General features: G+C 71.1%; 54 protein-coding genes, 1 tRNA gene and 1 pseudogene (2 of these 56 running past the window's edge). 30 read left to right on the top strand and 26 right to left on the bottom strand.

The annotated features are described in order from the left end of the window. Window positions 1–942: the beginning of an RNA degradosome polyphosphate kinase gene (locus tag STTU_RS14355; RefSeq protein WP_043255202.1), read on the bottom strand. 1,395 nt of this gene lie to the left of the window's left edge; 942 of the gene's 2,337 nt are visible here — the first part of the coding sequence; its start codon is at window positions 940–942; its stop codon lies off the left edge, out of view. A 619-nt stretch (window positions 943–1,561) separates the two neighbouring features. Next, window positions 1,562–2,095, bottom strand: a complete 534-nt coding sequence (locus STTU_RS14350) for a TetR/AcrR family transcriptional regulator (RefSeq protein WP_007824028.1) — start codon at window positions 2,093–2,095, stop codon at window positions 1,562–1,564. A 241-nt stretch (window positions 2,096–2,336) separates the two neighbouring features. On the opposite strand from STTU_RS14350, the gene STTU_RS14345 reads away from it, so the two are divergent. From STTU_RS14345 to STTU_RS14335, 3 genes are all read left to right on the top strand, one after another. Further along, window positions 2,337–3,386 (top strand): zinc-binding dehydrogenase, encoded by a 1,050-nt coding sequence (locus STTU_RS14345; RefSeq protein ID WP_007824027.1) that lies wholly within the window; start codon window positions 2,337–2,339, stop codon window positions 3,384–3,386. A 147-nt stretch (window positions 3,387–3,533) separates the two neighbouring features. Then, window positions 3,534–4,064, top strand: coding sequence for a DUF7144 family membrane protein (locus tag STTU_RS14340; RefSeq protein WP_043255198.1), 531 nt, complete (start codon window positions 3,534–3,536; stop codon window positions 4,062–4,064). A 138-nt stretch (window positions 4,065–4,202) separates the two neighbouring features. Further along, a complete protein-coding gene (locus tag STTU_RS14335) occupies window positions 4,203–5,207 on the top strand; it encodes an endonuclease/exonuclease/phosphatase family protein (RefSeq protein ID WP_007824021.1) in 1,005 nt (334 codons plus the stop codon). Window positions 5,208–5,253: 46 nt separating this feature from the next. Here STTU_RS14335 and mshD read toward each other — a convergent pair whose 3' ends face one another. Beyond that, window positions 5,254–6,204, bottom strand: a complete 951-nt coding sequence (gene mshD, locus STTU_RS14330) for a mycothiol synthase (RefSeq protein ID WP_043255196.1) — start codon at window positions 6,202–6,204, stop codon at window positions 5,254–5,256. A gap of 259 nt (window positions 6,205–6,463) precedes the next feature. On the opposite strand from mshD, the gene STTU_RS14325 reads away from it, so the two are divergent. From STTU_RS14325 to STTU_RS14310, 4 genes are all read left to right on the top strand, one after another. After that, window positions 6,464–7,321, top strand: coding sequence for a GntR family transcriptional regulator (locus STTU_RS14325; protein WP_043255195.1), 858 nt, complete (start codon window positions 6,464–6,466; stop codon window positions 7,319–7,321). A 171-nt stretch (window positions 7,322–7,492) separates the two neighbouring features. Next, on the top strand, window positions 7,493–8,575 hold the full coding sequence (locus tag STTU_RS14320; protein ID WP_324607886.1) for a winged helix-turn-helix domain-containing protein: 1,083 nt from the start codon (window positions 7,493–7,495) through the stop codon (window positions 8,573–8,575). After that, window positions 8,572–9,360: an HAD family hydrolase gene (locus STTU_RS14315; RefSeq protein ID WP_052862371.1), complete on the top strand. Its 789-nt coding sequence runs from the start codon at window positions 8,572–8,574 to the stop codon at window positions 9,358–9,360. The genes STTU_RS14320 and STTU_RS14315 overlap by 4 nt, the downstream gene beginning before the upstream one ends. Before the next feature lie 659 nt (window positions 9,361–10,019). Then, a complete protein-coding gene (locus STTU_RS14310; protein WP_007824005.1) occupies window positions 10,020–11,348 on the top strand; it encodes a phosphotransferase family protein in 1,329 nt (442 codons plus the stop codon). Between the two features lie 68 nt (window positions 11,349–11,416). Here STTU_RS14310 and STTU_RS14305 read toward each other — a convergent pair whose 3' ends face one another. After that, window positions 11,417–12,124 (bottom strand): hypothetical protein, encoded by a 708-nt coding sequence (locus tag STTU_RS14305; RefSeq protein WP_007824003.1) that lies wholly within the window; start codon window positions 12,122–12,124, stop codon window positions 11,417–11,419. 200 nt (window positions 12,125–12,324) lie between these two features. Here STTU_RS14305 and STTU_RS14300 point away from each other — a divergent pair, with 200 nt between their 5' ends. Together STTU_RS14300 and STTU_RS14295 are read left to right on the top strand one after the other, a co-directional pair. Next, window positions 12,325–13,023, top strand: a complete 699-nt coding sequence (locus STTU_RS14300) for a TetR family transcriptional regulator (protein WP_007824002.1) — start codon at window positions 12,325–12,327, stop codon at window positions 13,021–13,023. A 61-nt stretch (window positions 13,024–13,084) separates the two neighbouring features. Next, window positions 13,085–15,379, top strand: a complete 2,295-nt coding sequence (locus tag STTU_RS14295; protein ID WP_007824001.1) for a HelD family protein — start codon at window positions 13,085–13,087, stop codon at window positions 15,377–15,379. A 111-nt stretch (window positions 15,380–15,490) separates the two neighbouring features. Here the strand turns inward: STTU_RS14295 and STTU_RS14290 are convergent, their stop codons facing one another. The 5 genes from STTU_RS14290 to STTU_RS36065 form a co-directional block, all read right to left on the bottom strand. Next, a complete protein-coding gene (locus STTU_RS14290; protein ID WP_007824000.1) occupies window positions 15,491–16,015 on the bottom strand; it encodes an O-acetyl-ADP-ribose deacetylase in 525 nt (174 codons plus the stop codon). Window positions 16,016–16,032: 17 nt separating this feature from the next. Then, on the bottom strand, window positions 16,033–16,542 hold the full coding sequence (locus tag STTU_RS14285; RefSeq protein ID WP_267881240.1) for a class I SAM-dependent methyltransferase: 510 nt from the start codon (window positions 16,540–16,542) through the stop codon (window positions 16,033–16,035). Window positions 16,543–16,584: 42 nt separating this feature from the next. After that, complete coding sequence (locus STTU_RS35420; RefSeq protein WP_007823998.1) at window positions 16,585–16,746, bottom strand: hypothetical protein; 162 nt, start codon at window positions 16,744–16,746, stop codon at window positions 16,585–16,587. Window positions 16,747–16,755: 9 nt separating this feature from the next. Next, window positions 16,756–17,964 (bottom strand): hypothetical protein, encoded by a 1,209-nt coding sequence (locus STTU_RS14280; protein WP_007823997.1) that lies wholly within the window; start codon window positions 17,962–17,964, stop codon window positions 16,756–16,758. Between the two features lie 328 nt (window positions 17,965–18,292). After that, entirely contained in the window at window positions 18,293–18,556 is a 264-nt protein-coding gene (locus STTU_RS36065) for a DUF397 domain-containing protein (protein WP_078518975.1), read from the bottom strand. 926 nt (window positions 18,557–19,482) lie between these two features. Here STTU_RS36065 and STTU_RS14275 point away from each other — a divergent pair. From STTU_RS14275 to STTU_RS14260, 5 genes are all read left to right on the top strand, one after another. After that, window positions 19,483–20,259 (top strand): hypothetical protein, encoded by a 777-nt coding sequence (locus STTU_RS14275; protein ID WP_158678793.1) that lies wholly within the window; start codon window positions 19,483–19,485, stop codon window positions 20,257–20,259. A gap of 144 nt (window positions 20,260–20,403) precedes the next feature. After that, a complete protein-coding gene (locus STTU_RS34645) occupies window positions 20,404–20,721 on the top strand; it encodes a helix-turn-helix domain-containing protein (RefSeq protein ID WP_158678792.1) in 318 nt (105 codons plus the stop codon). A gap of 1,003 nt (window positions 20,722–21,724) precedes the next feature. Beyond that, window positions 21,725–22,852: a hypothetical protein gene (locus tag STTU_RS14270; protein WP_234019234.1), complete on the top strand. Its 1,128-nt coding sequence runs from the start codon at window positions 21,725–21,727 to the stop codon at window positions 22,850–22,852. An 11-nt stretch (window positions 22,853–22,863) separates the two neighbouring features. Further along, window positions 22,864–23,265, top strand: coding sequence for a hypothetical protein (locus STTU_RS14265; RefSeq protein ID WP_007823995.1), 402 nt, complete (start codon window positions 22,864–22,866; stop codon window positions 23,263–23,265). A 310-nt stretch (window positions 23,266–23,575) separates the two neighbouring features. Further along, window positions 23,576–24,646, top strand: coding sequence for a hypothetical protein (locus STTU_RS14260; RefSeq protein ID WP_234019233.1), 1,071 nt, complete (start codon window positions 23,576–23,578; stop codon window positions 24,644–24,646). Between the two features lie 424 nt (window positions 24,647–25,070). Here STTU_RS14260 and STTU_RS14255 read toward each other — a convergent pair whose 3' ends face one another. The 5 genes from STTU_RS14255 to STTU_RS14235 form a co-directional block, all read right to left on the bottom strand. Then, window positions 25,071–25,865: a hypothetical protein gene (locus STTU_RS14255; RefSeq protein WP_007823991.1), complete on the bottom strand. Its 795-nt coding sequence runs from the start codon at window positions 25,863–25,865 to the stop codon at window positions 25,071–25,073. Window positions 25,866–25,985: 120 nt separating this feature from the next. After that, the gene (locus STTU_RS14250) at window positions 25,986–26,198 is read right to left on the bottom strand and encodes a hypothetical protein (protein WP_043255189.1); all 213 of its coding nucleotides are present in this window, start codon (window positions 26,196–26,198) and stop codon (window positions 25,986–25,988) included. Continuing rightward, complete coding sequence (locus tag STTU_RS14245; protein ID WP_007823989.1) at window positions 26,195–27,298, bottom strand: radical SAM protein; 1,104 nt, start codon at window positions 27,296–27,298, stop codon at window positions 26,195–26,197. Before STTU_RS14245 ends, STTU_RS14250 begins: the two co-directional genes overlap by 4 nt. 53 nt (window positions 27,299–27,351) lie before the next feature. Beyond that, window positions 27,352–27,804, bottom strand: coding sequence for an ATP-binding protein (locus tag STTU_RS14240; protein WP_007823988.1), 453 nt, complete (start codon window positions 27,802–27,804; stop codon window positions 27,352–27,354). Window positions 27,805–27,812: 8 nt separating this feature from the next. Beyond that, window positions 27,813–28,241 (bottom strand): hypothetical protein, encoded by a 429-nt coding sequence (locus STTU_RS14235; protein WP_007823984.1) that lies wholly within the window; start codon window positions 28,239–28,241, stop codon window positions 27,813–27,815. A 154-nt stretch (window positions 28,242–28,395) separates the two neighbouring features. Here STTU_RS14235 and STTU_RS14230 point away from each other — a divergent pair, with 154 nt between their 5' ends. The 3 genes from STTU_RS14230 to STTU_RS14220 are packed head-to-tail and all read left to right on the top strand — an operon-like array spanning window position 28,396 to window position 30,921. Further along, window positions 28,396–29,520 (top strand): helix-turn-helix domain-containing protein, encoded by a 1,125-nt coding sequence (locus tag STTU_RS14230; protein WP_043255187.1) that lies wholly within the window; start codon window positions 28,396–28,398, stop codon window positions 29,518–29,520. Continuing rightward, window positions 29,517–30,185, top strand: coding sequence for a YdcF family protein (locus tag STTU_RS14225; RefSeq protein WP_043255186.1), 669 nt, complete (start codon window positions 29,517–29,519; stop codon window positions 30,183–30,185). Before STTU_RS14230 ends, STTU_RS14225 begins: the two co-directional genes overlap by 4 nt. 46 nt (window positions 30,186–30,231) lie before the next feature. Next, window positions 30,232–30,921 (top strand): WbqC family protein, encoded by a 690-nt coding sequence (locus STTU_RS14220; RefSeq protein ID WP_007823977.1) that lies wholly within the window; start codon window positions 30,232–30,234, stop codon window positions 30,919–30,921. A 30-nt stretch (window positions 30,922–30,951) separates the two neighbouring features. Here the strand turns inward: STTU_RS14220 and STTU_RS14215 are convergent, their stop codons facing one another. The 4 genes from STTU_RS14215 to STTU_RS14200 form a co-directional block, all read right to left on the bottom strand. Further along, window positions 30,952–32,640: a relaxase/mobilization nuclease domain-containing protein gene (locus tag STTU_RS14215; RefSeq protein ID WP_043255184.1), complete on the bottom strand. Its 1,689-nt coding sequence runs from the start codon at window positions 32,638–32,640 to the stop codon at window positions 30,952–30,954. Continuing rightward, a complete protein-coding gene (gene mobC / locus STTU_RS14210; RefSeq protein ID WP_007823973.1) occupies window positions 32,637–33,302 on the bottom strand; it encodes a plasmid mobilization relaxosome protein MobC in 666 nt (221 codons plus the stop codon). The genes STTU_RS14215 and mobC overlap by 4 nt, the downstream gene beginning before the upstream one ends. Window positions 33,303–33,402: 100 nt before the next feature. Then, complete coding sequence (locus tag STTU_RS14205) at window positions 33,403–34,473, bottom strand: DUF2637 domain-containing protein (RefSeq protein WP_007823971.1); 1,071 nt, start codon at window positions 34,471–34,473, stop codon at window positions 33,403–33,405. 212 nt (window positions 34,474–34,685) lie between these two features. Further along, window positions 34,686–35,759, bottom strand: coding sequence for a DUF3631 domain-containing protein (locus STTU_RS14200; protein ID WP_052862369.1), 1,074 nt, complete (start codon window positions 35,757–35,759; stop codon window positions 34,686–34,688). Window positions 35,760–36,256: 497 nt separating this feature from the next. Here STTU_RS14200 and STTU_RS14195 point away from each other — a divergent pair, with 497 nt between their 5' ends. The 4 genes from STTU_RS14195 (at window position 36,257) to STTU_RS14185 (ending at window position 40,106) form a co-directional block, all read left to right on the top strand. Continuing rightward, window positions 36,257–36,769 carry a helix-turn-helix domain-containing protein gene (locus tag STTU_RS14195; RefSeq protein ID WP_007823962.1) on the top strand — a complete coding sequence of 171 codons (513 nt, stop codon included), beginning with the start codon at window positions 36,257–36,259 and terminating at the stop codon, window positions 36,767–36,769. A 126-nt stretch (window positions 36,770–36,895) separates the two neighbouring features. Next, window positions 36,896–37,273: a hypothetical protein gene (locus tag STTU_RS35410; RefSeq protein WP_007823961.1), complete on the top strand. Its 378-nt coding sequence runs from the start codon at window positions 36,896–36,898 to the stop codon at window positions 37,271–37,273. 32 nt (window positions 37,274–37,305) lie between these two features. Beyond that, entirely contained in the window at window positions 37,306–38,823 is a 1,518-nt protein-coding gene (locus tag STTU_RS14190; protein ID WP_007823959.1) for a LacI family DNA-binding transcriptional regulator, read from the top strand. Between the two features lie 167 nt (window positions 38,824–38,990). Further along, on the top strand, window positions 38,991–40,106 hold the full coding sequence (locus STTU_RS14185; RefSeq protein WP_234019232.1) for a DUF3644 domain-containing protein: 1,116 nt from the start codon (window positions 38,991–38,993) through the stop codon (window positions 40,104–40,106). Between the two features lie 22 nt (window positions 40,107–40,128). Here STTU_RS14185 and STTU_RS14180 read toward each other — a convergent pair whose 3' ends face one another. The 4 genes from STTU_RS14180 to STTU_RS14165 all read right to left on the bottom strand — a co-directional run bounded on the left by STTU_RS14180 (window position 40,129) and on the right by STTU_RS14165 (window position 43,087). Then, window positions 40,129–40,962, bottom strand: a complete 834-nt coding sequence (locus STTU_RS14180; protein ID WP_043255181.1) for a hypothetical protein — start codon at window positions 40,960–40,962, stop codon at window positions 40,129–40,131. A gap of 88 nt (window positions 40,963–41,050) precedes the next feature. Then, entirely contained in the window at window positions 41,051–41,740 is a 690-nt protein-coding gene (locus tag STTU_RS14175; RefSeq protein WP_052862368.1) for a DUF488 family protein, read from the bottom strand. Between the two features lie 243 nt (window positions 41,741–41,983). Then, window positions 41,984–42,057 (bottom strand) — tRNA-Pro (locus STTU_RS14170). A 91-nt stretch (window positions 42,058–42,148) separates the two neighbouring features. Continuing rightward, on the bottom strand, window positions 42,149–43,087 hold the full coding sequence (locus tag STTU_RS14165; protein WP_007823949.1) for a metallophosphoesterase: 939 nt from the start codon (window positions 43,085–43,087) through the stop codon (window positions 42,149–42,151). A 74-nt stretch (window positions 43,088–43,161) separates the two neighbouring features. Here STTU_RS14165 and STTU_RS14160 point away from each other — a divergent pair, with 74 nt between their 5' ends. Then, window positions 43,162–43,629, top strand: coding sequence for a GatB/YqeY domain-containing protein (locus STTU_RS14160; protein WP_007823947.1), 468 nt, complete (start codon window positions 43,162–43,164; stop codon window positions 43,627–43,629). Window positions 43,630–43,917: 288 nt separating this feature from the next. Here the strand turns inward: STTU_RS14160 and STTU_RS14155 are convergent, their stop codons facing one another. After that, window positions 43,918–46,197 carry a transglycosylase domain-containing protein gene (locus tag STTU_RS14155; protein ID WP_007823945.1) on the bottom strand — a complete coding sequence of 760 codons (2,280 nt, stop codon included), beginning with the start codon at window positions 46,195–46,197 and terminating at the stop codon, window positions 43,918–43,920. Between the two features lie 388 nt (window positions 46,198–46,585). Between STTU_RS14155 and STTU_RS36190 the strand changes: the two are divergent. Further along, window positions 46,586–46,870 (top strand): annotated as a pseudogene (locus STTU_RS36190) (WhiB family transcriptional regulator); the annotation flags it as partial. A 515-nt stretch (window positions 46,871–47,385) separates the two neighbouring features. Here the strand turns inward: STTU_RS36190 and STTU_RS14145 are convergent. Together STTU_RS14145 and STTU_RS14140 are read right to left on the bottom strand one after the other, a co-directional pair. Further along, entirely contained in the window at window positions 47,386–48,705 is a 1,320-nt protein-coding gene (locus tag STTU_RS14145) for an ArsA family ATPase (protein WP_009067660.1), read from the bottom strand. Continuing rightward, window positions 48,702–49,679 carry an ArsA-related P-loop ATPase gene (locus STTU_RS14140; protein WP_007823936.1) on the bottom strand — a complete coding sequence of 326 codons (978 nt, stop codon included), beginning with the start codon at window positions 49,677–49,679 and terminating at the stop codon, window positions 48,702–48,704. The genes STTU_RS14145 and STTU_RS14140 overlap by 4 nt, the downstream gene beginning before the upstream one ends. Window positions 49,680–49,875: 196 nt before the next feature. Here STTU_RS14140 and STTU_RS34925 point away from each other — a divergent pair, with 196 nt between their 5' ends. From STTU_RS34925 to STTU_RS14125, 4 genes are all read left to right on the top strand, one after another. Next, a complete protein-coding gene (locus STTU_RS34925; RefSeq protein WP_007823934.1) occupies window positions 49,876–50,037 on the top strand; it encodes a hypothetical protein in 162 nt (53 codons plus the stop codon). Continuing rightward, window positions 50,034–50,498, top strand: coding sequence for a RidA family protein (locus STTU_RS14135; RefSeq protein ID WP_043255177.1), 465 nt, complete (start codon window positions 50,034–50,036; stop codon window positions 50,496–50,498). The genes STTU_RS34925 and STTU_RS14135 overlap by 4 nt, the downstream gene beginning before the upstream one ends. Window positions 50,499–50,610: 112 nt before the next feature. Next, entirely contained in the window at window positions 50,611–51,597 is a 987-nt protein-coding gene (locus STTU_RS14130) for an NUDIX hydrolase (protein WP_007823929.1), read from the top strand. Next, window positions 51,594–52,430: an MBL fold metallo-hydrolase gene (locus STTU_RS14125; RefSeq protein ID WP_043255175.1), complete on the top strand. Its 837-nt coding sequence runs from the start codon at window positions 51,594–51,596 to the stop codon at window positions 52,428–52,430. Before STTU_RS14130 ends, STTU_RS14125 begins: the two co-directional genes overlap by 4 nt. Before the next feature lie 213 nt (window positions 52,431–52,643). Here the strand turns inward: STTU_RS14125 and STTU_RS14120 are convergent, their stop codons facing one another. Beyond that, on the bottom strand, window positions 52,644–53,318 hold the full coding sequence (locus STTU_RS14120; protein WP_007823925.1) for a Crp/Fnr family transcriptional regulator: 675 nt from the start codon (window positions 53,316–53,318) through the stop codon (window positions 52,644–52,646). 383 nt (window positions 53,319–53,701) lie between these two features. Between STTU_RS14120 and nth the strand changes: the two genes are divergently transcribed. From nth to STTU_RS14105, 3 genes are all read left to right on the top strand, one after another. Next, window positions 53,702–54,733, top strand: a complete 1,032-nt coding sequence (gene nth / locus STTU_RS14115) for an endonuclease III (RefSeq protein ID WP_007823924.1) — start codon at window positions 53,702–53,704, stop codon at window positions 54,731–54,733. A gap of 584 nt (window positions 54,734–55,317) precedes the next feature. Beyond that, complete coding sequence (locus STTU_RS14110) at window positions 55,318–55,974, top strand: NUDIX hydrolase (RefSeq protein WP_050794910.1); 657 nt, start codon at window positions 55,318–55,320, stop codon at window positions 55,972–55,974. A 12-nt stretch (window positions 55,975–55,986) separates the two neighbouring features. Further along, a protein-coding gene (locus tag STTU_RS14105; protein WP_007823922.1) for a MarP family serine protease crosses the window boundary here: on the top strand, window positions 55,987–56,998 show its 5' portion. 188 nt of this gene lie beyond the right edge of the window; the window shows 1,012 of its 1,200 coding nt (coding positions 1–1,012); its start codon is at window positions 55,987–55,989; its stop codon lies beyond the right edge, outside the window.

Here is a 56,998-nt window from a genome sequence, read left to right as displayed (position 1 = left end):
CTCGTTGCGGGTGAGCCGGAAGCTGTGGTGCGCGAGCACCTCCATGCCCGGGAACAGTTCCTCCAGGTGCGCCGCGATGACGTCCTCGATGGGGACGTACCGGTCGGGCGCGGCCTCCAGGAAGCGGCTCAGGAGCGGCGGGACCTTGACGCGCGCGAAGTGGCGGTGGCCGCTCACCGGGTTCCGCACCACCACCGCGAGGTTGAGGCTCAGCCCCGAGATGTACGGGAAGGGGTGCGCCGGGTCCACCGCGAGAGGGGTGAGGACGGGGAAGATCTGCTGCCGGAAGAGCGTGAAGAGCCGCGCCTGCTCGGTCTCGCTCAGCTCCGCCCAGCGCACGAGCTGCACGCCCTCGTCGGCGAGCGCGGGCAGCACGTCCTGCTGGAAGCAGGCCGCGTGGCGCGCCATGAGTTCGCGCGAGCGCGTCCAGATCAGCTCCAGGACTTCGCGCGGCAGCAGCCCGGACGCCGAACGTGTCGCGACACCTGTCGCGATACGTCGCTTGAGGCCCGCGACCCGGACCATGAAGAACTCGTCCAGATTGCTCGCGAAGATCGCCAGGAAGTTGGCACGTTCGAGCAGCGGGGTGCGCGGGTCCTCGGCGAGTTCGAGGACGCGCTCGTTGAAGGCGAGCCAGGAGCGCTCGCGGTCGAGGAAGCGGCCGGCGGGAAGCTCCACGCCCTCGGGGTCCTCGTAGGCGTCGAGGTCGGCGTCGAGGTCGGGTTCGAGAGCGGAACCGGTGCCCGCGGTGCCGCCGTGCGCGCTGCCGTGCGGGGGCTGCCCGGTGGGGGCGGAGCGGTGGCCGGGCAGCGAGGCGACGGTGGCGCGGCCGGTCTCGGCGCGGGCGGTCCCGGCGGGGTCGGTGGCGCGGCCGGAGTCGGGGGAGGAGGGGGCGGAACCGGGGACCGGGGCGCTGGGGCTGCTGCTGCTCGGCTGCGTCATGGGGTCATTCTTCCGCCTGAACGGCGGTTGTGGCGCGTTGAGCGGGGATGTTCCCGGGGAAGAGGGCGCGCCGGGCGCGGACGCGGGGCGCGGGGCGCCGGGGCGCGGGTCGTGGCCGTTGGCGCGGTGGGTGCCGGGGGCGCCGTGGGAGCCCTCGGCGACCGCGCGGGCCTCGGTGCTCTCGGCCGGGGCGGGCGCGGGCGGTGTGGGGGGCGTGCCGGAGGAGCCGGGCTCCGGGGCGGGCGGCTGCATTCGGCGAGCGTCGCAAGGCTTGCTGAATGAAGGGTTACGTACACGTGGCGCGGAGTTTGCCGGGGTCGGGCGAGGGGCGTGCGGGGGAGGGGGTCGGTACGGGGCGGGCGCGCGGGGAGCGGGGCCGGTGCGGGGGCGGGGGCGGCGCGTGCGGGTGCGCGTGCGGGGGGGCGTGTACGGGTGTCGCGGTCGCGTGTGCGGCCGTACCCGGTTGGGGCGCGGCTCGTACGTTCGTACGCGGGTCGCGCCCCGTTCCCGTACCGGCCCCACCGTGCCCGCCCCGCCCCGCGATCAGCTCGCCGCCGCGCGATCGGCGCCCGGCCCCGCGATCAGCTCGCTCCCCCGCGCTCACCGCACCTCCCGGTGATCACCTCGCCGCCGCCCGGACCAGCTCCCCGGCCAGTGCCGTCGTCTCCGCGAGCGTGTCGAGGGGGAGGGGCTGAGTGGCGAGGGCGCCTTCGTGGAGGACGAGGAGGCGGGTCGCGAGGGCGTCGGGGGCGCGGCAGCCGGCCTCGGTGGCGAGGTGGGCGAAGAGGGCGCGCAGCCACAGCTTCTGTCCGGCGGCGACGCGGTGCGCGGGGTGGGCGGGGTCGGGGAGTTCGGCGAGCGCGTTGATGAAGGCGCAGCCGCGCGCCGCGTCCGCGCGGCTCCACTCGCGCAGCGCGGTGAAGGGCGCGGTGACGGCGGCGACGGGGTCCGTGCCGCGTACGGCGTCCACCTCGGCGCGTACGAGCGCGCGCCAGCGGGCGTCGCGGGCGGCGAGGTACGCGGCGACGAGCCGGTCCTTCGAGCCGAACTGGTTGTACAGCGTGCGCTTGGTGACGCCGGAGCGCTCGGCTATGAGGTCCACGCCGACGGCCGTGATGCCGTGCGCGTAGAACAGCTCCTCGGCCGCCGCCACGACACGGCGCCCCGCGGGGGAGAGGGGACGCTCCGGCTCCGCGGGGGACGCCGGGGAGCCCGCCTGCGAGGCGGGGGCGTCCGGAGGCAAGGCGGGGGCGTCCGCCTGTGGGGCGGGGCCCGGCGGCGGGGACGCGGGGTCCGCCGGGGGGTGCGGGTTCTCCGGCACGCGCGCTCCTTCACTGATCGGTGTACGGTGGCGCAAGTACACAGATCAGTATACCTGCGAGGAGGGCGACACGATGGCTGCGGCGAAGACCATGCGCGCGGTACGGATCACCGGGCACGGCGGACCGGAGGTCATGCGGCTCGCCGAGATGCCCGTCCCCGCGCCGGGCGTGGGCGAGGTGCTCGTGGCGGTGAGCGCGGTGGCGCTCAACAACACCGACCTGTGGACGCGGCAGGGCGCCTACGGCACGCCCGAGGACCCCGAGGCGCTCTCGGGCTGGCGCGGGCCGCTCGACTTCCCGCGCATCCAGGGCGCCGACGTCGCGGGACGGGTCGCCGCGCTCGGCGCGGGCGCGGCCGAGGGGCTGCTCGGGCGCCGCGTGGTCGTCGACCCGGCGCTCTACGACGGCGACGGGCCCGACGCCCACCCCGTGGGCCTCATGGGGAGCGAACGGGACGGCGGCTACGCCCAGTACGTGACGGCACCGGCCGGGCAGGTCCACGACGTGACGGACTCGCCGCTCGACGACGAACAGCTCGCGAGCCTGCCGACCGCGTACGGCACGGCGCTCGGCATGATCGAGCGCGGCCGGCTCGCCGGGGGCGAAACGGTCCTCGTCACGGGGGCCTCGGGCGGCGTCGGCCTCGCCGCGGTGCAGCTCGCACGGGCGCGGGGCGCGAAGGTCGTCGCGCTGAGCAGCGGCGCGAAGCTCGCGGCGGTACGGGAGGCGGGCGCGGACGTGGTCGTGGACCGCGCCGGGGACGTGACCGCGCTGCTGCGCGAGGCGGCGCCCGAGGGCATCGACGTCGCGCTCGACGTCGTCGCGGGCGAACTGCTCGGCGACGGCCTGCCGCTGCTGCGCGAGGGCGGTCGCTGGGTCGTCGCCGGAGCCCTCGCGGGCTGGGCCGTCACGCTCGACGTACGCCGCCTGTACCTCCACAACGCCCAGGTCATCGGCTCCGCGATGCACACGCGCACCCACTTCGCCCTCCTGATGGACCTCGCACGCGAGGGCGCGGTGCACCCCGTGATCGCGGCCTCGTACGGACTGGCCGACGCGGCGCGGGCGCAGGAGGAGCTGGAACGGCGGGGCCACGTGGGGAAGCTGGTGCTGCGGCCGTAGGGGGCGGTGCGGGGGACTCGCCGCGTACCGGCGCCCCGACGGGTGGCACCCTCCGCGCTCCCGAGCCGCCCGAGTGGCGGCGGGCAGGGTGCGGGCCGAGGGTGGACTCCAGAGGTTCTCGCGCAGCGGGGGACGGAGGAGGCCACCATGTCGTACCCCGATCAGACGCCCGGCCAGGACACCGGCCCGGCCACCGGCCGGCCTCCGGGCCCGGGCCGCGACGTGCCGGGCGGCAACGCGTCCGGCGGCCACGCGCCGGACGGCAACGTACCGGGTGACGACGACGCGCACCGGCGGCGGGCCGAGAGCGGCTGGGCGGTGGGCGGCACGGCCTTCGCCGCGGTGCTGCTGCTCGTCAACGGGGTGCTCGACATTCTCAGAGGCATCAGCGGCATCGCCGAGGACGACGTCTACACGCGCGTCAACGACTACGTCTTCCGCTGGTCGGCGACGGGGTGGGGCTGGGCGCTGCTCATCATCGGCATCGTCGCGGTCCTCGTCGGTCTCGGCCTCTTCCGCGACGCCCTGTGGGCCCGGGTGGTCGGCGTCTTCGTCGCCTCGGCGAGCATCGTCGCCCACTTCCTGTGGCTCCCGTACTTCCCGGTCTGGGCCCTCATCGCGATCGCGATCGACGCCTGGGTCATCTGGGCGCTGACGGCGCACCGGGCGAGGAGCTAGCCTTCGCGGCAGGCCAGGGGGCCGGAGCGTCGTGCCCACCCGGTGGAGTCCCGCCGAGAGAGGCACGCAGACGTGAACACGCCGCACCCGCAGCTCCGCACAGCCCGACCGCCACGCCGGAGACCCAGGTTCTCCGGCGTGGCGATCTCCGCGCTCACCGCGCTCGTTCTCACCGCCGGAGCCGTGAGCCCGGCCTCCGCCGCCGGCTTCACGAACAACCCGAACCCCGACACCCTCCGAGTCCTGACCTACAACGTCTGCATGAACACCCGGTGCGCCGGGACGTACGGACTGGCGGGCACCGAGGACCGTCTCCGCCAGATCCAGGAGTGGGTCGTCAACCGCGACGGCCAGTCAAGACGTCCGGACGTGCTGGTGCTCCAGGAGGCGAACTACAAAGAGGTGAGCACCGGCACGGCGGGGGACGGCGAGAAGCTGGAGGCGATCTTCGAGGAGTACAAGATCGCCTCCAAGCAGGACGAGCGCTGGATCCTCTACAACACGTCGACCCTGAGCGTGACGGACAGCGGGACGGTCGGAGTCGGCGAACCGGACGCGGCGTCGAAGGTCTTCCCCTGGGCGCAGTTCGCGCGCAAGGGGACGAACAACCGCGCCACGGTGGTCGACGTCCACCTCGCCAACGGGGACGCGGAGCGGCAGGGCCGTGAGCTCGACCGGCTCGCGGCAGGTCTCGGCGCGGCTCTTCCGCTGGGAACCCGTACCGTCGTCGCCGGCGACTTCAACGCGCGGAGGACGGACGCGACCGCCGCGCACGTGAACGACGCCTTCGCGTCCCGCACCGGCCCGCTCACCGACGCGGTACCGGCCGGCCGGCGGACCAGCACCCTGCACGCGAAGACCTTCACCACGGCCTACAGCCCGGTCTGGTACGGCGAGCCGGAGGGCGCGGGGAACCTGCCCATCGACCACGTCTACTTCGGCAGCGGGCTGCACTGTGTCCCCGGCGCGGGCCAGGTCTACAAGGACCGGGGGGAGCCGCGCGTCGTGACGAGCCAGGCCGAGGAGGACGCCCGCTGGGCGGAGGTCCACGCCAGGCGCTCCGACCACAACGCGGTGTACACGGAGCTGAGCTGGACGGCGGGCGGCGGGGGCGGGGCGGGAGGCGGCTGCGAGGTGTCCTGAACGGCACTCGCGCGTGGTCCGGCCTTCCGCCCCGGACCGCCTCCGCTCAGTTCTCCGTGCGGTACATCAAGTCCGTCTCGTACGTCGTGAAGCCGAGGCGTTCGTAGACCGTCACCGCCGGGACGTTGTCCGCGTCCACGTAGAGCATTCCGGTCGGCAGGCCGCGGGAGGCGAGGTGGCGCAGGCCCGTCGTGGTCAGGGCGCGGCCGAGGCCGCCGCCCTGGGCGCCGGGGCGGACCCCGACCACGTAGACCTCGCCGAGTTCCTCCGCCGCGTGCACCTTCGTCCAGTGGAAGCCGACCAGCTCGCCGCCGTCCTCGCGCACCGCGAGGAAGAAGCCCTCCGGGTCGAACCACGGCTCCGCCTCGCGGTCGGCGAGGTCGCGCGGCGTCATGCCGCCCTGCTCCGGGTGGTGGGCGAACGCGGCGGCGTTCAGCTCCAGCCACGCCTCCTCGTCCTGCCCCGGCACGAACGCCCGCACCGCGATCCCCTCCGGCCACACGGGCTCCGGCAGGTCGAGGTCCGTGAGCGGGCGGCGCAGCTGGCGCAGCTCGCGGAAGAGGTGCAGCTTGAGCACCCGCGCGAGGTGCCGCGCCGCCGGGTGCCCGCCGTGCGCCCAGATCCGCAGCCGCCGCCCCGTGAGCCGCAGCAGCTCCTCGCCCAGCGCCCGGCCGTGGCCCCGCGCGCGCAGACCGGGCGCGACGAGGAGTTCGGCGGCCGGCGACTCGACGGGGTCGGAGCCGTCGAGCTGCGCGTACCCGGCGAGGGTGCCGTCCGGCAGGCGCAGCAGCACGTGCCGTACGCCGGGGCGCTCGCCGCCGCGCAGATGCAGCCGGCCCTGCTCGGAGACGGCGTACTGCCCGTCCTCGCGCGCGCCCGCGGCGATCAGCTCGCCGACGGCGGTGGCCTGCTCCTCGTCGAGGACGTCGAGGACATCGATCCGGCGCGCGGGGGCGGGCGCGGCGGGCCCGGTGGGGGTGTTCGCTTCGCTGCTCATGCTGCGAGCGTACGAGTACGGGGCGGCCCGATGCCGCCACCACCCCTGGCCGCGTCACCGCTGTCCACGCCCCCGACCAACCCCTCACTTGGCGACCAAACCCGCCCACCCGTCCCCGCTTGGTCGCGCCCGGTGACCAGCGAACCGGCAACTCCCTCAACTTGGCGTGAAGTTGTAGGGTGAGCTTGTGAGTACGGACCGTGCCCACGGCGCGAGCGCTCCGCACGGGAGCACCCGGCCGCGGCCGAGTCACCGCGAGGTGGCCGACGAACTGCGCGCCCGGATCAGGTCCGGGGCGCTGCGCCCTGGCGACCGGATGCCCACGCAGGCCCGGCTCGCCGCGGAGTTCGGCGTCGAGCGCGGCACCGTGCGCGAGGCCCTGCGCGTCCTGCGCGCCGAACGCCTCCTCACCCACGCCACCAAGGGCGCGCCCCCGGCCGTCGCCGACCACGCCGCGCGCGGGCGCGGCGGCCCCGGCCAGCTCCCGCGCTCCACGACCGCGGCGCTCGGCCCCCGTATCGCCACGGCCTTCGAACAGCCGCAAGTCGAGATCCGGGCGCTGTGCCTCACCTCCGTCTCGCTCACCCTCGCCATGGGCGAACCCCTGCGCCAGATCCACGCGGGCGAACTGAAGCCGGACCGCGTCGACCTGCGTGTCCTCCTCCCCGACCGCGCCATAGGGCTCGCCTTCCCGGCCGCGGTGGACCCGGGCGGCGGCCCGGCGGGGAGCGCCGCGCGGGACAGCGACGTCGTCCACCGCCACTGGCTCGCGCAGCGCAACGCCCAGGGCAAGGTCCTCGCCCACAACCTGCTCGCCCTGCGCTCCTCGCACGGCATGGACGTCCACGTCGAGTACCGCGCGATCCCCTTCACGCCGCCCGTGAAGCTCTACCTCCTCAACGAGGAGGAGGCGCTGTTCGCGTACTACACCCCCGTGCGGCGCGGCGCGGACTACGGGCCCGCGCACGTCGAGACCTTCGACGCCGAGGGCACGGAGGCGGTGCTCTTCGCCTTCGACCAGGACGCGGGCCCGCGCGACGCCGCCTTCGTCAGCCAGTCCGCCGCGTGGTTCGACGGCCTGTGGAACACGATCAGCGCGCCGCTGCGGCTCACGTGAGGGGCGGGACGCGGGACTTGCGGGCCCGGCCGGGCGCCCGGAGCGGGTGTGCGGGACGGAGTTGGCGGAAAGAAGGTTCTGGTTGCGGTCCGGTTGTGTGCTGTTGGCCCGTACTTTCCGCTCATCTGCCGACAACTCCCCTGAGGTGGCATGAAGTTGTACGGTGATGACGTGAGCGAGGAGAACCCCGTCGAGTCCCCGGGCCCGGCCCCGAGCCCCGGCCGGACCGCCGAGGGCCCCTCCGCCGCGCCCGCACCCGCCCCGATACCGGCGCCCGCACCATCAGCGGCCCCCGCCCCCGCGCCCGCACCGTCAGCGGGCCCCGTCCCCGCGCCCCCGCCGTCAGCGGCGCCCGCACCGTTCGGCGCCCCGTCGTCCCCGCCGCACCCCCTGCCCCCCACCCCCGCCGCCATCGCCGCCGCCCTTCGCGACCGCATCGCGCGCGGCGTGCTCAAGGCGGGCGACCGCATCCCCACCCAGGCGGAGCTGTCGCAGGAGTTCGGCGTCGAGCGCGGCCGGGTGCGCCAGGCGCTCCAAGCGCTGCGCGCCGAGGGCCTGCTCAGCCACTCCACGAAGGGCGTCCCGCCGCGCGTCGCGCAGCCCGGCCACGACGGCGAGCGCGCGGGCGGCGGCACCCCCGAACCGCGCCCCACGCTCGTCGCGCTCGGCCCCCGCCTCGTACGGGCGTTCGCCGCGCCCGAGGTGCGGATCGACGCCCTCTGCCTCACCGCCGAATCCCTCATCCCCGCCGTGAGCGAGGCCGTCATCGGCGTGCACAGCGGGAGCCTGCGGCCCGAGTCCGTCGACGTGCGCATCCTGCTGCCCAGCCGCAGCATCGACCTGGCCTTCCCCGTCGCGGCCTCGGGCGAGCCCGTCGAGGCGGCGGCCGTCCACCGCCGCTGGCTGGAGATGCGCGACTCGCAGGTACGCGTCCTGAGCCGGACGCTCACCGGGCTGCGGCAGTCCCACGGCACGAAGGTGTCCGTCGCCTTCCGCACGGTCCCCTTCACCCCGCCCGTGAAGCTGTACGTCCTCAACGGGAGCGAAGCCCTCTTCGCGTACTACCTCGTGAGACGGACCGACGAGAACGGCGAGGACGTCCCCGAGATGATCGACACCTGGGGACCGCGCGCCCAGCTCTTTCCGTACGACGTCACGCACGGTCCGCGCGACGAGGTCTTCGTCGCGCAGTCCGCCCGCTGGTTCGAGGGCCTCTGGCAGACCATCAGCGAGGAGCTGAAACTCGACGGGTGACGACAACCAGGACGCACACGGAACCGGAACACGCCTGCTTCGCACGGGAGTCGGGGCCCCGGCCCGGACCGGAGTCCGGGCCGGCCGTGCCCGCCCTCCGCGCCGAGACCCCCGCCGAACCCCTCACCGAACTGCTCGACCGCACCCGCTGGGTGCTCTTCGACTTCGACGGACCCGTGTGCCGCCTCTTCGCCGGGCACCCCGCGCGCGGCATCGCCCGCCGGATGGCGAGCTGGCTCGACGCGCGCCCCGGCGGCCGCGCGCTCGCGGCGGGCGCCGCGCTCAGCAAGAACCCGCAGGCCCTCCTGCGCGCCGTCGGCACGCGGGACACGGAGGGCGGCACCGTCCGCGCCCTCGAATCCCTCCTGACGCAGGAGGAGTTGAAGGCGGTCGAGAGCGCCCGCCCGACCCCGCACCTCGCCGAACTCCTGCACACGTGGTACGAGGCGGGCCGCCGCTTCGCCGTGACGACCAACAACTCCCCGCTCGCCGCCCGCCGCTACCTCGAACTCCAGCACCTCGACGGCTACTTCGCCGACCACTACCACGGCAGGAGCCTCCCGCTCCGCCTCAAACCCGACCCGTACTGCCTGACCGAGGCGGTCAGGTCCCTCGACGCCGACCCCCGCGCGACGCTCATGATCGGCGACGAGCCGGGCGACGCGAAGGCGGCCCGAGCCGCCGGTATCCCTTTCCTGGGCTACGCCGAACGCCCGTCCCGGCGAGCGGAGTTGTGCGCGGCCGGGGCGAAGCACGTGGTGGCGTCGTACGCGGAGGTGCTGTAGGGGGGAGGGGGAGCGGAGGGGCGGCGGGACGGTTGGCCGGGGTCCGCTCGGACGCGTCCCGCCGGTCGGGCGGTGAGGGGGCGGCCGGGGGTGCGGCGGGGCGTAGCCGAAGGCCGACAGTGCCTGCCCCGTGCGGCAGCGAGACGTACCCGGTGCAGGCGGTGCCTGCCGGGTACACCCGTCGCCCCCTGTGACGAACGAGCCCGCCGCCACCCAACCCCACTCGCCTTCGCCCGCCTTCCTGCCCGCCCGCCCCGCTCGCTCCCGCCCCCACGCCCCCGCGCGGCCTCTCCCCCCTTCCCCGCACCCGCCCCCCGTCACTTCCTGTCGCCGACGCACAACGTCCCGTACGAAGAACAGCCCCCGCCCTGTCACCCCTCCCGCACCCGTCCACCACCCCTGACCGGAACCCGATGCGTCCCCTCCGCCCGCCCCCGTCCAGCCACCCTCCACTCCCACCCCTGACCTGGCGCAATGGGTGGCGCGGGCTTGCGTGCGGGGGTGGCGGGCGGGTGGCGAAATGAGGCGCGCCGCGCGGGGACTCGTACTGCCGTCCGCTGAATCGTTTCTTCGCGGCCCCGCGAGCGGAGGCACCTCTTCCGCCCCGTTACGGTGAGCGAGCAGAGCCCCGGAGGGCGGGGCCGGTTCGGGAGTGGCACGTGCGCACCGTGAGGTCCGGTTGGCAGGGCAAGGAGCCGGGTGGCGGCGAGGGCGGCGGGCGTGAGGGCGCGCACGGCGCCACGCACGGTGCGTCACACGGGAGTTACGAGCCGCACGGCCTCCGTGCCGCCCACCACGGGACCGCTCCGCGCCTGCACGCCATCGCCTGCGGGGTCGCCCACGCCGCCGGGGCGCAGGCGGCGGGCGCCCACGTCGCGGGCACCGGTCGTCATCGCCCCGTACCGCCGTCGTCCGCGAGCCGGTTCGGCTGGACGCCGGACGAACGTGTGCCGCTGGGACCGGAGTTCCCGGTCGCCGCCGTCACGGAGGCGCTCGCGGCGGCCCGTACCGCCGACCCGGCGCGTGTCCGCGTCCTGAGCGGCACCGCGCACCGCAACGTCGTCGTGTGGCTTCCCGTCTGGCAACGCGCGGTCGTCGTACGGAGGTTCGCCCCCGCTGTCGCCGTCCGCAGGGAGCGCGGCTTCTACAGCGAGCACAGCGTCCTGGAGGCGATCCACGCGACGTACGAGGGCGGAGCGCCCGACGCCCCGCGCGTCCCCCGCGTCCTCGCGCTCGGCCGCGACGCGGAGGGCTCCTTCTCGCTCCACACGTACGAGGGCCCGCTGCCCGCCCCCGCGCGCGTCACGCCCGACCGGCTCACCCCCCGCCACCCGGTCAACGGGCTGCGCGTGCGCGAGGCGGACGCCCTCGTCGACCAGCTCGCCGCGCTCAGTCGCGTGGACTGCTCCCACCTCGAACCGGCCGCAGGGCGACCGGAGTTCTTCGCCTGGCTGCGCGCCGAACTCGTCCGCCTCGTGACCTCGCTGCCCGCCCCGGTCCTCGCCCGCGCCACCGCGAGCGGCCTGCCCGGCCCGGCGGCGCTCGAAGAGCTGCTCGCTCCGCTCACCGTCACACCGCGCACCCCCGGCCTCCTTCACGGCGACCTCAACCCCTGGAACATCGTCCGCCTGCCCGGCGACGATCTCGCTCTGATCGACTGGGAGTTGGCCCTGACGGGTGACCCCCTGTACGAGCTGGTCCGCCACCTCCACCTCGCCCCGGCCCGCCCCTCGCTGCGCAGCCGCATGCTCGACCGCTGGAGCCGCGCGCTCGCCCAGGACCGCACAACGGGCTGGGAGCGCGACGCCCCCGTCTACGCCCACCTCGAACGCCTCCGCAGCGCGTACCTGGACCTCGACCGCATCGTCACCGGTACGGCGCTCGACGCCCCCAACGTCCGCCGCGCGGTGCGCCGTTACGGCCGCACGCTGGCTGCGGCGCGGGCCTCTCTCGCGGCGCTCGGAGGGGCGGTCGGAGCGGCTCCCTGAGTCCCGGCCCACCGGCTCGGCGCGGCTCCCTGAGTCCGGGCCCACCAGCTCCGCGCCGCCCCGCCGCCTCAGAACGTGCAGCGCACCTCGTCGAGCGCCATGACGTCGTCGGGCGTGAGGCCGTTCAGCCGGTCCCGCACGTCGCGGAGCAGCCAGGTCGCGACCTCGCGTCGCGGGTCGTGACGCGGATCGTCGTCCCACCAGCCGTTGCCCAGATCGTCCACTGAGGAGGGGAGTTGGGCGACGTACTCCGCCAGGAGGGCGTCCGCGTACGGAGTCCGGGTCGCCGCCCAGATGCCGAGCCACGGTCGTACCGTGCCGCTCGCGACCGTGAGCACGCCGAGCGCCTCTCCCGCGTCCGGGTTCCCGCCCGCGCCGCGGACCTCGCCGTGGAGCACCGCCCGCCACCACGTGACCCCCACCGCCCGCAGCACGTCCGTCAGCCCCGGGGCCCACCCCAGGCACCCCGCCTCCCGCAAGCGGGACGCCACGACATCGGCCGGCACGCCGTGCTCACCGCCCAGGACGGCGCGCCGGACGAGGAGTGGCGTCAGCCGTCGGTACAGGCGCGGGAAGTCGTTCCAGTGATCGGAGACCTCCATGGCGACGCCCAGGATCGTCTCCTCGGAGAGCGCGTCGAGCGGCCCGGACAGCTCGGCGAAGTGCTCCTCGCCCCAGCAGTACGCGCAACCCGTGACAGGGAAGGCGGGTTCCGCCGCGAAGGCGGCGTCGAGGGCGTCGAGCGCGCTGAGGAGCGCGTGCCGGTACGGGTGCATGGCGGCCTGCCTGCGGACTCCGGCCGGTGGCCCGGCGAAGAGGGGAGGCTATCAGCCCGGGTCCGTCGGGGAGCCACCCTGGGAGGGCCCCGGCCCCCCCCGCCTCCGGCCCGGGTTCGCCCGCCCCCCTCTCGTACGGCGGCGGACAGCGACGAACGGCTGCGCCCCGCCCGCCCCTCCCGCCTGCCTAGGATGGCCGGGTGCGAGCGAGGAGCGGGGCGGGTCAGGGCGCGGGCAACGGCGGTGCGGGGGGCGCGGACCGGCCGCCCGGCCTGCGTGAACGCAAGCGCCTCCAGACCTACCGGCACGTCTCCGAGACCGCCATCGCCCTCTTCCTCGCACGCGGCTTCGACGCGGTGCCCGTCGCCGAGATCGCCGCCGTCGCGGGCGTCTCGAAGCCGACGCTTTTCCGGTACTTCCCCACCAAGGAGGACCTCGTCCTCCACCGTTTCGCCGATCACGAGGACGAGCCCGCCCGCGTCGTGACCGAGGCCCGCGCCGAGCGCCGCCCCCCGGTCGCCGCCCTGGCGGCCCACTTCCGTACGGGGCTCGACCGCCGCGACCCCGTGACCGGCCTCAACGACGTGCCCGCCGTCCTCGCCTACCACCGCCTCCTCTACGGCACGCCGTCCCTCCTCGCGCGTCTCCACGCCTACACCCACCGCTCCGAAACGGCCCTCGCCCGCGCCCTCGCCGGACCCCCCGCGCCGGACGCGGACCTCCCGCCGCTCGCGCACCGGCTCGCCGCCGCCCAGATCGTCGCCGTCCAGCGCGTCCTCGCCATGGAGAACTGGCGCCGCATCGCGGCCGGGGCCACGGCCGACGCCCTCTACCCGACCGCCGCGCACGAGGCCGAGGAGGGCTTCACGGGACTCGCGACGGCGCTGGGGGAGCGCTGAGCAGGGCACTACGTGTTTAACCGAGTTACAAATGTAACTGGGTTGCTTTAGGCTCGGAGGTATGACGCCGAAGCCTCCCTCCGCCGACGCCTCGCCCACCTCGTCCGGCATGCCCACCCCGTCCACCACGTGCGGCCCGTCCCCGACCCCGGTCCCACCCTCGGTCTCGCCCGCCCCGGCCCCCACCGCCGCCACCCCCGCCGAGCCCGAAGCCCCCGCCCCCCTCCGCGCCGCCCGCGCCCACCACGCCCGTTGCCGCGCCGCTGTCGAGGCCGCACGCGAGGCCGCCCACGACCACGTCCTCAGCGGCGCGACCGTCTCCGCCTCGGGCGCCGACGCCGAGGTGCTCGGCCGCGCCCTGCGCGGTCACGCGCGGGACCTGGACGAACTCCCCCCGGGCCCGCTCTTCTTCGCCCGTATCGACTTCGTCCCGGAGTCCGCCCGCGCGGGCGAGCACGCCGGGCAGCGCTACCATCTCGGCCGCCGCCGCGTCTCCGAGGACCCCACCGTGCCCCCGCTCGTCGTCGACTGGCGCGCGCCCGTCGCGCGCGCCTTCTACCGCGCGAGCCCCGCGGAGCCCTACGGCCTCGCACGTCGCCGCCGCTTCGGCTGGGCCCCGGGAGCGGACGGCGCGGACGACGCCCTCACCGCGTACGAGGACGAGTACCCCGAGTCGCCGCAAGCCTCCGAGCCCGCCGAGGCCCCCGCCCCCGCCGAAGGCCCCGGTGCCTCCGCCCCCGCCGAGGTGCCCGGTGCCGCCGGAGCCTCGGCCGAAACCTCTGCCGCCGGAGCCTCGGCCGACACCTCCGCCGCCCCCACGAGCCCCCTCCTCCTCGCCGAGATCGAGCGTCCCCGCAGTGGCCCGCTCCGCGACATCGCCGCGACGCTCCAGCCCGAGCAGGACGCGCTGGTACGGGCCCCGCTCGACGTCTCGGTCTGCGTGCAGGGCGCCCCGGGCACGGGCAAGACGGCGGTCGGCCTGCACCGCGTCGCGTACCTCCTCTACGCGCACCCCCGCCGCCTGAGCCGCGCGGGCGTCCTCGTCCTCGGCCCGAACCCCGCCTTCCTCCGCCACATCGCCGAAGTCCTGCCCGCCCTCGGTGAATCGGGGGTCCGCCAGTCCACTCTCACCGCCCTCCTCGACCACGGCCCCGCCCGCACGACGGACCCCGCACCCGCCGCCCGCCTCAAGCACGATCCCCGCCTCGCCACCGTCCTGCACCGCGCCCTCCACGCCCTCACCGCCGCCCCCGGGGACGCCGACGCCTCGCTCACCGTCCCCGACGGCTCCGCGCTGTGGCGCGTGGACGCCGAGGCCGTCCGCGAGGCGCTCGCCCCGATCCGTACCGCCGTCGGCGACGGCACCCTCCCCTACCGCGCGGGCCGCGAGCGCTTCCGCGCCCGGCTCCTCGCACTCGTCCGCGCCCGCGCCGAACGCCGCGCCGGTCCCCGTACCGCCGCGTGGGAGCGCCGCGTCGCGCACGGCCGCCCCGTTCGCACGCTCCTCGACACGCTGTGGCCGCAGGCCCGGCCGGAGGACGTGCTGCGCGCCGCGCTGGCCCGACCGGAGCTGTACGCCGCCGGGTTGCTCGACGCCGACGCGTGCGAGGCGCTGCGCCGACCGGCCACGAGCCGGGCCCGTACCGCCGCCGACCTCGTCCTCCTCGACGAGGCCGCCGGACTGCTCGCGCACCCGCCCGTCTTCGGGCACATCGTCGTCGACGAGGCGCAGGACCTCTCCCCGATGGAGTGCCGCGCCGTCGCGCGCCGCCTCGGCGCGGCGGGGTCCCTCACGGTCCTCGGCGACCTCGCGCAGGGCACGACGCCGTGGGCGGCCCGCGACTGGCCCACGCATCTCGCCCACTTGGGCCGCCCCGCCACCGCGTACACCGAACTGACCACGGGTTACCGCGTCCCCGCGCCCGTCCTCGACCTCGCGAGCCGCCTCCTCCCGCGCATCGCCCCCACCCTGCGCCCGCCCCGCTCGCTGCGCGCCGAGCCCACCGCCCTCGCCACGACCCGCGCGACGGACCCCGCCACGCTCGCCGCCGCCGTCCGCCGGGCCCTCGAACGCCCGGGAACAGTCGCGGTGTTGTGCGCGGAAGAGCTTCCCGTACGGGCGATGCTCGACGCGCACGGCCTGGCGCCCACGGACCGCCTCACCGTCGTCCCCGCGTGCCTCGCCAAGGGCCTGGAGTTCGACCACGTCGTCCTCCACGACCCCGCCGCCGTCCGCGCGAGCACCCCGCGCGGCGACCAGCTCCTCTACGTCGCCCTGACCCGCGCGGTCACGAGCCTGCACATCCTCCACGGGGGCCCGTCACCCCTGGGCGCGAGCGACCGAAACGACGCGTGAACGGACCCCTCCGGACACGAGCGACCGAAACGACCCGTGAACGGGGACTCTCCGGACGCGTGTGACCGTTGCGAGGCGTGGCCGGGCAGCCGCCCCCCTCCGCCCGCGCGCTCAGCCCTCCGCCACCGCGGCCCGCAGCACGTCGTACCCCCGCTCGTCGAACCCCACGAGCCGGATTTCGGTGACCCGTGTCGGCGTGGTGCGGAGCGTGCGGACCGCGATCGTGGCGGCCTCGTCCGCCGGGAAGCCGTAGATGCCCGTCGAGAGGGACGGGAAGGCGAGGCTCGTGACGTCGCCCAGTTCGTCGGCGACCTCCAGGCAGCGGCGGTAGCAGGAGGCGAGCGTCTCGCGTTCGCCGTTGCCGCCGCCGCGCCAGACGGGGCCCACGGTGTGGATCACGTGGCGGACCGGCGGCGAGAGGCGGAAGGCGGGGGTCGCTTTGGCATCACCGGGCCGGCACGGCGCGAGGTCCCGCCCGGCGCGGGCGAGTTCGGGCCCGGCGGCGCGGTGCAGGGCCCCGTCCACACCCCCGCCGCCCTGGAGCGACGAATTCGCCGCGTTCACCAGCGCGTCCACGTCCTGGCGGGTGAGGTCCCCGCGCACCACTGTCAGTTTCGGCCACTCCGTATCGCTCATGGCGCCGATAGTGCCACTCAGGCGGCGCGACGGAGCAGTACGAATCCCTGCGGGGTCGGTTCGTGTCGCCCCACCGGCTGCCGCACCACGCGCGCCGTCTCCACGAGCCCGTGCCGACCGAGTATCGCGCTCATGTCGTCCACGGGCCGCCGATACACCGGCAGTTGCACCGCATGCCCGTACGCGTGCCGGAGCCAGGACGCCGGAGCCGAGCCGTCCGGCCCCACCTTGAACGCGACGCACAGCACACCCCCGGGCGCGAGCACCCGCGCGAACTCCGCCGCCATCGCGTCCACTTGCCCATCGGAGGAGTGCACGGTCGAGTACCAGGCGAGCGCCCCGCCGAGCACACCGGACGCGAGCGGCAACCGAGCCATGTCCCCCGCTGCGAAGCCCACTTGAGCGTGATCACGCGCCGCGACCCGCAGCATCCCCGGCGAGATGTCCACCCCCACCACCGAAGCCCCGAGCCCCCGCACATACCCCGCGACGCGCCCGGTCCCGCACCCGAGATCCCCGACGACCACACCCGGCGCCAACGACTCCACGAAGACCCGCAACACCCCGCGCTACCAGACGGCTTCGTCCTCCATCCCCCGCCCCACCAACTCCGCATAACTCTCCGCCACGGCGTCGTACGACCCCCGCACAGCGGCACCCCCCTCGGGCGCCACCGCCGACGCGACGGTCTTCTCTGCGGACGTGAGCGCACGGGGCGGCGGAAAGGTCATGCGCGGAGGCTACGGGAGCACCGTGCGACCCGTCAGAGATCTCGCCACCTCCCGGGCACCCACCCCCCGCGTGCCGCGCGAGAAAGCGGCCGGGGACGCGATGAAAGCGCTGCCCTCCCGCGCCCCCGAGCGGCAGTCGCGACAGCGCCCCGGGTCCGGTGAGCGGAAGACGCGCTCGCAGCCGTCACAGGTGTGGAACGGGTGGACGGCGGGCGGCGCGGGGGCTGCGGCGGAGGGCTTGGACTCGGGCGGCGCGGACAGCGGGGTGTCCCTGAGACGGAAGGCGAGGAGCGCGGCGGGACGGCTGACGAAATGATCGGGGAGGCGTGCGGTGAGGACATCCGCGATCCGGCGCGCGCTGAGTCCTGAAGCGAGCCAGCGGCCGATGGCGGGGCTCAGGTCCGCCGCGTCGCGCTCGGAGAGCACGAGGCGCGGATCGCGGCGCCGGAGCGAGGCGAGCACGAGGAGAGCGCGGGGATCGACGGCGGCGAGCGGCACGGGTTCACGTTCACGAGGGTCGGACGGCTGCCGGGGGACGGCGGCGGTGCGAGCCCCGCTCTCATGGACCCGGGAAGGGACCGCTGCGGCGAGGGGCGCCGACTCGCCGGTACGCGTCCGGACTCGTCCCTCGTGCCGGGCCGGCCGTCCGGCCGCGCGCTGCTGTGCACCGTCCCCGTGCCGCACCTCGCGCAGTGCCCCGCCCCTGCGGCCGACCGGCACGTCGTGCAGGTACGTGCACGTACGGAACCTCCCCGACGCGAGCCGCACGCGCCGCCGCTCCAGGTAGCCCGCCGCCTCCAGCTCGCGCAGCGCCCGGGAGATGAGGACCTCGCCCTCGGTGAAGTGGGCACGGAGCGCGTCGATGGTCACGGGGGCGCCGTCGGGCAGCGAGAGGATGTACGCCGCGACGCCGACCGTGACGGCACTGCCGCGCCGTTGGAGAAGGGCATTGGCGAGGACCGTGAAGCCGGTGGTGAGCCGGGTGCGGACGTGGAGAACCCCGGAGCCGGGGTGAGAGCCGTCGGGGGTGTCGGAGGCGTGGTGCGCGTCGGCGGGGACGCTGGGGCCGGGAGATGAGTCGGCGGGAACCTCGGAGGCGTGGTGCGGCGCTGGGGCGGCCTCGAAAACGGGGGCGGGGGCGGCCTCGACGGGGGCCGCGGAGGCCGGAGAAGCCCCGGAAGGGGCGCAAGAGGGCGCGTTAAACTGCGTGTCAGCCATCGGGAAGGGTTTGCTTCCTGGTTGGTCAGGCCCTCGTCCGGGATTGCCGTCCCGGCGGGGGCCGTTCTGTGTGCGGTTGTCGCGGCGAACGTAACCGTCTCCGCGAGCGCCGTGCAAGCCCCTCACCCGTACGAGTGAGGCGCCGCGCACGCGCGGGGAGGGCGGGCGGGTAGGAGTTCTTTCCCCCGGTCCTTTCAGGAAATCGGCGACGCACCGGACCCCGGCGCACGGGGTCCCGGTGCGCCGCCCGGCGGCCGGGTATGCGGGCGCGGGGCCGACCGCGCACGTGGGCGCCACCGGCCCCGCCTCTCCACTTCCCACCCGAACGTCAGCCCACTGGGCCGCCCTTGACGTCCGCGACGAACGCGCCCCAGGAGGCGGACGTGAAGGTGAGGACCGGCCCGTAGGGTGCCGCCTTGCTGGCACGTACCGGGACGACAGCACCGGACGCACGTCCCCTCGCCGCCCAGGTCGAGTACCACCCCGATGCGCTCGGGTGCGGCCTCCAACCGAGGGGCGGGGCGTCGCCATGAGTGAATCTTCGAGACCCCTCGCTCCTCGCGGCGCGGTAGTCACGCAAATAGACACGCACAACGAATCAGGGCCACCGACTCACGTGAGTCGGTGGCCCTGATCTGCTGCTTTGGCTGTCGGGGTGGCGGGATTTGAACCCACGACCTCTTCGTCCCGAATGAGGTTCGGGCAGGATCACGACCGGTAGTGATAGGTATCTGTGCTGGTCAGACGCATGGTGCGGAGTGGCCTCGCGTGGGCTCGGTGGGCCTCGGCTGGAAGATCATCTCCCGGATTTCTCCCAATGGGGAGCGGCCACCTGCAGGATCGGCGTGGACCGTTGTGGTTGCAGCAGCAAGTTTGCGTGTCGGGTGAGCCTCTTGCGGCGGGCGCGCCGGGAGTGCGTCGTCGTCCCGTTCCACCGGAACTCGCGCCCCACCGCCCTGATCTCGCGCACGTTACGTCCGGCATGCACTGGCTCCTCGTGGGGGCCCAGCGCGCTTTCCAAAATGTCCGTTTAGGGGTTCTAGGGTGTGCGGGAGCGTCCTGACCTGCGGTACGACCGTGACTGGTGTGGTCCGCGAACGGCGTCGTACGTCGGTGAACGCAACCCGAGATGCAACCAAGCGCGCGCTCGACCGTGCTGTAGAAACTCGCAGTGGCGGGGGCATCGGATGCCCCATAATGCGGCTCCACACCATGTAAAGCGGACTGGGCTGGGGGACTTCTATGGCGGCGTGGGACTTACGACTGGAGCATTGGGCCATCCGGCTCTGGGCTCGCCACAGGCTCTGGCAGAGGAGATCCAGCCAGAGATGGGGCTGGGCCGGGACTCGGAGGAGCGAGCTGGATGCGGCCATGGAGTCGTTGGGCATTCCGGTTGCTGAGGCACCGGGAGTACACGGCGTTCTCGGATCCTGGCGCCCTCGTTATGGAGCTTGTGCGCTGGCCGTCATATGCGGTTGGTTCGCCGTATGGGCAGCCGTCCGAGTCTCACTCGCGCTAGTGGAATCTGGAGTTGCGTGGCTGCACTGGGCATGGGGCATCAAAGCAGTGGAGCACTACCGGTGGATGGGTAAACCGGAGAACCAAGTGGCCATGGGCTTTGGTGACTGGATGGTCATTCTGGTGATCATGTTCGGGGTGATTTTCGTGCCTGTATTGCATGCGATGCGGTGGAGTTCGACTGCGCAATATCGATTGGTCCGAGCGGTGATCGATGCTGTCATCGCCGGCGCCGAGGCAAGCGCAGCGCCTCGGGGAAGGGCGAAGGCCAAAGCGCTCCGGAATGTAGACCGAAGCTGCAGACTTGTCGAGCAGCGCCTCTTTCAGGTGCACACCATCGCGCGTTCGGTCCCGCGGCGTTCTTCCAGACTTCGACCGATCAAGCGGCATGCCGCGCTCGTCGCCGGTGCGCAACGGGTCGCGCTGCATCAAGTGGATGTGGCTCCGGCGCGTGCGCTCACCGAGCTTGCGCGTCTGCAGTTGGCCATCGCTGAGAATCACTTGTGTGGTCAGCAGGCAGCCCTTCTGTCTAGCGAGCGGCTACAGGAGGTACGGCCTGTGTCCCGCTTGCGCAACACCTGGCTCGAGTCCGCTCATATCGCGCTGGCAATCGTCGCAGCCATGGTTGCGGCGGTGCTCACGGCACGCGTACTGCCGGTCATCGGTGTGGGCGACGATCTGCGCCCGTGGCTAACTCTGGGAGCGAGTGTCCTCGCTGCGACTCTGGTAGCGGGCTGGGGTCGCGTTGCGCGCATCATCGAGCTTCTGCCTGTCTGACGAGGTTGATGGTTCGGCGGAACGGTGCTGCCTAGCGACGGCCTAACTGGTGTCACACTGGGCGGGTGAGAGCTGAGCCCGTCGGCATTGGCTCCGCCTGCTCTGAGATTGCGCGGTGCAAGCATGAGTTCTGAGGGACCCAAGGTGGCCTACAGTCGCTGCCTGATCGGCGGCCGTTCAAAAAAGATGCCTTGCGACCCTAAGCGCAAAGGGCGGATGACATACCCCGAGGCGGCCCGAGAATTGCGCGTCAGTGAGAACTGGCTGCGGGCCCACATCATGGAGCTGCCGCATGGGAAGATCGGCAAGTTTGTGTACTTTACCGAAAATGATCTCGAACGTATCGATGAGATGTTCCATTGCGAGCCGGATGTGCGGTCGGCGCGGCCGACAACGCGTCATCCAATCGCGGAGCTAAAGCCCAGCTCACGAGCGCGCCCCAAGGTGAGCCCCAGTTCGTGAGCGCGGTCTGCTCCGTGGCCAGCTGCGCGCTGGTGGTCGGCGACGGACGCCAGCGGTTCAGCTAGACAGGGGAAACCTTCAGGTCGTGCCTCGAAATCGATCTGTTGGCAGAGCCCAATCTCCTGGGTAAGTGGATGCAGACCTTCCGCGAGATCCGTTCGGTGGGCTGAGCTGCGCTTCCATTCCCCCTCCTTCACTGGTGGATCTTCGCAGGACTTCGGTCTGCCGAAGCTGAACATATTTCGGCCATTCCTACGCGCGCTGCGGCCTGTTGTGCACAATGTCGCTTTTGTGGTCTGGCGGTCTCCGTCATTCGCCGTGAAAATGCCCGCCGTAAGTGAGAACGGGGGAATGTATGGGAGCTGCCTGGGGCACCAAGGCCCGGGGGAGGAAGAGGCACGGGGAGTCGGGACCCGGCCAATGGCCGGGTGTCCCCACGCAGCGGGCACCGCACCTAGCTGATACCCCTCGGCCTGCTGAGGTGGAACCGACGGCCACCGAGGTGACGAGGCTTCTGTGTCAAGCGGTGTACGCGCGGCCGGACCGAGCGAAGCAAATCAAGGCATGGTGGCGCATGTTCCGGGGCAAAAACGCCCCCGCGAAGAGGCCGCGTCGTAGCACGCGTCGGCCCATCTACCTGGAGGGCAGCGACGACTGCCCTCCGCTGGGTGAACCGACGGCTCAGTGGGTTGTCGACCACGTACTGAATGGCCCGCCGGCTCCCGTGCCGTCCTATGGGTTCGATCTTGTCCCTGTGGTGAGGCACAGTGTGCGTGCGCACCGAGGTAAACGCCTACGGCGTCTGTGCTTCCTGCTGCTTCTGGCAGGAGTCGGGTACGTCACTCCTTGGGCGACAGCGATCTGGCTGGGGGCAATCACGATCGCCCTCACCATGAGGTGGGCAGCGTTTCGAGCCCAGCGCAAACAGAGGCGCAACAGTCGATTGGCCCGTCGCCCACGTCTGGCATACCTACCTCTCGTCATCCCATGGCTGCTTGCGCTGGTGCCCTACCACTCGGGTGGGGACGTGGTGTCGGCGACTCGTCTTGGCCTAGCCGTAGTGCCGTTCGGCTTTCTCGCCGGGATGGTGGTGGTGTATGCCGGGGACCGGCTCCTTGCGAGATCCGCGCTGTCCGTGTTGAGCCGCGAGAAGGTCTCCCGCGATGCATTGCCGTGGGCGACGCCGAGGGCCTCTCGGAGGGTATCCGTGCTCGGAGAGGAGCAGGAGGGGCGTCTCCTGCCCTACGACGCTTCGCAGCACTTCATCGGTGCCGGCCGTGATCATTGGGGAGCCGCCCACATCAACATCCCTCTAAAGCCTAAAGACCCCGAGGAGCCGGTCAAGTCCTTCGGTGAAGCCGAACTACTGCGGCGTGTAGGTGCCGCACTTGACGAATTGGGCCGTGGCGTAAGGGAGATCACGGACCCGCTGCCAGGGTTTTCCATGGAGCGGGTGCTCGGGCTACCGTCCCACCTCTGGCTACAGCGGACTCGGGAGGGAAACGGGGAAGCCCCAGACCTGGCGGGCAGGGGCCGTAAGTCGCCTTCCAGTGAGCCGGAACGCCTATACCTGCGCGCGCAGTGCATCACCTGGAACGGCCAGGTCGTGGTCAGCGTTTTCGTGCACGCTGCTTTGGAAGCGGGTGAGTTGAGGCTGACCGTGCGACCGCACGTGATGACCCCGCTCTACAACGAGCTGAAAGTGACGGCTGCCTCTGCCGGGCAGCACGGCATACGGCTGTGGAGATGGGTAACGGTCCAGGCTCTCCTGGATGCAGTTGTCGGTCCACTCACTCTGTGGCGAAGGGTGGCCCGTATCGGTCTCGGCGAGAGCATCGAGAGTCACGTCGAGGAAGAGGGCCCGGTAAGCATCAGAGACCGGTACTCGACCGAGGAAGTCACTGATATGCACCAGAGCGACGATGCCAAGCGCCACGTCGTCCTCATAGAGACCTGCGTCTTCCGCACGGTTGCCTCCTACCTGCGCGACCGGGGCATCGACACCACCGCATACGACCAGCAGGTAGCCGCCGTGACCAACAACATCCAGATCTATGGCGACAACAACGCGCCCATCCAGAACGTCGTCGGCAACGGCAACAGCAACGTTGGACAAGGCCCCGCTAAATAGGGAGGAAAGAAATGGCCATCGGACGACGCCGACCGGACCCCACATCCGAACCGGGACACGGGTCGGGCATCAGTATCGGCGGCAACAACATCGCCCCACTCCAGAATGTCGTCGGGCAGAACATCTCACGCGTGTACCAAGCTGCATCGGCAGACGGGACCACCGACGTCGAGGCCGTTCGGGATCTCCTCATCACGTTCCGCGAGGATCTGGACCGCAACGCGGCTGGTCTACAGCACGTAGAGGCGCTGAGGGCCATGGCGGGCACGGTAGACGGCTCGCTCACGGCCCCGGCCGAGAGCGCGACCACGTTGAGGGGGGTCGCGCAGGCGCTGCCGGCACTCGTTCTCGGGACGGTTGTCCAGCAGAGCGGAGAGGCTCTCGCGCATGCCGTGAATGGGCTGCTGAGCTGAACCCCCGGTGGGGCGCCTGCTCGAAGCTTATGGGGAGCTGTGTTCCGCACTTGGCGCCCAAAGTGGCCCTGGAAACAACGCAGGGGTCCGCGTATGCGGAATTAAGCCCCTTCACGTTCTCGGGAGAAGCACCGCAAGATAGGTGCTGTGGAAGACGAAAGCACCCTCTCCATCAAGCTCGTCACGATGGATCGCGCGGCATCGTGCACCATCTTCACCCGCTCGGATGGGAAGGAGGCCCGGTTCCCCCCTGGACCCCTCCCCGTTCGAGGACACGAGCGTCATAGCCAGACTGGACTTCAGTCCAGCCTTGGCAGCCCTCCTCGCTACCACCCTGAGCGGTGATCAGGTCCTCTTCGAAATGCCACTGGCGGGGGCCCCTGATCAGTTGGCAGGACGGCTCGTCGTGTACCTCGACCAGAACCAGTGGAGCTTGCTGAGCAACGCATCCCACGGTGCGCCGACGAGCAGCGAGGCAGATCGAGCCGCTGCCCTGAGACTCAAAGAATGGGTGGACCAACGCCGGATCGTCTTGCCTGTTTCTGCCGGCCATTACTACGAGACCGGCAAACGGTTCAGCACGGATAAGCGCTACGACCTCGGGTTGACGATCCTTCAGTACAGCCGAGGCTGGCAGATGCGCGATCCGCTGCAGGTCCGACGAAACGAGATTTACGATGCCTTTTGCCACCGACTAGATCGACCCGGCAACGTGCGTAATGCCCCGGTTTTCACTCTCGACCCGGATGCTCTTCACTCCCCTACCCGCCGAGCCGAGGCTGGTGCTGAGATGCCGTCTACGTTCCAGAACCACTTTGTTTTCCAGCCCGAGGCGCTAGTCGCTGCCTCCGGCTCCATCGATGCCATGCTCGACACCCAGAGGGTTGGGGAGGGGCCGGACACCGGGTGGACCGCGGCAAGCCAGCGGTTCAGTGACTGGCTGGACGAGCTTGACCAGGACTCACAACAGAAGCGCAGGGCCATTGACATCCACCTCGTGACGGATCTGCAGCGGGAACTGGCCGAGGAGGCAGCTGCGGCAGACGTTTCGAAGGAACTGTTCCGGCGCTGGGGCTTCAAAGGCTGGGTGCGGGCCATTGGCGAGTCTCCTGCTGTCGGCCTCTTCCGGGAGATGCTTCAGAGTCGGCATCTCAACAAGGGCACGAGGTGGCGCCCTAATGACCTGACTGACATGATCTACCTTTCCTGCGCGGCCGGATACGCGGACTTTGTCGTCTGCGAGAAGCACATGCGCGATCCGTTGCAGCACGGCCTGAGGCGCATGGGGCGTTCGACGCCCATCTACCGCAGGCTTACTGACGCCGTAGCGGCCATCGAAATGGCCCTGGCAACATCCGTCCCTGTCGACCCCGCGCAGTAGCGCTGGACGCTCCTGCGCCCGGCGTTCTCTCAGCGCCACGGTTCGCATGTTCCGCCTCTGCTGAACTGGTAGAAGCCCGCGTCGTTGTAGGACCTCAGGATCGCTCGTAGTTCCACGCCTGACCGGTCTGGCGGTACTCCTCGACGGGGATCGGGAAGACCCCGGTCTTCATGCGGGCCGTGTAGAGCACCCCATTGAGGTGGTCGATCTCGCGACGGATGAGGCGGGCGAGACCTGTCCTACTGCGTCGCTCTTGCCTTGATCGACTTCGATGTTCCAGGCGGGGTGGAGATCCGGCATGTGGAGAAATACAGCGGCAACCACGTTGAGGCCCGACCCACGCTGTACTCGAGTGGGAACTTCCGTATGAGTACCGGAAAGATCGAGTTCATGACGAGGTAGATCCGATGGCGGGCATGGACTCTTAGAGGAGTACGAGCCTGAACGCAGCGGCTCGCTTGGCCATCCGCTGCTTCCAGGGCGTTGGATCCTCCTGGGCGATCTCCCGCCACAGCGCCGCAGATGCGGAACCGAATGCCGTGAGTGCCTCCGGATCGGTGTTCCGCCACGACGGGAAGCGGCCTGCGAACATGATCGCGTCCTCCGCCGGGTGGCCGGCGTCCATGAGCCTCAGCGCCAAGGCGCCTGGATCGATCCACGCCGCACCGCGCGTTGGCCACGCCCAGTCGATGAGGCGAGCACGCCCGTCGGCGATCAGGACATTGTGTGGTGCGAAGTCGGTGTGCAGCAGGGTGTTGCCGCTGAAGTGCTGGAGCGTTCCGGGCGGAGCGTAATCCGCCCAGCGGTCCACCGCGTCCTTGATCTCGATGTCGGCCGGAGCTGTGATCCGTTGCAGGTCGGTGAGCGCGGCTTCTACGAGCACCAAGTCGGCCGAGCCGGGGCTGTAGTCGGCATGGCGACCGCTGAGGACCTCGTATCCGAGGAGACTCCATCCACCGACTTCCAGGTGCCAGTAAAGGCGGGGACAGGACGTTGGCAGGTGGGGGGCGATCTCCGCCTCGCGCCGCTGTGCTGCGACCTGCGGATGATCACTCGCGATGCCCTTCACGAAAACGCTGCCGCTCTCGGTCTCCAGGACGGAGGCGACGCCGGAGTTCATGCCGCCGGTCATGGTCACCGCCTGATGCACGGGGCCGGTCTTGTCGGTGACAGCTTGGCGGACGTCGGCGGGGAGCTGCTCGAAGGGAATGCGAGACATGGACACGCGCGGTTCCTCATGGGGCTCGGAAACAAGGGAGTGCCGCCCCAGACAGGGTATGACCGGGGCGGCACTCATGGGGCGCGTACGCGAGCGGTGCGGCGCCCGCCTGCGGTGTGTCTAGTACGGCTGGTCGTCGCCAGCCGAGCAGCTGCACTCGGCGCCTTCGGCGGCCTCGTCCAGGTCGGCGATGATCTGGACCTCGTCGTCACGGATGGCTGCGGCCGGAAGTGGCACGGCCAGGGCGCCGGTTGCACCATCGGTGGGGCGCCGTCCGATGGTGAGCAGCACCGGTTCGCGTGGCGGGGTGAGGGGTGTGGTGGGTGGGGTCATGATCCGTAGCCTCCGTGTTGGCAGTAGAGCTCTCGACGGTCCCCCGCCTCCTGGTAGAGCTTGGCCAGCGGCCGGCAGGTACGGCAGGTGCCGACCTTCGTGCAGCCGGAGCATCCACCGGTGCGGAGCTGTAGGGACTCGGCGATGGCGCCGAGCCGGGGGAGGGCGGCGACGCCCTCGGTCACGAGGTTCACGCTCGGGTCGCGGCCGACCTTGCAGACGGACGCGATCCCGTGCGGGTTCACGTGGAAGAAGGTCCGGCCCGCGTTGCAGCCGCTGAAGACGCTCCGGGCCTTGATGTGGCCCTCGGCCTGCGTCGCCAGCGGGTTCGCCTCGCCGTCGATCGTCGGCGACATGTTCGTGAAGACCTGGTGCGGGAAGGCGTAGCGCGCGCACAGAGCCACCATCGCGTCGAGTTCGTGAGCGTTGTCGTCCGACACGATCACGTTCAGCCGGACCGGCAGCCGGTCCTGGTGGGCGGCGTCCAGGCCCTGGATGAACCGGTCGAACGCGCCGCAGTTGCGGGTGACCTTGTCGTAAATACCCGCGGTCGCGCCGTAGACGCTGAGGGTAAGCCGGTAGGGGCGACGGCGTGCGAACAGCCCGCGGATCGGCGGCTTGCGCAGGGACGAGCCGTTCGAAGAGACCTGCACCATCATCCCGAGCTGGTGGGCGTACTCGTAGGCCGCGCCGAACTCGCGGTCGATCAGTGCCTCGCCACCCGTGATCTGCAGCCAGAGCACGCCCGCGTCGCGCATCGTCCGCAGGAGCTGCTGCTTGCCCGCCCAGTCCAGGCCCTCGAAGCGCTTCTCGCCGAGGTAGCAGAACTCGCAGTCGTAGTCACAGCCGAGGTTGATCTCCCAGGATGCCTTCGCGTACCCGTACGGCGAACGCTCACGGACGAGGACGAAATCGCCGACCGGCCCGTCGGGCAGTTCGATGCCCCACGCCTGCCGTGCGGCATCGGCAAGCCAGGCCGGCAGGGGGTCTCCCTCGTGGCTCGCGGCGCGCAGCTCCTCGTAGCGGATCCCAGGAATGCGCACACCGACCGCATGGCCTGGCTGAAGAAGGAGGTGCTGGGCGAGGAACGGGCTGGCCACGAGACGCGTGCTTGATGCGGCAGGCGCAGCCCGATCCGGTGTGCCGGTTGCGGTCATCGGACCTCCAAAGGGCGGTCGTCGCGGTCTGAGCCGGGAGGGCTGATCGGGTTTGCGTCGTCACCCGCGGTCTTGAAGCAGGACCAGATGACCTTTCCGAGCGGGGTACGGTCCTTCACTCCCCACTCGTCGGAGAGCGCGGCCACCAACATCAGGCCCCTCCCGGAGATGTCTGTGACGGCCGGCTCGCGTACGACGGGCTGCTGGCGACGGCTGTCGTGCACTTCCAGGCGTACGCAGTTGTCGTCGATGTCGAGCCGGACGAGGAAGCCGTGCCCGCGGGCGGTGCCGTGGACGACGGCGTTCGTGGCGAGTTCGGAGACGCACAGGCGGATGTCCTCGGTGCGGCTCGTCAGGCCCCAGCCGTCCAGCGCCCGGATGGCGAACTCCCTTGCCCTGCGGACGGACTGGTGTCGAGCGTCGAAGAACTGCTGAAGCGACTCGGGCATGGGGTGCCTCATGACTCCGTGCTCAGGGGGCGAAGTGGTGCGGGGAAGCGGCGGTGGGCGATCGGGTGGCGAGGTACGTGGACGGGTCCGATGCGGGGACGGCGGGCCAGCAGCAGGCGGGCGCCGGTGGCCTCGATACGGCGCGTGCGTTCGGTGGCGAGGTGCTTCGGTCCCAGGTGGGACAGGGCGGGGACGATGACGCCGTAGACATCGGGAAGGGCCAGCGCGTCCAGCAGACCGGTGAAGGCGGTGGAGGTCGGATCGGTCGTCGCGCGCCTGTCCTTGAAGACGCCGGAGAGCTGCAGCTCATGGATCCGGCAGTACTCCGTCAGTGACGCCTGTAACGCCGTTTGACGGGCTACGGAGACGCCGACCAGCCGCAGGAAGCCGTAGACGACGGGCCCGTTGACCGGACGGTGCTCGGTAAGGAGTTCCATGCTGGTGACCGTCCAGGGACTCGGCGAAAGAGTGACCCCTTGAGCGTCGCCGTACCCCAACGCGCAGGGAATCGCCCGCTGTTCCACTTGCGCTCTACTTCCGCCCCACCGGCCGCACGCTTCTGCTTCCATGGCTGGTGGAAGGGAGCGACGCGTGGCGACCGTGCACCATTGGACCGGCCTGGAGGCCAGAGCCTTACGGCTCGCCCTCCGCCTGAGTGTGCGGGCTTTCGCCGAGCGACTCGGTCTCGCCGTCGCGACCATCTCCAAGTGGGAAAAGCTCCGGTCCGCGACCGAGCCCCGCCCTGACACGCAGGCCATTCTCGACACCGCGCTCGGCCGCGCCGATGCCTCCGTGCACCTGCGCTTCGAAACGCTGCTGTCGGAGATGGCCGGCCCCGGGCAGGTGGCAGCCGGACGCCGGGTGACGGCTGCCGGGCCCAGAGCCTGGGAGTACGAGTCGTGGACCGACGACCTGGATCGTGCCGTTGTCGCCTTGTCCCGACAGAACTTCACCTTCGCGGACAGCCTGCTGGGCCGATGGCTCAACCGTTTCACGGCCGCCGAACTCGACGACAAGGGCCTGTACCTCTACGCCCGTTCCACCGCGTTACTCGGAGACCTCAAGCGTGATCGGGGCGCCGTGCTCGGACCGCTGTCCGCACGCCACTCCTACGCGGGCGCGCGCTCGATCTTCACCCAGCTCGACATCCCCCGCCGCGTCGCCCAGCTCGATCTGTCCCTCGCGGTCGTCTCGGAGATGTCCGGTGACCTGGAGGCGTCGGCCCGTACGTACGAGACGCTCGCTGTCGACGACCGGCTCTCTCGCCGTGACCGGGCCAGAGCCCGCCTGTGGGTGGGCACGGCACTCAGCAAGGACGGCAACCACGACTACGCGACCCGCGTGATGCAGGCCGCGACCCGTGAGTTCGAAGACCTCACCGAACCCGACGACTGGTCGGTGGCCCATCAGAAGCTAGCCCTGGCCCGCCGGGGCGTCGGAGACCTCACCCAGGCCATGCACTTCATCGACATCGCCCGAAGCAGCGGGAGCACCGACTCACCGATGCAACGCGTACGACTGGACACCGCTCACGGCCACATCCTGCTCTCCGACACGGCGACCCGCGATGATGGGCTACGCGTTCTCGGCCAGGCCGCTCGGACGGCCGCGCAGTACGGCCTCGTGCACCAACTGCGCAGTATCGAGAGCGTCAAGGCCAGCAGTGAGGGGCCGCCCGGGGCCTCGCCGACGGTGATCAGGGAGACGAACGCGTGAGTGACAACCAGCAGGGCATCGCCGAAGACCAGTGGCACCAGGCCAAGGCGATCTGGGACTTTCACCAGATGCACCACCAGGCCCGCCCCGTGGACGTGGCGATCGGCCTGGGCAGCCACGACCTGGGAGTGGCCACGCGGGCCGCCGAGCTGTACCACGCGGGTCTCTTCCCCACGCTGGTCTTCACCGGTGGCAACAGCCCGACCACCGCCAAGGTCTTCCCTCGCGGCGAAGCGGTCCACTTCCGCGAGCACGCCATCGACCTCGACGTCCCAGCCTCAGCGATCCTGCTGGAGCCCCACGCCGCGAACACCGGGCAGAACATCACCCTCGCCCGCGAGGTCCTGGCCGACGCCGGCATCACCCCGGAGAAGGTGCTGCTGGTCTCCAAGCCCTACATGGAACGGCGGTCGTACGCCACCGCCCGCAAGCTGTGGCCCGAGGCCGAGATGGTGTGCGCCTCGGAAACCCTGGAGTTCGACGACTACCTCAAGTCCATCGGCGACGAGAAGCTCGTGGTGGACATGCTCGTCGGCGACCTCCAGCGGGTGATCGAGTATCCGAAGCTCGGGTTCGCCATCGAGCAGGAGGTCCCGGAGGACGTGCATGCCGCGTACGAATCCCTCATCCACGCCGGCTTCACCAGCCGCCTCATCGCTTCCTGAACTCACCTTCCCGGGCAGCCTGTGCGCCATCCACCAGCCCAACTTCATGCCCCGACTGATCACGCTGGCCAAGCTGTTCGCGTCGGACCACTGGATCGTCCTGGACGACGTGCAGTTCGCCCGCCGCGACTACCAGCATCGCGCTCGCATCGCCACACTCGACGGCCTTGGCCCGAACCGGTGGCTGACCATCCCCACTCACCGCCCCTCCGGGGGCGCCACCCTCATCAGAGACACCCTGATCGCCGACCCTGCCGCGGCCCGACGCAGAGCCTTATCGATCCTGCGCCAGCAGTACGGGATCAGCCCACACTGGCCCGCGCTTGACCGCGCCCTCCAGCCGGTCTGGGACGCCTTCGACACAGGAAGAGTCGCGCCGGTCGCCACTGCCTCGACCCGTGCCCTGCTCGAACTGCTCGGCTGGCGGGGACAGATCTTCACCAGCAGCGCCCTGCCTGCACGCACAGGTCGGTCCGAGCGGCTGGCCGACCTGGCCGACGCCACTGGCGCACGGGCGTATCTGTGCGGTCCCGGGGGCATGACCTACCTGGACCATGCCCCCTTCACCGAGCTGGGCGTAGCCGTCGTCCCGTTTCTCTCGCCGGCCACTGGTCTGTGGGCCTCGGGGCGACAGGTCAGTGCTCTGCGGGCGCTGGCCTTCCGTGGCCCCGACGCTGTGGGCGCCCGGTTCCGGGCTCTCGCGTTCGCCCACGATGCGCTGGGGTGCGCGGCCTGACACCCGCTTCGGGGACGGAGACGGGTGTGATCAGCGTCGACGTGCCTGGGGCGGCTGTGGCTGCGAGGCCGCGACCGCTGCCGGGCTGACCGATGTGCCTTGCCGCCGTGCCGCGCTCCGCATCCGTGCCACTCGTGCACGGTCGCTCGGAACCGACCTGGTGCTGAGCCGCTCGATGCGCCAGGTCAGTACCCGTGCAGGGCTGCGGGCGTCGTTGAGCGCCCGTTCGTCGGTGGCCTGCTGCAGTAGCTGCTTCGGATCATGCCCGTCCTTCTCGGCGGTCGCGAGGGCGGCAGTGAGGGCGTCGAAGGCCAAGTCCTCGACCACCTGCTCGGCGTGGGCAGGCATGGCCTGTCGGATGAGGAGGATGTGCCGTTCCACGATCTGCTGGGGTGGCCGGCGCTGGGCGAGGGCGGTCAGGGGTGCGGTGGCTGTCTGCTCGTAGGCGGCTTGCAGGTGGATCAGGGTCTGGTGGGCTGCGGCCACCTGTTGGTCGTGGTGGCGGAGCTGGTGCCAGCGGGCGGCGGCGATGACGGCGAGGATCGCTGCGTCGAGGAACATCGCCAGCAGCGCGCCGTCCTTGGGGGCGGGCTCGCGGACCATGGCTCGTACGGCGATACGCAGGGCGCGGGCGTGCTGGTGCTCGGCCTGGACGCGGGAGCGGGTGGCGCGCTCGAACGCCTCGGCTGCCTGCCATAGCTGGGGACGAATCTCCTGGGGTGCTTGCATCGGCAGGGCGTCGAGGGCTTCACCGAAGGCGGCCAGGTGGGCCTGAGCGGCTGCATCGTCATCGCCGTCGAGGTGGTGGGGGATGCGTTCCGCGGCGGCGGTTGCCTGGTGCCACGGGTTCACCCGACGGGGGCTGTGCTGGGGGTCGGTGGCTTCTAGACGCTTGCGGATCTTGGGGAGGGACAGGTCGGGGGAGAGTTCGGAGCCGGAGTACCAGATCAGCTTCTGCTGGGCGTTGACGTCGCCGTTGAGGGCGACGGTGTAGCCGCGTACATCACCGGACGGGAAGTGCTTGATGTCCACGAGGATGCCGTCGGTGCGCTCCAGCAGGTGGACGAACTCCTCGGTGCTGGTGGCGGCGGCCACGGCGGTGCGCACGGTGGTGCGCAGGTGTTCGCGGGCGGTGCGGGCTTGGCCGGCGCGCTTGGCCTTCTCCTGCGCGGCACGGGTGGGCCGTTTCGCGGCTGTGCGATCCCCGCGTATGACCTGGAAGAGACCGTACTCCTTTTCGACGGCTGCGAGTTCGCGGTCGGCAGTGAGGTAGTCGTTCCAGTGCCGGGCGGTGCGCAGGTCGGCGCGAACTGTGCTGGCGGCGATGTGGATGTGGTCGGGGGCGTGGCGGACGGCGACCCAGCGGCAGCCGTCCGGATCGCCGTCGGGTGCGATGCCGGTTGCGGCGACGATCCGGCGGGCGATGTCGCCCCATTCCTCGTCGCTGAGGTGGCGGTCGGTCTTGGTGGCGCGGATCGAGCAGTGCCACACGTGCTTCTCGGGTGCCCGGCCGAGCCGCGCGGCCTGTTTGACGTGCAGGTCGAGGTCGGCGACGAGAGCTCGCTTCGTGGCGTCGAAATCGGGGGTGCGGCCAGGGTCGGGGGCGAAGCCGTCCCAGGAGGCGACCAGGTGCGGGTTGGTGTGGCCCTTCTTCTCCGTGTCGTAGAGGTAGCGGATCAGGTTGGCGGTGTCCTTGCCTCCAGTGATCTTCGCGATCATCGGGCCGCCTTATGGCTGACGGCCTGGTTCGCGGCGGTGGCGATGCGGCGCACGGCCTCACCCACGGCGTTCAGGCTCCGGTCGGTCTGGGCGAGGAGGGCGCTGTCCCCAGGGTGTGGATGGCCGCCGGAGTTGAGCTTCTTGGCGATCTGGTTGACGTTGCGGCCGATGGCGGTGACCTGCTCGCGCAGGGCATTGATCTCGTCGATGTAGTCGTCGAGCTGGGTGCGCTGGCCGACCAGGGTGAGGTCGCCGTGGACGTGGGCCAGAGTGGCTGCGGCAACGTAGTGGGCGCCGCTGAGGTTCAGCGACGCTGCCTTGGCGCGTATGTCGGCCTCTTCCTTTTCGCTGTAGCGGACGTCGACTCGTCCCTCGCGACGGCCGTTGGGGTCGGGCTTGCGACGTTGGGCGACGCGGTGCAAGGCGGCTTCTTCTGCGGCACGCGGCAATGGCATCTCGACGGCAGCAGTCCTGTCGGCGACGGCGGTGGGCTGTTCCTGCTCGGGCACCCCCTGGTGCCCGAGTGCCTCCGCCACCCCCGGGGCGGAGGCTTCCCCGTGAGGCCGGCCCTTGGACGGTCCAGCGGGATACCTTGCTGCGCTGTTCAGGCCGGTGGCCATCTCCTGCTGCGGGATGGCGAGTTCGTGGTGCGGGTCGCGCATGGGCTGGTTCTCCGTGGAGTGCTGGGGGCGAGTGTTAGCTGTATGTGGGTGCCCCCTCGTGCTTGTCGGCATAGAGGGGGCGGCCAGGGCGTGCGCTGGATCAGGCGGTGGCGGAGGGGACTGCGGCGGCTTCCCTTTGCTGCTGGAACTTGGCGTCGTCGTACGTGCCGAGACGCTGGCCCCCGAAGCCATCGTCCGCGACAGGCTCGGGGCGACTGGCGCGCTCGGCCCTCAGTTGGTCGCGCACGGTGCGGGCGCGCATCTGGGCGATCCGCAGTTCGCTGCGCAGTCGCTTGGCGGTCAACAGGTCGTCGCTCCAGTCGGCGGTCAGGCGACGGCCTTCAGCGAGCACTTCGGCGTCGGTGCGGTGGCGGTCGGTGGTCGACTCGGCGTTGGTGAGACGCGGACCGGTCGTCTCGTGCGGGGCGGCTTTGGTCGACTTCGCCGTGGTGGTCGACCGGGGCGGTCGGGCAGTGAGGGCCGACTCGTCGGCTCCGGTCGATCCCGTCATGTGTGCCTCGTCGACCTTCGTGGAAATCGACTCGGACGGCTCCTCGGGAACCGATTCGGCTCGGTCGGTCACCGACGGTGCGGCCTGCTCCCTGGCGCGCTGGCCAGCGGATTCTTCTCGTTGCCGGCTGACCGACTGGGCCGAGTCGGCCGCCTCGTGCTTGTGGTGCAGCACCTTTGCCACGAGGTCCGAGCCGAAGTAGATCGACCCGACTGGGAGTGATGTGGCCAGCAGTACGAGGGCCCAGTTCGCAGGCTCCCAGGTGGTGAGTCGACCCAGCCGGGTCGACTCGGTGCGCAGGGTCGGTATGAGCCCGTGGACGTAGTTCAGCAGGAGGCTGGCGATCGTGTAGGTCGCCAGTACCCGTAGCGCGAACTCCCGGTCGGAGCCGGTCAGCACAAGCGTGGCGATGAGTGCGAGGGCCATGAGCCCGTCGACCACGATCGGGTAGAGCAGGGCGGCGGTGGGATCGGCGCCGATGGCGCGGGCTACGTCGGACAGCGCGTTCCACGAGACCCGGAAGGCCATGAGGACGACGGCAATCAGGCCGAGAACGAGGGTGGCGCGTGCGCCCGCCCGGCGGCCACTTCCAGGATCGGCAGCGGGGCGATGCTGATGCGAATCAGTTCGGCTGAGCAGGGCGGTGATGCGTGCAAGCAAGCGGGGGTGCTCCAGGTGGGCTTGGGGTGGCGGTCTCGGCGCAGAGGCGGGCAGGGCGTGGCCGCCGTGAGGTGCGGGGACTCGTACCACTCGTCGCGTGCCTGGTCAGCACAGGTACGAGTGGCGTGGCGATGTCGAGACGACTCGTTGCGGGTACTTCACTCGTCCCCGCACTGACCTGCGCGGGGACGAGTGATGCGAGTGGCGTCGAGTCAGGCTGCGGTGCCGGGCGCCGGTCCGTCGGCTGAAGAGGCGGGCGCGTCTGTCGCCTTCGGCTCGGGGCAGTAGCGCGCCCAGGTGTCGAGGAATTGGTTGCGCGCGAAGCCCTTGGCCTGAGTGCCGTCGGGAAAGCGGCGGTTGGCCGAGCCGATGCCGTACGGCTTGAGCAGCAGTTGCAGGCCGCGCGGGGTCAGGCCGTTTGCGCCGTACTCCGCCCACGGTGCTTCCCTGTCTGCGTTCAGGGATTCCAGCAGGTGCTTCGTGCTCAGCACGGCAGGGTCGCCGACGGCGGCGAAGGCGCGGCGGATGCCGGTCAGGAGGCGGGTGCGCAGGCCGCCCTCCTCGTCCTGGCCGGCCTCGTAGTCGGTCATGGTGCGGCAAGCGGTACGAGCGAGCGCGGGCCAGTCGCCACCGGCGAGATCGGCGACGATGATCAGCGGCTCCCAGGTGTCCGCCGCGCGGTCCTCGACCGGCATCGGTGGCTCCATCTCCATGGCCAGCTCATAGAGGGGCTGGAGCCACGCGCGGAGGCGATCGCGGATCGCGTTCAGGGCGGGTGTGTCCCGGCCAGTGCGGAAGGACGCTACCTTCTCGCCCGCTGCTCGGCGGCGCATTCGGATGACCACCGCACGGTCCATGATCGTGTCCGGCAGGTCGCCGATCCCAGCCAGTGCTGCCATGGCGAAGGTGGGGAACTCCTGCACCTGGTGCTCCGGCCCGGACACTCGCAGAGTCGGCCGGCCACGCTGGTGTCCGGCGTTGATGAGTCCGCGGACCTCCTCGTTCTTCTCTGCGGCCTTGGTGGAGCTGAACATGGTGTCGGCCTCGTCGACCAGCAGTGTCGGCGGGTCCTCCCCGTCGATCGACCGGAAGATCGCCGCCGCGCTGGCGTTGACCGTGATCAGCCGGTTGTGCACTGTCTCGGTCACTACGTCCAGCAGGCGGGACTTACCGCACCGCTTCTCCGGCGCGACGATCGCCAGGCGCGGCGCGTGCTGCCACGCACGCTGCAGATGCGTCGCCGCGACCCACAAGGCCACCGCTGTCACGGCCTCCTCGCTCGGCATCGCCACGTACCGCGTCAGCTATGCCCGAAGGTCGTCCAGGATCTGCGCCACCTGAGACAGCGGCGTAGGCGAGGCGGTGTCATCGGGGTCCTCTTCTGTTAGAGGCGCGCCAGCGCCGGACGGCTGGCCAGGGACGGCGACTGGGGGCCACGGCGTACCGGAGCCGTCGGGAAGGGATGGCGTATTCGGCTGGGCATCGGTCATACTGAGCATCAGCTCCTCTGCTTGCGGGCCATATGGGACGGCAATCCCGGACTTCGCAGGTTGATCGCTAGGGATGGCGGTTAAGAGGTTTGCGCTTGAGCCCTCGGCATCGCCGGGGGCTTCTTTCATGTGACTTGCGGGCGTGCGGACTCCTGAGGGCAGTGAGGTGGGATGCCATCACTATGCCACACGAATTGCAGATCGCATAAGCGCTTTGCATCTCGCAGTAGCGATGCTACTGTTTAGGCTGTGCTGCAAACCGCAGTGCATCGCTACGAACGGAAGGGAGTGCCGTGGCGGAGGAAGAACCGCCCGAGGGGGTCCTGCTCAGCGGCGAGGCGAACGTTGCCACTCGCATCAGGGTGGAGCGTGAGGCGCGCGGCTGGAGCACCAACGCCCTGTCGGACCGGCTCAACGAGGCCGGCTTTGAGATGAACCCGTCCGCAGTCTGGCGGATCGAAAACGGCAAGCGCCGCATCAACCTCGACGACGCCATCGGCTTCGCCGAAGTCTTCGGCATCGACCTGCGCAACCTCGTCGGGCCACCGCAGCTGGCTGCCAAGGCCCGCGCCATGGAACTCATCGACGAGGTCGTGGACGCGTTCCGCGCCACCCAGAGAGCCAACATGGCCTTCACCGAGGCGCGCGACGCGCTCGACGCCTATTTGACCGAGCACTCCGATATCCGCGAGGAAGCCGACCTCATGGTCCAGAGCGCCATCGCGGAGGAGGCCAGCAAGACCATGCTGAAGATGCATGGCCCTCCGCCCGGTGGCCGTGACGGTCACTCCACCGGCGAGGCATAGCCTCCGGCACCCCCTCCCGGCCTGGAGCCGCAAACCCCCAGGCCGGGCAGCTCACCCACATCCCTAGCGATCGACCGGCGGGTCGGCGTTGCCGCGCCCCATGTCCGCCAGAAGAGGACCCACCCCTTGCGCCAACCCGCGATAACCCCTGCCTCGGCACCGACTTCGCCCGCCGAGGCCGGCCTGCCGCGTCTCTACGTCCCCGAGGAAGTCGCAGCCGTCCTCGGCTGCACCGCCTGGTGGGTCAAGGACCGTGCCCGCCGCCGGCTCATCCCGTTCACCCGCGTCGGCCGTGCTTACCGCTTCTCGGACGAGCACCTCGCGGGGATCATCCGCATGCACGAAGAGCGCCCGGCCGTGAATGCGCAGCGCACCGGCGGCGCTCCTGCGCCGACGCGCAAGCCTCCCGCTCGGCACCGGCCCGATGTGGCTGTACCCACCGTCCGGCTCCAGGCCCGGCCACCGCGACGGATGACCAAGTCCCAGTACGAAGCAGCTGCTTAACGCACCCCATACGACAGAAGGGAGGGAGATCTGTGGGGTACGCAGAGAAGCGCAGTGGCTACTGGCGTGGCCGTTACAAGATCGAGGACGGCAAGTACGGCACCGTCGCCGATTCCACGGGCGCCGTGGTCAAGTTCGCCACCAAGCGCGAGGCCAAGCAGGCCGCAGACGCCGAAGAGGTGGCGGTTCGTCGTGGCCAGTGGCGCGATCCGGGCCTCGGCCAGGAAACCTTCGGCGAGTACGCGAGCCGCTGGTACGCCTCCCAGGACCTGGCTGCCTCGACCATGCAGAACTACAAGCGCCACATCGAGGAGCACCTGCTCCCTGACTTCGAGGACAAGGCGCTCGCCAGCATCCTGCGCACGGACGTCGAGCTGTGGGAGAAGAAGGAGCGCGCAGCCTACGCGGCATCGAGCGTCAAGACCTGGCGCTCCACGCTCCACCTGATCTTCGAGGACGCGATCGACGAGGGCCTGCTCACGTCCAACCCGGCCGCCCGGCGGCGCGGACGAGGCAAGCGCGCCGGTCGCTCTCGCGACCGCGGCCCGGAGAAGGTCGTCACCGACGCGCTCGGCATCCTGCTGACTGCCGAGCGGGCGGCCCTGCTCTCCGGGCGCGACGACGAGTTCGTCGCCACGGTCCTCAAGGGCTACACCGGCAAGCGGTGGGGCGAAATCGTCGGCCTGGAAACGGGGTTCGTCCGACCTGCCGCTTTTCGCGTCGAATGGCGGCTGTACGAGCTGGACACCGGCGAGCTGGTGCGCTGTCCGCCCAAGGACGATAGTTACCGCACCATCGACTCGATGGACTGGCTGTCCGCCCTGGTCTTCAACCACATCGCCCGTACGAAGCCGACGCCCTGCCCTTGTCACGGCAGGACGTACGTCTTCCGAGGCCAAGGCGCGGCGCGCACAGGAGGCCACCAGGGCGCGAGGCTCGTCGATGTCGCCCGCCGTGCCGAAGTCTCCACGGGCACGGTCTCGAACGTCCTCAACCACCCCGACCGCGTAAGCGAGGACACCCGCGTACGCGTCGAACTCGCCATCGCTGAGCTCAGGTTCGTACGCGGTGGCGCCACGTCGGAGCACGCAGCTCACTGGCGCCGAAACGGCTTCGCCACCTGGCTGTTCACCCCGGCAGCATCAGGCTGGTACCCCAAGAAGGCTCCGCAGGAGGCTCGCCCCGTGCCGATCCTGGGTGAACCGTGGCCCGGCGTCCCTGCCCGAGGCCGGGGCGCTGCTGCTCGGGCGGACGCCTGCTGGCTCCCGATCGCCACGGGCCTCACACCCCACGGCCTTCACCACACCCACCGCACGATGATGGAGGACCTCGGTACGGAGAAGGTCCTCATGGACGAACGCATGGGCCACATCGACGGTTCTGTCTCGGCGCGCTACGCGCACGTCACCCGTGGCATGCGCTCCCGCCTTATGCTCGGCCTGACCGAGCAGTGGGAGGCGGCTCTTTGCACTCGCCTGGTCATGTGCCCAACTTCCCCTGTACGCGTGCTGGACGACCTCCTGCGCACACGTATGGCAGCCCCTCGGTAGCCCTATTTGATGCCCCACAACACTGTTGTGGGGCATCAGGCGGGGTGGGACGGTATCCGTACGGTGAAGTTGTGAACGACTGCTCTTCCTGACTGGTTGTGAGAATCGTGCTTGTGCTGATGCGGCCGTTGGTGTGACCCTTCTTGTGGACGAGAAGGACGTACGACATGGCATACGCGCGCTGGCGCCACATCCTCATGGAGTCGCAGCGGCACGCCCTCAAAGCGGTGGATGAGTGGAATTGCACGACTGGTAACTACAGCGATTTCCTCACGCACATGCACAAGGCGTGGCACTACCTGCTCCATGCGGAGTTTCACAAGGCGAAGATCGACTACCACTACAGCGATCCCAAGACTGGTCATCACCAGCTGATCGACGGTGAACCCAAGGCTTGGGATCTGGACCGCTGCTTGAGGGAGCGGTTCCCCGACAACAAAGATCCCGTGCGCTTGAATGGGGAACTCTTTGTGGCGCTTCGCAACAAGGTGGAGCACCGCTACGAGCACAACCTGAAGATCGTCACAGGTGGCAGGGCCCAGGCGCTCGTAGTGAACTACGAGCAGGAAATGGTCGCCCACTTCGGCCCCGAGTGCAGCCTTGCCGATCGGCTCCGATTCCCGATCTCGCTTCAGGCACTCACCGCTGAGGGGCGGGAGCAGCTCCAGGCAGCGGCCAAGAAGCTGCCGAAGCACACCCGTGACCTGGTGGCGAAGTTTGAGGCCGCCATCGATCCTGCACTGCTCGACGACCTCCGATACGACTACCGCGTACGGCTCGTGCCCATTATCGGGTCGAAGACGGACGCCGACCTAGCGATCAATTTCGTCAAGCTCGACGAACTGAGCGAGAGCGAGCGCAGGACCATGGTCGAGGCCGGTCGTCTCGGCACGGTGATCGAGAAGGTCAAGCACGTCGAAGTGGCAGACAAGGACAAACTGCTCCCTGGACGAGTGGCTCGCCTCGTAGAAGATCAGGTGCCCTTCGAATTCAGCGTCCACAACGAGCACGCCAAGATGTGGCGACGGCTCGGGGTCAGACCTGCCACTGGCGCTTCCGATCCGCACGCCACGAACGCGAAGTATTGCATCTACAGCGAGGCGTTCGGCGCGTACGTCTATACGCCCGCCTGGGTGAAGAAGGTCGTCAGGGAGATCGGCACCGTTGAGAAGTACCGGTCGTTCTTTGGTAGGGAGCCCCGCATGAAGACGGTCACCCCGTTTCCAAAGCAGTTCGGAGCGTCCGAAGCGAGCGACGCGCAGCAGCACAGCAAGTCTGCCTGAGTCTTTGGCAGGAGCGTTTCACTCACTCGCCGAACAGGCTGTCCTGCATGTACTCGACGACCTTCCGCTCCGGGTAGAAGACGGCCAGCAGCATGAACGTCTTGGGATGGGCCGCGATGTTGCCGACGAAGAAGTGGACGGCCCGGCTTGGGGCGCACATCCGCGTGTACCAGCGCTCGCGGAGCGCATGACGGACCCCGCGCTCACCGTACTTGCGCAGGAACTTGCGGTACGACTGTCCTGCCTCCCAGTCCTTCAGCCCCATGTCGTGGGTCGGGCAGTCGTCTTCGGCGCAGCGAAAGCTGTAGCGGAGGTCGAGCGGCACCCACTCCAGCGGGTTCAGCTCCTGCTCGAACAAGTCGAGTTGGTCGGCCAGCGCGGCCTTGGAGACGGACCAGGGCTCGGCGGCCTCCAGACGGAAGCGGGTGATCTCGGCGGGGCGGAAGACACCGAGGGACGTACCTCGCTTCTGCTGATCCCGCTTGATGGCGCAGAGCGACGGGGCGAGCAGCGGCTCAACGTGGCGATACCGCTTCCGCCAGCCGCCGTCTGGCGGCACCTCGCCCACAATCTCCAGCGTGTCGAGATACGGCCGGAGACTCTCTGGGCGGGAATCCCGCTCAAGACGGTGTGGCTCGACGTCGACTTCGATGATCGAGTATTTGGAGAACTGCGCCTCTTCGCTGAGGAGTCGGAAGGGTACAGGGAAGAGCCGCACGTGCTGTGGCTCGCCTTGGTCGAGGCGTATGCCGGCCACACAGCTGGTCTCACGGTATTTGCTGGACAGCTCCGGATACGTCTTGACCGTGATCATGATCCGTGCGCGCTGTCGCTTCCTGAATGCCGACGACGCCATGGCGTGCCCCCTCCCTCGGTCTCCCCGATCCGATTGGACGAGAGGCATGCACCGCTGGCAAGGGCGCGTACGAAAGCCGGGGACGAAGTCAGGCCAAAGGATTCACCGGCACTTGGACCCGGTTGCGGATCGTCTCCAAGACGACCTGCCGGTGACAGCGACTCTGGTCCTTTTCGAAGCACAGCACCGCGACCCGCGACGCTCGGGCGTGCTCTGCCAGGCGGTCAAGGTCGGCCTGTGCCTCTTCGGATCGCAGCAGGCCACGGAAGCGCGCGCACCCCACTTCGATGCGGCCGTCCCAGAAGGGCTGTCGATTGTCCTTCGGATTGCCCAGGCCACGAAGGTGCGTGTACTCGATGCCGGCCTCGGCCAGGGCCTCCCCGAGGCGGGTCTTGCTGAAGCCCTTCTTGCGGCTGATCGGGGTGAGCCTTACGTCCGCTACAACACCGATGTGACTGTCGACGAGAGAGGCGACGAATGAGTCGATGTCTCGGCCTTCGTACCCGGCTGACCAGAGACCGGGGGTAGCGGGTGGGACCTGGGTCACCCGGAAAAGATCATCGAGGGAGACGGAAAGAGCCTCAGCCACCGCGCCGACGGTGAAGAAACCTGGCTGGATCGCTCCCTCGCTCTCCAAGCGGCGCAGCGTCACGGCGGCGATGCCTGCCTCTTTGGCCAGCCGTTCACGCGTCCACCCGCGGTCCTCCCGTAACGCCCGCACTCGTTCGGCAAGCGCATGGGCGGGGCCGTGGGGAGGAGCTGAGCGATGACCTGCCATGTGCGGTGTTCCTAACGACCGTTGGGGCGGCCCGCCGCGGCGTTCCTGGTCAGCTACGAGCCCTGGATTCGCGAACGCGCAGGTCCGAGGGCGCTTGAGCGTCACTCATCCTGCGGCACTGGAGGCCGGTCCTGGGAGAAGCCGACCAAGATCTTCTCCCAGATTTCTCCCAAACGATCTCCAGGAACCACTCAGGGGCCTGACCCGCGCTGCGGATCAGGCCCCTGACCTGGTACTTCACTGTCGGGGTGGCGGGATTTGAACCCACGACCTCTTCGTCCCGAACGAAGCGCGCTGCCAAGCTGCGCCACACCCCGGTGTCGTCGGCGACTGGTCACTCGGTGGTGATGTTGTCGTGGCGACAACCGATACTTTAGCCGACTCCGGGCCCAGGGCGAAATCCGGTTCTCAGGCCGAGGGGGTCAGGGTGAGGAGGGATGCCTCGGGGGGGCAGGCGAAGCGGACGGGGGTGTAGCGGTTGGTGCCGCAGCCCGCGGAAACGTGCAGGTGGGCGGTGTGGCCGGCCGTCGTGTGGGTGGACAGGCCCTTCACGCGGTCCGTGTCCAGGTCGCAGTTGGTGACCAGGGCCCCGTAGAAGGGGACGCAGAGCTGGCCGCCGTGGGTGTGACCGGCCAGGATCAGCGGGTAGCCGTCCGCCGTGAAGGCGTCCAGGGCGCGCAGGTACGGGGCGTGCACGATGCCGAAGGAGACGTCCGCCTCCGGGTCGGGGCCGCCCGCGACCCGCGCGTAGCGGTCCCGCTTGATGTGCGGGTCGTCGATGCCCGTCAGCCCGATGCGGCAGCCGTCGAGCTTCAGGGTGTCGCGCGTGTTGGTCAGGTTGAGCCAGCCCGCCGCGTCGAAGCCGTCCCGCAGCTCCTCCCACGGGTTGTGCACCACGTTCTCGGCGGGCGCGTTGCCGTTGAGGCCGTGCGCGCCGCGCGCCTTCTCCAGGAGGTAGCGGCCCGGGTTGCGCAGCCGGGGCCCGTAGTAGTCGTTCGAGCCGAACACGTACGCGCCGGGGAACTCCATGAGCGGCCCGAGCGCGTCCAGGACCTCCGGGACCCCCTGCGGGTCCGAGAGGTTGTCGCCCGTGTTGATCACGAAGTCCGGGCGCAGCCCGGCGAGCGACTGGAGCCAGCGGCGCTTCTTCTTCTGGCCGCACACCATGTGGATGTCCGAGACCTGGAGGACGCGCAGCGGGCGCATCCCCTGCGGCAGGCAGGGGATCGTGACCCGGCGCAGCCGGAACGACCTCACCTCGAAACCCGCCGCGTAGACGAGGCCGGCCGCCGCCGTCGCCCCGATTCCCGCCGTGATGCCCAGAGGTACCTTGAATCGCGCGCGCATGACCTCATCGTGTCAGACGCGGGGCCCCGGGAAATCCGGAGGGCTTTCCCGTACCCACCTGAGACACTGGCCGCATGACCACCCTCAAGTCCACCCTGCGCGACGACCTCCAGACCGCCATCAAGGCGCGTGACGAGCTGCGGTCCGCGACGCTCCGGCTGACGCTCACCGCGATCAGCAAGGAAGAGGTCTCCGGTACGAAGGCCCGCGAGCTCTCCGACGAGGAGGTGCTCCAGGTGCTCGCCAAGGAGGCGAAGAAGCGCCGCGAGGCCGCCGACGCCTTCGCCCAGGCGGGCCGCACCGAGCAGGCCGAGCGCGAGCAGGCCGAGGGCGAGGTGCTCGCGCACTACCTGCCCCGCCAGCTCGACGACGCCGAGCTGGACCGCGTCGTCGCCGAGGCCGTCGCCGAGGCGCGCGCCGCCGGGGCCGAGGGGCCCAAGGCGATGGGGCAGGTCATGAAGATCGTGGGCCCGAAGGTCAAGGGCCTCGCCGAGGGCGGTCGCGTGGCCGCCGCGGTGAAGAAGGCGCTCGCCGGGGGCTGAGCGGTACGGACGCGGTAGCGCCGTCGTAGGAACTGCGGACGCGGTGGCGACGACGTACGGACCACGCATGCGGTACGCACGCGGTAGCGACCCCGTACGCACGCGGTAGCGAAGCCGTACGCCCGCCGCAGGAACGCCGCACGCCCGCCGCACGCCCGCCGTACGGCGCGGTACGCACGCGGAAAGGCCCCGCCCGAGAGTTCCGGGCGGGGCCTTCGTCATGCCGCGCAGGCGGTTCGGCTACGGGTCAGCACACCCGGTACGCCGACGCCCCCCGTACGGACCGGCTCACCCGAACCAGCCCCCCTGCCCGTTGCCGTTCCCGCCGTTCCCGTTGCCGTTCCCGCCGTTGCCGTTCCCCCGGCCCCCGTTCCCCTGCCCCGGGTTCGCGGGCTGGCCGCCCTGGTCGCCGCCGTTGCCGAAGACGAAGCCGCCGTTGTCGGGCTTGTCGTCGCCCTGGCCGCCGTTGTCGTCGGGCTTGTCGCCGGGCTTCTTCTTGTCCTTCTTCTTCGCGTCGGGGATGTCGACGAGGTGGAAGTTCTGCGTCGGCTTGCCCGCGAGGGCGCCGGTCATCGCGTCGCGCCAGATCGGTCCGGGGACCTGGCCGCCGTACACGTACTCCTGGTAGACGCCGCCGATCGTGATGTCGTGCATCTCGACCTCCTGGGAGGCGCTGCCGACCCAGACGGCCGCGGCGAGGTTCGGCGTGTAGCCGGCGAACCAGGCGTTCTTCCGCTTGTCCGTCGTACCGGTCTTACCGGCGCTCGGGCGGTCGCCGAGACCGGCTTCCTTACCCGTACCGGAGTCGATCACGCCGTTGAGGAGCGTGGAGATCGAGTCGGCGGTCTTCTCGGACATCGCGCGCTGGCACTCCGACTTCGGCACCGGCACGGGCTTGCCGTTCATGCCGGTCACGGAGTTGATCGCGACCGGGGTGCAGTAGGTGCCGCGCGAGGCGAAGGCCGCGTAGGCGGAGGAGAGCGTGAGCGGCGAGAGCGTCGCGGAGCCGAGCGAGATGGAGGGCTGCTGCGGCAGCTTCTGGCCGTTGCCCATGATGACGTGCAGCTTGTCCGTCATCTGCGTCACGGGGCAGATGCCGACCTCGGAGATGAGCGAGACGAAGTAGGTGTTGATGGACTTCGCCATCGCCTCCTTCATCACGTACGGGCCCTTCTCGGACTCGTTCTCGTTGTGGACCGTGGCGCCGTCGTTGTTGGTGTACGTGCCCTCGCACGTCGTCACCGGGCTCGGGTAGTCCATCTTGTACGGGGAGGGGTACTCCTTCGTCGGCGGCATCCCCTTGTCGATGGCCGCCGCGGCGACGAAGGGCTTGAAGGTCGAACCGGTCTGGAAGCCGTAGTTCGAGCCGCCCATGGAGTGGTCGACGTTGTAGTTGATGAGCGTCTGGTTCTTGCCGGTGCCGTACGGGGTCGCCTGGCCCATCGCGAGGATCTTGCCCGTGCCGGGCTCGACCAGGGTGCCCGCGGCGGTGACCCGGTCGGTCTTGTAGACGTGCTTGCTCAGGGACTGCTGGAGCGAGTCCTGCGCCTGCGGGTCCAGCGTCGTCTGGATCGTGAGGCCGCCGCGCTTCCAGAGCGCGAGCCGGTCGTCCTTCGTCTTGCCGAAGGCCGGGTCGCTGAGGAAGACGTGCTCGACGTAGTCGCAGAAGAAGCCCGCGCCGCGCGAGGCGGTGATGCAGCCGGAGCGCTGCGGGGTGACCTTGAGGCCGAGGGGCTTGGCCTGGGCGGCCTTGGACTCGGCGGCCGTGATGGAGTGCGTCTCCGCCATGCGGCGCAGCACGGTGTTGCGCCGCTGGGTCGCTTCCTGCGGGTCGTTGATCGGGTCGTAGCGGGTCGGGGACTGCACGATGCCCGCGAGGAGCGCGGACTGGTCGAGCGTGAGGTCCTTGGCGTGCTTGGAGAAGTAGCGCTGGGACGCTGCCTCGACGCCGTACGCGCCCTGGCCGAAGAACGTGATGTTGAGGTAGTTCTCCAGGATCTTCTTCTTGCCCAGTTCCTTCTCGATCTGGATCGCGTACTTCAGTTCCTGGATCTTGCGGCCCATCGTCTGCTGGGTGGCCTGGGCGACCTTGTCGGGGTCGTCGCCGGCCTCCTCGATGAAGACGTTCTTCACGTACTGCTGGGTCAGCGTCGAGGCGCCCTGCGCGACGCCGCCGCTCTGCGCGTTCTGGTTGACGGCGCGCAGCACACCCTTGAGGTCGATCGCGCCGTGCTCGTAGAACCGCGAGTCCTCGATCGCGACGAGCGCCTTCTGCACGTACGGCGACATGTCCTTGCGGTCCACGACGGTGCGGTCGCGGTAGAAGACGGTGGCGATCTCACCGCCCTTGGCGTCGAGGATCTTGCTGCGCTGGGTGAGCGGCGGTCGCTTGAGATCGGCGGGGATCTCGTCGAACTCCTTCACTGTCCCCTTGGTGGCGAGCCCGAGCGCCCCCACGCCCGGCAGGGCGATGCCCGCGAGCACTCCGCCCGCGAGGACACTGACTCCGAGGAACCTGGCGGCCAGCTGAACCGGGGAGAGCCCACCGCCCGCGCGCTTCTTTGCCATGGGGGCACCCTACGTTCTGATTCCCCGGACAACGGCACATCCCTTGGCCTAAGCTCTTCCCGACTGTCACGACGGCCCCTTCTCCTGGCCGAGTGGACGGGGTGCGCTCGCCGCACTCCCGTACGCCCTGCCGGATTTCGCCCCGTACGTCCTCTTCTGCCCCTCCCGAGGGGAGCGAACTGTCCCGTAGGTACTGAAAGGGACGTATGTCGTTCGCTCACTCCGTTGGGTGATCTGCCGCATGCGCATAGTCCGTTCGGGCCATCCAAGATTGGGCCCGAAGGGGGTGTTGCGCTGTGCCCACCTTCCGTAACGTCCTGCACTGGCGGCGGTGAATATGCCGCTGCCGCCGTGGGGGAGCCTCGATTCGGGAGAGGACGGCGCCGGCATGGGCTGGGTTACCGACTGGAGTGCGCAGGCAGCCTGCCGCACTACTGATCCGGATGAACTGTTCGTACAAGGGGCAGCGCAGAACAGGGCCAAGGCGGTGTGCACGGGATGCCCGGTGCGCACGGAGTGCCTGGCCGACGCGCTCGACAACCGCGTCGAGTTCGGCGTCTGGGGAGGAATGACCGAACGGGAGAGGCGTGCGCTGCTGCGCAGGCGCCCCCTGGTCACCTCCTGGCGCCGCTTGCTGGAGACGGCGCGCAGTGAGTACGAGAGGTCCTGCGGGCCGCTCGTCGCGGGTGCCGAGGAGCTGGACTTCGAGGAGATGGAGGCCGAGGACGCCGGGGGCGTCACGGCGGGCCCGGCGGACCGGCGGTACACCGTGGACACGGGAGACCGGCCGTATACGGCGGGCCCCGGGGACCGGCGGTACGCGGCGGTCGGGTAGGCCGGATCGCCAACGGTGCGGTGAGATGGGCGGGTTGAGCACGCGTACGGGTCGCGGGGGGCTGTACGTGGGGCGCGGGACGTCGACGCGGTGGGTGGACGCGGGCGGGTCGCGGGGTCCTGCCCGCGCGCCGGTCCGGGCCGCGTTCGGGTCGCGTTCGGCTCGCGCCCGGTGGTGCGGGTGCGGGCGGCGGCGGAGGCCTTTCCGGTACGGGTCCTTCGCCACGTACCGCCGCAGCCCCGGCCGTACCGGCGAAACGGGCCCCAGCGCGGGCGGCGTAGTGGGCGCGGTCCGTGGGCGCGTCTCCCTCGTCTCCCGCTCCTTCCGCTTGTCGGCCGGGGCTCCGCCCGGTCTCAGTCCTCTCCCGCCAGCCGCCGCGCGACCGTGCGCAGGCCCGTGAGGTCGTGGACGTCGCCCGCCAGTGCGGGGACCTCGGCGACCGGGACCTCGGGGTGGAGCGCGGTGAAGCGGTCGCGGGTGCGTGCCTCGCGGGCGCGCCGGTGGGCGCGCTCGGCGTGCAGGCGCAGCAGACCCGCGGCGAGGGGCGCGGCTGCGAGGGCTCCCGGTGGTGCGGGCGCCCGCGGTGCCCCGGCCGTGTCCGCGGCTTCGGGCGCGGGGCTCGGGTCTTCGGTTGTGACCGGTGAACCGGCTTGACCCTCGGGGGAGTTGAGGGCGTCACCGGTGGTGTACCGGGTGTTACGCAGTCCAGCTTTCCCGTCCAACTGATCCACAATGCCGGGGTCTTCAAGATTTTCCGCTGCGCTCAGCGCCCGCTCGGCGGTGAGCGCCTCGGGGCCGCCGCCGTGCACGCGGTTGAGGACGAGTCCGGCGAGCGGCATGCCGTCCTCGGCGAGTCTGCGCACGAAGTAGGCGGCCTCGCGCAGCGCGTCGCGCTCGGGCGCGGCGACGACGAGGAAGGCCGTGCCCGGGGCCTGGAGGAGCTGGTAGGTGGCGTCGGCGCGGGCGCGGAAACCCCCGAACATCGTGTCCATCGCGGCGACGAAGGTCTGCACGTCGGAGAGGAACTGGCCGCCGAGGAGCTTGCCGAGCGTGCCGGTCATCAGCGACATCCCGGCGTTGAGGAACTTCATGCCCGCGCGCCCGCCCGCCTTCGCGGGGGCCATGAGGACGCGCAGGAACTTCCCGTCGAGGAAGGAACCGAGGTTCTTCGGGGCGTCGAGGAAGTCGAGCGCGGAGCGCGAGGGCGGGGTGTCGACGACGATGAGGTCCCACTGCTCTCCGGCCCGGAGCTGGCCGAGCTTCTCCATCGCCATGTACTCCTGCGTACCGGCGAATCCGGCCGAGAGCGACTGGTAGAAGGGGTTCTCCAGGATCGCGCGGGCCCGCGCGGGCTCGGCGTGCGCCTCGACGATCTCGTCGAACGTGCGCTTCATGTCGAGCATCATGGCGTGGAGTTCGCCGTCGCCCTTCGTGCCGGGAACGCGGCGCGGGGTGTTGTCGAGCGCGTCGATGCCCATGGACTGGGCGAGACGGCGCGCCGGGTCGATCGTGAGGACGACCGCCTTGCGGCCACGCTCGGCGGCGCGCAGCCCGAGCGCCGCCGCGGTCGTCGTCTTGCCGACGCCGCCCGAGCCGCAGCACACGAGGATGCGGGTCGCGGGGTCGTCGAGGAGCGGATCGACCTCCAGAGCGGGGGCGGGATCGAGGCTCATGGGGTCCTCCTCGGGATCTCCTCCGTCACGCCCTGGCCGCGCAGCTCCTTCGCCATGCGGTAGACGGCGGCCAGGTCCATGCCGTCCGGGGCGAGGGCCAGTTCGTGGACGGGACGGCCGAGCGCGGTGAGACGGGCGCGCTGCGCGGTCTCCAGGGCGTGGCGCTCCCCGTACTCCTCGCCGAGCGCGAGCAGCGGGCCCGCGACCGTCTCGGCGCGCGGGAGCCCGGCGGCCGTGAGGGCCGCTTCGAGCGCGGCGCGCGGGACGTCCTCGGCGAGGACCCCGGGGGCCAGCGGCGCCGGGCGGACCATGTTGACGAGGACCCGGCCCACCGGGAGGCCCGCGCCGCGCAGCTCGGCGATCCCGTCCGCCGTCTCCTGCACCGGCATCTCCTCCAGGAGCGTGACGAGGTGCACGGCGGTGCTCGGGGACTTGAGCAGGTGCATGACGGACTGGGCCTGGTGGTGGACGGGGCCGATCCTGGCGAGCCCGGCGACCTCGTCGTTGACGCCGAGGAAGCGCGTGATGCGGCCGGTGGGCGGGGCGTCCATCACGACGTGGTCGTACACGTGCCGCCCCCGCTTGTCCTTGCGGCGGACGGCCTCGGCGGCCTTCCCCGTGAGGAGGACGTCGCGAACGCCGGGCGCGACGGTGGTCGCGAAGTCGATCGCGCCCATCTTCTTCAGGGCGCGGCCCGCGCTGCCCAGCCGGTAGAACATCTGGAGGTAGTCGAGGAGCGCCAGCTCGGGATCGATCGCGAGCGCGAAGACCTCCCCGCCCCCGGGCGCGACGGCGATCTTGTGCTCGCCGTAGGGCAGCGGCTCGGTGTCGAAGACCTGCGCGATGCCCTGTCTGCCCTCGACCTCGACGAGGAGGGTGCGCCTGCCCTCGGTGGCGAGGGCGAGCGCGAGCGCGGCGGCGACCGTCGTCTTGCCGGTCCCGCCCTTCCCGCTGACGACCTGGAGCCTGCTCACAGCGCGAGCCTAGAACGTCGCGGCGCGCGGCGGGCGGCCGGGCGCGAAGTGGGGGGCGCGAAGGGGGAGCGCGGGGGGTCGGGGGGAGGGGGTGCGGGGGACGGCGGGGAGCGGGGGCGGGGGCTCGTACGGGCGCCGGGGCGTCGCCTGCCGCGTGGGTTTCCGCCGCCCGCGTGCGGGCCGTTAAAGTCGCCGCATGAAGACTTGGGAATACCTCACCGCGCCGCTGCTCTCGCACAACACGAAGGCGATTCTGGACAACTTCGGCCTGGACGGCTGGGAGCTGGTCACCGTGATCCCCGGCCCCAACGGCTGGGAGAACCCGGTGGCCTACATGAAGCGCGAGAAGCAGGCGTGAGCGCGGTCGAGGCACGCCTCGCCGAACTGGGCCTGACGCTGCCGGAGGTCGCGGCCCCGCTCGCCGCGTACCAGCCGGCCGTGCGCAGCGGTGTGTACGTGTACACCGCCGGTCAGCTGCCGATGGTCGAGGGCACGCTGCCGACGACGGGCAAGGTCGGCGCGGAGGTCACCGCCGAGGAGGCGAAGGCGCTCGCGCGGATCAGCGCGCTCAACGCGCTCGCGGCGGTGCGCTCGGTGGCGGGGGACCTGGACCGCGTCGCGCGCGTGGTGAAGGTCACCGGCTTCGTCGCCTCGGCGACGGACTTCACGGGACAGCCGGGGGTCGTCAACGGGGCGAGCGAACTGCTCAGCGAGGTCCTGGGCGAGAAGGGCGTGCACGCGCGCAGCGCGGTGGGCGTCGCGGTCCTCCCGCTGGACGCGCCGGTCGAGGTCGAGCTGATCGTGGAGCTGGAGGCGTAGCGCCTCGGGGGGCGGGGGTGCCGGTCCTCGGGGGTGTTCGCGGGGCGGCCGGTCGGCGGGACGGCCCGGCCGGTCCTTCGAACTCGCGCACGAGAGGCGTTAGCCTCCGAGGATGAGCGAACGCGCAGGCAAGAGCACCGGTGCCCAGTGGTTCCCCGCCGACTGGCCGGACCGCATCCGCGCCCACGCGCGCGGCGACCTCGTCCCCGTGACGCCGCGCCGCGCCGCCACCGTACTGCTGCTGCGCGAGGCGCCCGACGGCCCCGGCGGGCTCCTCGTGCACATGCTGCGGCGCCGCGCGTCGATGGCCTTCGCGGCCGGCGCGTACGCGTACCCGGGCGGCGGCGTGGACCCGCGCGACAGCGAGACGGCCGTGCGCTGGGCGGGCCCCCCGCCCGCCGCCTGGGCGGAGCGCCTCGGGCTCGACGACGAGGGCGCGGCGCGCGCCGTGGTCTGCGCGGCGGTGCGCGAGACCTTCGAGGAGTGCGGGGTGCTCCTCGCGGGCCCGGACGCCGAGACGGTCGTCGCGGACGTCTCGGGGCCCGAGTGGGAGGCGGAGCGTGCGGCGCTCGTCGCCCACGAGACCTCCTTCGCCGCATTCCTCAACCGGCACGCGCTGGTGCTGCGGAGCGACCTGCTCGGCGGCTGGGCGCGCTGGATCACGCCGGAGTTCGAGGCGCGGCGCTACGACACGTGGTTCTTCGTCGCCGCGCTCCCGGAGGGCCAGCGCACGCGCGAGGTCTCCACGGAGGCCGACCGCACCGAGTGGGTGCGCCCGGTGGACGCCCTGCACCGGTACGAGGAGGGCGCCCTCCAGATGATGCCGCCCACCGTCGCGACCCTGCGCGACCTCGTCCCCTACGGCTCGCTGGCCGGGGTCATGGCCGACCTGGAGGGGCGCGCGCTCAAGCCCGTACTGGCGGAGGCGCGGCTCGACGGCGACGAGGTGATCCTGACGTGGCCGGGGCACGAGGAGTTCACGCGGCGGGTGCCGGGTGGGGAGGCGCCGGGTGGCGGGGCCCTCGGCGAAGGAGCCCCGGGTGAGGGGCCGGTCGGCGGGGGACCGGTCGGTGACGGCTCGGTCGGTGAGGGCGTGTGAGCGCCGTGCCCGCGCCGCCGGGGAGCCCGCGCGGGGCCGTCACGAGCGGCGCGGCGACGGCGCGCGCCGTCAACGTCCTCGCGCCGAACCCCTCGGCGATGACGCTCGACGGCACGAACACGTGGATCGTCGCGGAGCCCGGGTCCGGCCTCGCGGTCGTCATCGACCCGGGGCCGCTCGACGAGGGCCACCTCGCGCACGTCATAGCCACGGCCGAACGCGAGGGGCGGCGCGTCGCGCTGACGCTGCTCACGCACGGCCACCCCGACCACGCGGAGGGCGCGGCGCGCTTCGCGGAACTCACCGGGAGCCCGGTGCGCGCGCTCGACCCGGCGCTGCGGCTCGGCGAGGAGGGGCTCGCGGCGGGCGACGTCGTCACGACGGGTGGCCTCGAACTGCGCGTCGTACCGACCCCGGGTCACACGGGCGACTCGCTCTCCTTCCACCTCCCGGCGGACCGCGCCGTCCTGACGGGGGACACGGTGCTCGGTCGCGGTACGACGGTGGTGGCGCACCCGGACGGGCGGCTCGGCGACTACCTCGACTCGCTACGGCGGCTGCGGACGCTCACGACGGACGACGGCGTGGACATCGTGCTGCCGGGCCACGGCCCGGTCCTGGACGACGCGCGCGGGGCGATCGAGCACTACCTCGCGCACCGCGCGGCCCGCCTCGCGCAGGTCGAGGAAGCGGTCCGGGCGGGGCTGACGACGGCGCCGGAGGTGGTGGCGCGGGTGTACGCCGACGTGGACCGCTCGCTGTGGCCGGCCGCGGAGTGGTCGGTGGGGGCGCAGCTGGAGTACTTGCGGGAGCGGGGGGTGGGCGCGGGGTGAGCGGGTGAGCGCCCCTCACGAAGAGGCGGCCGTCCCCACCCGGGGACGGCCGCCTCTCGTACGTACGGAAGCCCCGTACGGAAGTCCTCGCACCTGCCTCGGCCACCGCCTCACAGCGGCCACTGCCTCAGCCAGGCCACCGCCTCGAAAGCAACCACTGCTTCAAGACAGTCGCCGCCTTGAAGCAGTCACCGCCTCCGGGCAGTCACCGCCTCAGCGCGACCGCTTCGCCAGCCGCTCCACGTCCAGCAGGATCACCGCGCGCGCCTCCAGCCGCAGCCACCCGCGACCGGCGAAGTCGGCGAGCGCCTTGTTGACCGTCTCGCGCGAGGCGCCGACGAGCTGCGCCAGCTCCTCCTGCGTCAGGTCGTGGACGACGTGGATGCCCTCCTCCGACTGCACACCGAAACGGCGCGAGAGGTCGAGGAGCGCGCGGGCGACGCGGCCCGGCACATCGGAGAAGACCAGGTCGGACATCTGGTCGTTGGTCTTGCGCAGTCGGCGGGCCACCGCGCGCAGCAGCGCGGCGGCGACCTCGGGACGCCCGCTGAGCCAGGGCTGGAGGTCGTTGTGCCCCAGGCCGAGCAGCTTCACCTCGGTGAGCGCGGACGCGGTCGCCGTGCGCGGGCCCGGGTCGAAGAGCGACAGCTCACCGATCAGCTCGCCGGGGCCGAGCACCGCGAGCATGTTCTCGCGGCCGTCGGGCGAGGTGCGGTGCAGCTTGACCTTGCCCTCCGTCACGACGTAGAGGCGGTCGCCCGGCTCACCCTCGTGGAAGAGGGACTCCCCACGCGCGAGCGTCACCTCACTCATGGAGGCGCGGAGCTCCGCCGCCTGTTCGTCATCGAGCGCCGCGAACAGCGGTGCGCGCCGCAGAACGTCATCCACGAGTTCTCTCCTTGTCGGCTGCTCAGGGGGACTGGTCATCTCCCATTGTGCCGGACGTGCCAAACAGTGTGATCAGTCACAAGTGTGCCGCACAGATGCTCGGTCCTGTGCGCCAGGGGGGCCGTGGGAGTGGCGTACCCCGTGCTCGGCGGCGGATGTCAGTACCCGGCCGTAGGCTGAGCGGGTGTCCGCGAAGCCTGGCGGTACAGGGCAGGTTGAGGCACCTGCGGTACGGCTCCGACCAGCGCGTTCCGCTGTGAGCGAACGCGGCGGGGATAGGGCCGTCAGAGGTCGTACGGGCACGGACGGGCCGGTACGGAACGGGACGAGCGATCGCCGCGAGCAGGCGCGCGGCGTCGGCGGAGGGCACGGAGGACAGCCGGGTGACGACGAAGAAGACGGCAGCGGAGAAGACGACGGCCGAAAAGCCGGCGAAGAAGGCGGCCACGCCCGCCGGCAAGGCGGCAGCCGAGCCGGCCACCGCCAGGAAAACGGCGGCGAAGAAGGCAGCCGCCAAGAAGACGGCACCGGCCAAGAAGGCGGCCCCCACCAAGACGTCCGCGACGAAGACCTCCACCGCGAAGAAGGCCACCCCCACCAAGAAGGCCACCGCCAAGAAGTCCCCCGCCCCCAAGCCCCCCGGCTTCGCCAAGCGCGAGTCCCGGGCCGCCATGGTCGAGCGCGCGCACGCCATCAACGAGGTGCTCGCCGAGACCTACCCCTACGCCCACCCCGAGCTGGACTTCGAGGACCCCTTCCAGCTCCTCGTCGCCACCGTCCTCTCCGCGCAGACCACCGACCTGCGGGTGAACCAGACGACCCCCGCGCTCTTCGCGAAGTACCCGACCCCCGAGGACATGGCGGCGGCGGTCCCCGAGGAACTGGAGGAGCTGATCCGTCCCACCGGCTTCTTCCGGGCCAAGGCGCGCTCGCTGCTCGGCCTCTCGGCGGCGCTGCGCGACGACTTCGACGGCGAGGTCCCGGCGACCGTCGACGCGCTCGTGAAGCTGCCCGGAGTGGGCCGGAAGACGGCTTTTGTCGTACTTGGCAATGCTTTTGGCGTCCCCGGGATCACTGTCGACACCCACTTCGGACGGCTCGCGCGCCGCTGGAAGTGGACGACGTCCGAGGACCCGGTGAAGGTCGAGTCCGATGTCGCCGCGATCTTCGAGCCGAGCGAGTGGACGATGCTCTCGCACCGCGTGATCTTCCACGGCCGCCGCATCTGCCACTCCCGCCGCCCCGCCTGCGGCGCCTGCCCGGTGGCACCGCTCTGTCCCTCGTACGGCGAGGGCGAGACCGACCCGGAGAAGGCGAAGAAGCTCCTCAAGTACGAGAAGGGCGGCATGCCGGGCCAGCGCCTGAAGCCCCCCGCCGACTTCCCGGGTCCCCCCGCGCCACCCCTGGGCGGCTGACGGAGCCCTGAGCGCCCCTGAGACGTCTCAGGGGCGCCCCCCGGGGGCTCCTCAGGGGCGCCCCCGGGGGTTCGTACGCGCCCCCACGCTCCCCGTGCACCCGCGTCTCCCCGGTCCCCGGAACACAGCGGCTTCGCACAGACGTTGGAGCGGGAGAGGAAGACGACGAAACGACGACCGGCCCTGCCGGAAGAAGACCTGGTGGTGAAGCAACCCTGAGCACCGAGAGCGAGTTCCGTACCGACGAACGTGCCCCCGGCAACGCCGACGGCACGCCCGAGGACGGACGCGGTACGCACGAAGGCGGACGCGGTACGCACGAGAGCGCGCGCGGCAGCGCCACGTACGAGAGCGCGCGCGGCAGCGCCACGTACGAGAGCGCGCGCGGCAGCGGCACGGACGAAGCCGGACGACGCGGCAGCGGTGCGAACCCGACGCCCGCCCCGCACCCGGAGGGCGCCCACCCCGCGCGCCCCCTCCCGCCCCGCGCCCTCGCACCGGAGGCCCTTCCCCCGGCACCCCTCCCCGAGCACGCCCCTGCCCCCGACCCCCTCCACGGCCCACCCGCTCCCCTCGCCCCCGTCCTGACCACCGAGGGCCTGCCCCGCTGGCTCGATCCGGTCGTGGCGGCGGTGCGGACGGTACGGGGCGAGCAGCTCAGCGCCTTCCTGCCACCGGCGGACGGCGGGGGCCGCCAGTCGGCGGTGCTCATCCTGCTCGGCGAGGGCGAGGACGGCCCCGAGCTGCTGCTCACCGAGCGGTCCTCCTCCTTGCGCGCCCACGCGGGCCAGCCCTCCTTCCCCGGCGGCTCCCTCGACCCGGCCGACGGCGACCCGCTCACCACCGGGCCGCTGCGCGCCGCGCTCCGCGAGGCCGAGGAGGAGACGGGCCTCGACCCGGCCGGCGTCCAGCTCTTCGGGGTCCTGCCGCGCCTCTACATCCCGCTGACCCGCTTCGTCGTGAGCCCCGTGCTCGGCTGGTGGCGCGAGCCCAGCCCCGTCCGGGCCGTGGACCCGGGCGAGACCGCGCGCGTCTTCTCGGTGCCGGTGAGCGAACTCACGGACCCCGCGCACCGCGCTGTCGCGGTCCACCCACGCGGTCACGAAGGCCCCGCTTTCCTCGTCCGCGACGCTCTGGTCTGGGGTTTCACCGCCGGAGTCATCGACCGCTTGCTGCACTTCGCGGGCTGGGAGCGACCATGGGATAGGGGGAAGCGGGTCTCACTCGACCGGCACGCATGACAGGGTGTCCCGGTGAACGCGCTGGACTTCTTCTTGCTGGCCGCCGCCGTGTGGTTCGCGATCGTGGGCTATCGCCAGGGTTTCGTCGTCGGCATCCTGTCCGTGATCGGCTTCCTCGGTGGCGGGCTCCTCGCCGTGTGGGTACTGCCCGTGCTCTGGGACGCGCTGACGGACAACTCGGAGGCGAGCACGACCGCGGTCGTGGTCGGGGTGATCATCGTCATCGTGTGCGCCTCCACGGGCCAGGCGTTCACCACCCATCTCGGCAACAAACTGCGCACCCACATCACGTGGAGTCCGGCGCGCGCGCTCGACGCGACCGGCGGTGCCGTCGTCAACGTCCTCGCGATGCTCCTCGTCGCCTGGCTCCTCGGCTCGCTCCTCGCGCAGACGACGCTGCCCACCCTCGGCAAGCAGGTCCGCAACTCCAAGGTGCTCCTCGGCGTCTCGCAGGCCATGCCCCAGCAGGCGGACAACTGGTTCTCCGACTTCCGCTCGGTCCTCGCGCAGAACGGCTTCCCGCAGGTCTTCAGCCCCTTCTCGAACGAGCCGATCAAGCCCGTCGACCCCCCGGACCCCGCCCTGGCCAACAGTCAGGTCGCGCGGACGGCGAAGCAGTCGGTCGTCAAGGTCGTCGGCACCGCCTCGGGCTGCGGCAAGGTACTGGAGGGCTCCGGTTTCGTCTTCGCCAAGGACCGCGTGATGACCAACGCGCACGTCGTCGGCGGGGTCGGCGAACCGACCGTCCAGATCGGCGGCCAGGGCAGGCGCTACGACGGCACCGTCGTGCTCTACGACTGGAAGCGCGACATCGCGGTCCTCGACGTCCCCGGCCTGCCCGCGCCCTCGCTGCGCTTCACGAAGGGCGACGCGGAGCCCGGCGACGGCGCGATCGTCGCCGGTTTCCCGGAGAACGGCGACTACGACGTCCGCCCCGCCCGCGTCCGGAGCCGCATCACCCCGACGGGCCCCGACATCTACCACCGGGGCACGGTGAGCCGCGATGTCTACTCGCTCTACGCCA

The organism is Streptomyces sp. Tu6071 (assembly GCF_000213055.1).
Lineage (GTDB): Bacteria > Actinomycetota > Actinomycetes > Streptomycetales > Streptomycetaceae > Streptomyces > Streptomyces evansiae.
Note: the sequence above shows the minus strand (reverse complement) of the source record. Positions and strands in the feature narration are given on the sequence as shown.

Bases quoted from the DNA above. Each gene is read 5' to 3' on its own strand.
- STTU_RS14220 (WP_007823977.1), top strand. From the start codon at position 30,232: ATGCCCCGACTGATCACGCTGGCCAAGCTGTTCGCGTCGGACCACTGG.
- STTU_RS14235 (WP_007823984.1), bottom strand. From the start codon at position 28,241: ATGGAACTCCTTACCGAGCACCGTCCGGTCAACGGGCCCGTCGTCTAC.
- STTU_RS14145 (WP_009067660.1), bottom strand. From the start codon at position 48,705: ATGAGCCTCGATCCCGCCCCCGCTCTGGAGGTCGATCCGCTCCTCGAC.
- STTU_RS14340 (WP_043255198.1), top strand. From the start codon at position 3,534: ATGTCGTACCCCGATCAGACGCCCGGCCAGGACACCGGCCCGGCCACC.
- STTU_RS14290 (WP_007824000.1), bottom strand. From the start codon at position 16,015: ATGAGCGATACGGAGTGGCCGAAACTGACAGTGGTGCGCGGGGACCTC.
- STTU_RS14215 (WP_043255184.1), bottom strand. From the start codon at position 32,640: ATGATCGCGAAGATCACTGGAGGCAAGGACACCGCCAACCTGATCCGC.
- STTU_RS14305 (WP_007824003.1), bottom strand. From the start codon at position 12,124: ATGCACCCGTACCGGCACGCGCTCCTCAGCGCGCTCGACGCCCTCGAC.
- STTU_RS14280 (WP_007823997.1), bottom strand. From the start codon at position 17,964: ATGGCTGACACGCAGTTTAACGCGCCCTCTTGCGCCCCTTCCGGGGCT.
- STTU_RS14250 (WP_043255189.1), bottom strand. From the start codon at position 26,198: ATGACCCCACCCACCACACCCCTCACCCCGCCACGCGAACCGGTGCTG.
- mobC (WP_007823973.1), bottom strand. From the start codon at position 33,302: ATGCGCGACCCGCACCACGAACTCGCCATCCCGCAGCAGGAGATGGCC.
- STTU_RS34925 (WP_007823934.1), top strand. From the start codon at position 49,876: ATGAAGACTTGGGAATACCTCACCGCGCCGCTGCTCTCGCACAACACG.
- STTU_RS14345 (WP_007824027.1), top strand. From the start codon at position 2,337: ATGGCTGCGGCGAAGACCATGCGCGCGGTACGGATCACCGGGCACGGC.
- STTU_RS14200 (WP_052862369.1), bottom strand. From the start codon at position 35,759: ATGCCGAGCGAGGAGGCCGTGACAGCGGTGGCCTTGTGGGTCGCGGCG.
- STTU_RS14185 (WP_234019232.1), top strand. From the start codon at position 38,991: ATGGCATACGCGCGCTGGCGCCACATCCTCATGGAGTCGCAGCGGCAC.
- STTU_RS14295 (WP_007824001.1), top strand. From the start codon at position 13,085: ATGACGCCGAAGCCTCCCTCCGCCGACGCCTCGCCCACCTCGTCCGGC.
- STTU_RS14160 (WP_007823947.1), top strand. From the start codon at position 43,162: ATGACCACCCTCAAGTCCACCCTGCGCGACGACCTCCAGACCGCCATC.
- STTU_RS14255 (WP_007823991.1), bottom strand. From the start codon at position 25,865: ATGTCTCGCATTCCCTTCGAGCAGCTCCCCGCCGACGTCCGCCAAGCT.
- STTU_RS14240 (WP_007823988.1), bottom strand. From the start codon at position 27,804: ATGCCCGAGTCGCTTCAGCAGTTCTTCGACGCTCGACACCAGTCCGTC.
- mshD (WP_043255196.1), bottom strand. From the start codon at position 6,204: ATGAGCAGCGAAGCGAACACCCCCACCGGGCCCGCCGCGCCCGCCCCC.
- STTU_RS14165 (WP_007823949.1), bottom strand. From the start codon at position 43,087: ATGCGCGCGCGATTCAAGGTACCTCTGGGCATCACGGCGGGAATCGGG.
- STTU_RS35420 (WP_007823998.1), bottom strand. From the start codon at position 16,746: ATGACCTTTCCGCCGCCCCGTGCGCTCACGTCCGCAGAGAAGACCGTC.
- STTU_RS14265 (WP_007823995.1), top strand. From the start codon at position 22,864: ATGGCCATCGGACGACGCCGACCGGACCCCACATCCGAACCGGGACAC.
- STTU_RS14130 (WP_007823929.1), top strand. From the start codon at position 50,611: ATGAGCGAACGCGCAGGCAAGAGCACCGGTGCCCAGTGGTTCCCCGCC.
- STTU_RS14175 (WP_052862368.1), bottom strand. From the start codon at position 41,740: ATGGCAGGTCATCGCTCAGCTCCTCCCCACGGCCCCGCCCATGCGCTT.
- STTU_RS14155 (WP_007823945.1), bottom strand. From the start codon at position 46,197: ATGGCAAAGAAGCGCGCGGGCGGTGGGCTCTCCCCGGTTCAGCTGGCC.
- STTU_RS14180 (WP_043255181.1), bottom strand. From the start codon at position 40,962: ATGGCGTCGTCGGCATTCAGGAAGCGACAGCGCGCACGGATCATGATC.